Raw genomic sequence first — 57,671 nt, 5'->3', positions numbered from 1 at the left:
AGGCCGATCAGGCCGTCCATGAGGCAGCGACCGTGGCCCTGACCCTGGTGGCTGTCGGCGACGATCACCAGGCCGATGGTGGCGTAATCGCCCTGGGGGACGCAGAAGCCGGTCCCGAACACCCCCTGGTCGTCCTCCAGCGCCAGGCCTTCGCCGGTATGGAACAGGCATTGCCAGTCTTCCGGCCGATGAGGCCAGTGCAGCGCCTGGGACAGGCGGTAGGCGGTAGCGAGGTCGGTTTCGCGCAGGGGTCTCAGGGTGGCGTGGGACACGGCAGGGCTCCGGTTCGGGTCTGGCTGATGCAGACGTCAGCCTAGCAAGACGCGACGGCAGATTCGGTTGCCGATGGCCGGGTGCAGCGGCGTGAGGCGCCGAAGGTCCGGGCCAGATCGGCAAAAGATGGCGGTCCGCCGGCCTAGCATGGGGCCAAGCCCACAGCCCTAGCGGAGCGCCCCATGGCCTCGTTCGACCCCAGAGAAGTTGCGGTTCGTTGTGCCCATTTCATCGGGGGGCGCACCTGCGACGCCCGCGCCGAGCTGGAGGTGTTCCGGCCCTCCGATGGCGGCTTCCAGAGCGGGCTGCCGTGCGCCTCGGCGGATCTGGTAGATGAGGTGGTGGAAGGCACCTGGCGCGCCTGGAAGGCCAGTGACTGGGCCAGCCGTCCGCCCCGGGAACGGGCGCGGGTGATGCGCCGCTGGGCCGATCTGGTGGAGGCCGATGGCGCGGTGCTCGGTCCGCTGGAAGCCGTGGGGTCGACCCGTCCGTTGCGCGAGGTGCTGGCCTGGGACATCCCCTATGTGGCCGAGGGTATCCGCTTCTTCGCCGAATTTGCCGACAAGCACGGTGGCGAGGTGGCGGCCACCGCCACCAGTCACCTGGGCCTGCAGATCACCGAGCCCTATGGCGTGGTGGGCGCCATCGCCCCGTGGAATTTTCCCCTGAGCATGGCCGGCTGGAAGATCGCGCCGGCGCTCGCGGCCGGCAATGCGGTGGTGATCAAGCCGTCGGAGCTGACGCCCTTTTCCATCCTGCGCCTGGCTGAGCTGGCCACGCTGGCCGGGCTGCCCGCCGGCATCCTCAGCGTGGTTCAGGGCGATGGCCGGGTGACCGGCGATGCCTTGTGCCGGCATCCGCGCATCGGCAAGGTCACTTTCACCGGCTCCACGGGTACCGGCACCGCCATCATGACCGCCTGCGCCGAGAGCGGCCCCAAGCCGGTGACCCTGGAGCTGGGCGGCAAGAGTCCGCAGCTGGTGTTCGCCGATGCGCCGGATCTGGCACGGACCGCCCGCAGCGTGGCAGCGGCCATCACCGGCAATGCCGGCCAGGTCTGCGTGTCGGGTTCGCGGCTGCTGGTGCAGCGCGCCGCCCTGGAGCCGATGCTGGAAGGCATTCGCGCGGCCTTCGCCGACTTGCGTCCCGGGCCGACCTGGTCGGCAGCAGCGACGCTGTCGCCGATCATTTCCCAGCGCCAGGGCCAACGTATCCAAGACATCGTCACTCGCAGTCAGGCGGCCGGCGCTGAGATCCTGATCGGTGGCGCGCTGGAGGAGGGGTTGGGCGGCGTCTACTATCAGCCGACGTTGATCACCGGGGTCGGCGCGGACAATCCCGCCGTGGGCGAAGAGATCTTCGGCCCGGTGCTGACCGTGCAGGTGTTCGACGATGAAGCCGAAGCCCTGGCGCTCGCCGACCACCCTACCTACGGCCTGGCGGCCGGCGTGCACACCGCCGACCTCGGCCGGGCGCTGCGCCTGACCCGGGCGCTGGAAGCCGGTACCGTCTGGGTCAATCGCTATGGCCGCAGCCACGACTGGATCATCCCCACCGGCGGCTACAAGCGCTCTGGCATCGGCAAGGACCTGGGCCGCGCCGCCTATGAGGCGACCCTGCGCAGCAAGAGCGTGCTGATCGACCTGGAACACTCCTGAGGTCGCCGCAAACAATGCTGGGCCCTACCGCTAAAACGGTTTTTTCTGTCTCCCGCGGCGCCTGAAAGCGGACAACTGTCAGGCCCGCCGGTGCTGTAATGCTTGCCAGGGACGCCACCGGCGCCCCGGCCTATCACTCACGACCCCTGTCAAAGGACCCTTGCCATGACCGCCTTTCGGCCCAAGTACATCACCTTCGACTGCTACGGCACCCTGACCCGTTTCCGCATGTCCGACATGGCCCGCGAGATGTTCGCCGACCGCATCCCGGCCGCGGCGATGGATCAGTTCTGCAAGGATTTCAACGGCTATCGCTTCGACGAGGTGCTCGGCGCCTGGAAGCCTTATTCGGAGGTGCTGTACGCGGCGGTGGAGCGCACCTGCAAGCGCTGGGGCATCTCCTTCACCGACGCCGAGGCCAATGCCTACTACGAAGCGGTGCCGAGCTGGGGCCCGCATCCCGACGTGACCGCGGGCCTGGCCAAGATCGCCGACAAGATCCCGCTGGTGATCTATTCCAACGCCGCCGACGAGCAGATCATGTCCAACGTCGACAAGCTGGGCGTGCCCTTCCATCGCGTCTTCACCGCCGAGCAGGGCCAGGCCTACAAGCCGCGCCTGCAGGCCTTCGAATACATGCTGGACAGCCTCGGCTGCGGCCCGGAAGACGTGCTGCACGTATCGTCGAGCTTCCGCTACGACCTCATCCCGGCCGACTACATGAACATCCAGAACAAGGTGTTCGTGAATCGCGGCCACGAGCCGAGCACGCCGTTCTACCGCAACACCGAGATCAAGGACATCGGCGGCCTGGCCGCCGTGGTCGGTCTCGAATAACACCCTGAGCTGCCGGAGCGCCCGCCCATGAGTCTTGGCCCAGCATCGTCCGATTCCTACTGGCTGGCGACCGCGCCGGGCTTTACCGGGGCCACCCCGGGGCCGGTGGCGGGCGAGGTGGATGTCGCCGTCATCGGCGGCGGCTTCACCGGGCTCTCCGCGGCGGTGGCCCTGCGCCGGCGCGGTGCCAGCGTGGCCGTGCTGGAGGCCGGTCGGGTGATCGGCGAAGCATCCGGGCGCAACGGCGGGCACTGCAACACCGGGGTCGCCCAGGACTACGCGGCCCTGCACGCCAGCCTGGGTGCCGAGCGCGCGCGGGCCTTCTACCAGGCCTATGCCGATGCGGTGGCCAGCGTGGAGGCAGTGATCGCCGAGGAGGGCATCGGCTGCGATTTCCACAAGGCCGGCAAGCTCAAGTTGGCGGCCAAGCCGCAGCACTATGACAACCTGGCACGTACCTGCGAGCTGATCCGCCGGGAGGTGGACCCGGACGTGGAGCTGCTCAACGCCGCCCAGGTGCGGATCGAGGTGGCCTCCGATGTTTTCCACGGTGGTCTGCTACAGCGCAATGGCGCCCAGATGCACATGGGGCGGTTCGGCGTGGGCCTGGCGGAGGCGGCGGTCCGGCGTGGCGCCCAGGTGTACGAAGGCGCGGCGGTCAGTGATCTGCAGCGGCTGCCCGGTGGCAGCTTTCGCGTGGTCAGCGCCAAGGGCGAGCTGCGCGCCCGCCAGGTGCTGGTGGCGACGGGCAATGCCCGGGTCGGCCCCTTCCAGTGGTTTCGGCGACGCATCGCCTCGGTGGGCAGCTTCATCATCGCCACCGCGCCGCTGCCCAAGGCGCAGCTGGACGAGCTGCTGCCCAACCGCCGCACCTATGTCACCAGCCGCATCATCGGCAACTATTTCCGCACCACCCCGGACCACCGGCTGATCTTTGGCGGTCGGGCGCGCTTCGCGCTGTCCGATCCACGCCAGGACGCCAAGAGCGGCGCCGTGTTGCGCGCCGCCCTGGGGCAGCTGTTTCCCAGCCTGGCCCAGGCGCCCATCGACTATTGCTGGGGCGGGCTGGTGGACATGACCGCCGACCGCCTGCCCCGCGCCGGCGAGCAGGACGGCCTGTTCTATGCCATGGGCTACAGCGGTCACGGCGTCCAGATGGCGGTGCACATGGGCCGGGTGATGGCCGAGGTGCTGGAAGGGCGCAGCCAGGCCAACCCCTGGCGGGTGCTGGACTGGCCGGCCATTCCCGGCCATTTCGGCAAGCCGTGGTTCCTGCCGCTGGTGGGGTTGTACTACCGGGTCCAGGATCGCCTGCACTAGGTTCTGTACGAAAAGTGCCTGCGCTCGGTGATGCTTCGTTGAAAAAGGCCTGGATCGCCAGCCCGGTCGGAATGCTCATTTACCGCTCGTAAACTCGAGCGCGAGTCCGATCCGCTTCCTCAGCCTTTTTCGCCTCGCCTGACCTTCGCTCGTCGACTTTTCGTACAGAACCTAGATCCTGATCAACGAACCGCCCGCCCGGACCCTGCCAACCGCAGCGTCAGGGCGGGCGGTTTTTGTCGTTTCTGCAGGCCAACGGGCGGTTTGGCATTTTCCCCAGTGCCAGGCAGGTGGGCGGCGTGAAAGCTGCTGCGAGGGTCGGCGTTCGCATCTTGTACCTGGTCGGAAACGCCGCCCCGCTGGCCAGCGAGACGGCTGGCAGCGCGCCAAACCCGGGCATGGGCCGACCCGCTGCGCTGTGGCGACGCACACCGCAAACAATGCTGAGCGGCTTGGCCAAAACGGTCTTTTCTGTCTCGTCGCCTGCTCAATTCGACCGTATTCGACGAGGGCCCGGTGCTGTAATGAACCAGGCCGTGCGACACGGCGGCCACGAGGATAGTGCCGCAGGCCCGGGGAGGGGATCGCGGCGCTGGTGACAAAGCCCCCAACGAGCGAGCCGACATGACCGAGAAAAAGACTGGAAGTCCCCTGATAGGTGCTGCTGAAAGCGTGCGTGCCTTCGAGGCCCTGCAGCGGGGTGTGTCGCGGCGCGATGCGCTCCGCCTGCTCGGCGCCGCCGGACTGCTGGCGACCGGCGTGGGCGGTCTGCTCGGCCGCGATGGTCAGGCCTTCGCCGCAGAAGATGCGGTTACCGGCACCCCGCGTCGCGGCGGTCGGGTGCGCGCCGCGGCGGCGGGTTCGTCCACCGCCGATACCCTCGACCCGGCCCGTGGCGCCTTTTCCGGTGACTACGCGCGCCACTACTTTTTCTACAACGGCCTGACCGTGTTCGACAGCCATCTGGAGCCGCAGATGGCCCTGGCCACCAGCTTCGACACCCAGGATGCCCTGACCTGGACGATCAAGCTGCGCCAGGGTGTGCAGTTCCATAACGGCAAGACCTTCGACAGCGCCGACGTCGTCTACTCGCTGCTGCGCCACAAGGACCCGGCGGTGGGCTCCAAGGTCAAGGCGCTGGCCGACCAGTTCGCCGAGATCACCGCGGTGTCGCCCGACGAGGTGCGTATCCGCCTGGTGTCACCGAATTCCGAGCTGCCCGCGGTACTGGCCATCTCGCCGTTCCTGATCATCGCCGATGGCACCAAGGACTTCTCCACCGCCAACGGCACCGGCCCCTTCAAGGTCAAGGAATTCAAGCCGGGGGTGCGCACCGTGGGCACGCGCAACGAAAACTACTGGAAGTCCGGCAAGCCCTATCTGGACGAGATCGAGCTGATCGGCATCGGCGACGAACCCTCGCGGGTCAATGCGCTGCTGGCCGGTGACGTCCAGCTGACCGTCTCGGTGGATCCGCGCTCCGCCGACCGCCTCAAGCAGGGCGGCAAACTCAAGATCGTGGCCAACACCTCGGGTGGCTACACCGATCTGATCATGCGCCTCCCCAACCGGCCGTTCAACGATCCCAACGTGGTCGAGGGCATGAAGCTGCTGTTCGACCGCGAGCAGATCCTCAAGTCGGTGTTCCTCGGTTACGGCACCATCGGCAACGACCAGCCGATCATGCCCGGCACACCCTATTACGCGGCGGATCTGCCGCAACGGCCCTATGATCCGGACAAGGCCAAGTTCCTCTTCCAGAAGGCCGGCATCGCCGGCGCACGTATGCCGCTGGTGACCTCCACCGCCGCCGACAACGCCAACGAGATGGCCCTGGTGCTGCAGCAGTCGGCGCGCCAGGCCGGCCTCAACCTGATGGTCAATCGGGTCAGCGCCGACGGCTACTGGGACAACCACTGGATGAAGGATCCGCTGGGCTTCGGCAACATCAACGCCCGGCCCACCGCCAACATCCTGCTGTCGCAGTTCTTCAAGTCCGATGCGCCCTGGAACGAATCCGGCTGGAAAAACGAACAGTTCGACCAGTTGCTGGTGGCCTCCCGCGGCGAGACGGATGTCGCCAAGCGCAAGCAGATGTACGCCGACATGCAGCTGCTGATCCACCAGCACAGCGGTATCGGCCTGCCGATCTTCACCAGCTCCATCGATGCCCATTCGCCCAAGCTCGGTGGCTACGGAATCATCCCTATCGGGGGCTTCATGGGCTACATGTTCGCCGAACACGTCTGGCTGGAGGCCTGACGCCCGGTGCCTGACGGCGAGTCGGTCCGCAAGGACAGGACTCGCCACTCCACGCTCAAGCAGGAGGTGGCTTTGGATCTTTCCGTGTTTTCCCTCATCGCCAGACGCCTCGGGGGCGGGTTGCTGACCCTGCTCATCGTCTCGTTGCTGGTGTTCTTCGTCTCGGCGCTGTTGCCGGGCGATGCCGCGCAGCAGGCTTTGGGCCAGTTCGCGCTGCCCGAGCAGGTCGCGGCGCTGCGCGCGCAGATGGGCCTCGACCAACCCGCGCTGCTGCGCTACTTCCACTGGCTGAGCGGCCTGCTGCACGGCGATCTCGGCCAGTCCCTGGCCAGCCAGATGCCCATCTCCGCCATTATCGGTGACCGGTTGGGCGGCTCGCTGATGCTGGCCGGCGTCACCGCCCTGGTGTCGGTGCCCCTGGCGCTCGGCCTGGGTATCGCCTCGGCGATGAACGCCGGCGGGCGGCTGGACCGGGCGCTCAACGTCTTTACCCTGGGCATCGTCGCGGTGCCGGAATTCCTGGTGGCGACCCTGGCGGTGCTGGTCTTCGCCGTGCACCTGCAGTGGACCTCGGCGCTGACCTTCGCCCACGACATCGCCGGCCCCCTGGACTTCCTGCGTGCCTACGCCTTGCCGGTGGGCACCCTGTGCTGCGTGATCGTGGCGCAGATGGCGCGCATGACCCGCGCCGCCCTGGTGGAGCAGCTGCAGAGTCCCTATGTGGAGATGGCCCGGCTCAAGGGCGTCGGTCCGGTGCGCGCCGTGCTGCGCCATGCCTTGCCCAACGCCGTGGGGCCCATCGCCAATTCCATCGCCCTGAGTCTTTCCTACCTGATGGGAGGGGTGGTGATCGTCGAGACCATCTTCAACTACCCGGGCATCGCCCAGCTGATGGTGGACGGCGTCGCCAGTCGCGACCTGCCGCTGATCCAGGCCTGCGCCATGCTGTTCTGCTGCGCCTACCTGGTGCTCATGACCCTGGCGGATCTCTGCGCCATCCTGTCCAATCCGAGGCTGAGAACGCTATGACCCGACCCGTGACTCCCGTACGTGCCGCGTCCGTCCTGCCGGTGGACGGCAAGACGCTCGATGCCCAGCTGTCGCCGCCGCGCACCCGTCGGCGCAGCCGCTGGTCCCTGACCGGCATCATCGGCGGCATCCTGGTGGCCTTCTGGCTATTCCTCGCCGTGTTCGGCGCCTGGCTCGCGCCCTATGACCCAGGCGCCCTGGGCGACAGCGCGGTGCTGGCCGGCTACAGCGCCGTCCATCCGCTGGGCACCGATTACCTGGGCCGTGATGTGCTCAGCCGTATCCTCGACGGCGCCCGCTTCACCGTGGGCCTGGCGTTGATCGCGGCCGTGCTGGCCTGCGTGCTCGGCACCGGTCTCGGTCTGCTCGCGGCGCTGTCCGGGCGCTGGGTGGACGAGCCGCTGTCGCGCCTGATCGATGCACTGATCTCCCTGCCGAGCAAGATGCTGGCGCTGGTGATGGTCTCGGCTTTTGGCTCCTCGGTGCCCTTGCTGATCGTCATGGCGGTGGTGGGTTATGCCCCCGGCTGCTATCGGATCGCCCGCAGCCTGGCGATGAATCTCATCGAGCTGGAATACGTCCAGGTCGCCCGCACCCGTGGCGAGGGCCGGCTGTATATCGCCCTGTGCGAGATGCTGCCCAACATGCGCCTGCCGCTGCTCACCGACCTGGGCCTGAGATTCGTCTACATCGTGTTGCTGCTCAGCGGCATGAGCTTTCTTGGTCTTGGCGTGCAGCCGCCCAACGCCGACCTGGGCTCCCTGGTGCGGGAAAACATCGGCGGTCTGGCCGACGGCGCCCCGGCGGTGCTGATGCCGGCGCTGGCCATCGGCACCCTGACCGTGGGCGTCAACCTGCTCATCGACCGGTTCGGCGCGCGACGCCGGGGAGGGCGCTGAGATGGAACTGCTGGTAGAGGTCAAGGACCTGCGCGTGGTCGCCCAGGGCGACGACGGCAGCGAAACCCCCATCGTCAAGGACGTCGGCTTCAACCTGGCCAAGGGTGAGGTGCTGGCGCTGATCGGCGAGTCCGGCTCGGGCAAGACTACCATCGCCCTGTCGCTGCTCGGCTATGCCCGTGAGGGTTGCCGACTGGCCGGCGGCTCGATCCGCGTCGGCGATACCCAGGTGCTGGAGCTGGACGCCGCTGGCCTGCGCCGCCTGCGCGGTCGCACCGTGGCCTATATCGCCCAGAGCGCCGCGGCGGCCTTCAACCCGTCGCGGCGCCTGATGGAACAGATCATCGAGAGCGCCCTGATCCATGGTGTACTGACGCGCCAGGAAGCCGAAGCGCGGGCGCTGCAACTGTTCAGGGAGCTGGCGCTGCCGGATCCCGAGCACATCGGTCAGCGCTATCCGCACCAGGTCTCGGGCGGTCAATTGCAGCGGCTGATGGCGGCCATGGCGCTGATCACCGATCCGACCCTGGTGATCCTCGACGAACCCACCACGGCGCTGGACGTGACCACCCAGATCGAGGTGCTGCGGGTGTTCAAGCAGGTGGTCCGCGAGCGGGGCGTGACCGCCATCTACGTCTCCCACGACCTGGCGGTGGTGGCGCAGATGGCCGATCGCATCCTGGTGCTCAACGGCGGCGAGGTCTATGAGAACCGCCGCACCGAACGGCTGCTGGCCAGCGCCCGCCATCCCTATACACGCAGCCTGTTGGCGGCGGCCCGGCCGGAGCCCCTGACGGACCGTGGCCTGCCCACGGTCGAGACTGCGGCGCCGGTACTGGAAGTGAAGGACTTGGTGGCCGGCTATGGCCCCAGCGGCGCCGATGGCCTGCCACGTTACCGGGTGCTGGAGGGTATCGATCTGCGCATCGCCGCCGGCCAGGCCCTGGGGGTGATCGGCGAATCCGGCTCGGGCAAGTCGACCCTTGCGCGGGTCATCGCCGGCTTGCTGCCACCGGCCCAGGGCAGCGTGCGCCTGGGCGGCGAACTGCTGCCACCGGGGCTGGAAGGCCGCACCCGCGAGCAATTCCGCCGGGTGCAGCTGGTCTACCAGAATGCCGACACGGCGCTCAATCCGGCCCACAGTGTGGAACGCATCCTCATGCGCCCGCTGGAGACCTATCACGCCTTCGACAAGGCCACCCGCCAGCGCAAGGTCCGCGAATTGCTCGACCGGGTACAACTCCCGGCCAGCCTCGCCAGCCGGCGTCCAGGCGAGCTTTCCGGTGGCCAGAAGCAGCGGGTCAACCTGGCCCGTGCCCTGGCCGCGGAACCCGAGCTGATCCTCTGTGACGAGGTCACCTCGGCGCTGGATACCGTGGTCGGCGCGGCCATTCTCGACCTGCTCGTCGAGTTGCGCCGTGAGCTGGGGCTGGCCTATCTGTTCATCAGCCACGACATTTCCACGGTGCGCAGCCTTTGCGACGAGGTACTGGTGCTCTATGCCGGGCAGCCCGTGGAACTGGGCACCCCGACCACCCTGCAGCATCCGCCGCTGCACCCCTACACCGAATTGCTCACCGCCTCGGTACCGGCGCTGCGCCAGGGCTGGCTGGAAGAGCAACCCATCCGCACGGCGGTCCCTCTGGTCTCGTCGCCGCCCGCCAGTGGTCGGCTCTGCAGCTTCCTGCAGCGCTGCCCGGTACGGCTCGAAGGCCGCTGCGACCAGGTGCCGCCACGGCCCCTGACGCTGGCCGGCGGCAACCGCATCCTCTGTCACCATGATGGCGAGACCCTGCAGCGGCTGCAGGGCGGCGCCGTGCTGCATTCCCAAGGAGTTCGCGCATGACTTCCCGCTTCCAGCGACTCGCCGAAACCGGCCGGCCGCAGGTCAGTCTCACCGTCGACGGGCTGCCGGTCACGGCCCTGGCCGGCGATACCCTGATGGTCGCCTTGCTCGCCAACGGTCCGGCGCTGCGGCGTTCCGAATTCGGTGACGAGCGCCGTGCCGGCTTTTGCCTGATGGGCGCCTGTCAGGATTGCTGGGTGTGGACCGCCGCCGGCGAGCGCCTGCGTGCCTGCGGCACCGAGGTCCGCGAAGGACTGCAGATCCTCACCGCGCAACCGGAGGCCATATGGAATCTGGCCTAGCCCAACCGGGCAAGAGCACTCCGCGGGTGGTCATCGTCGGCGCCGGTCCGGCCGGCGTGCGGTGCGCCGAGACCCTGCTGGCCGCCGGCATCAGCCCGGTGGTGATCGACGAGAATCGACGCGACGGCGGCCAGATCTATCGTCGTCAGCCCGAGGGCTTCCAGCGCGCCTATGCCACCCTCTATGGCAGCGAGGCGGCCAAGGCCGAGGACCTGCACCGCACCTTCGATGGTTTGCGCGGACGCCTCGATTACCGCCCGGACACCCTGGCCTGGCACCTGCACGAGCGCACCCTCTACACGGTGCAGGGCAATCGCCAGCGCACCCTGGAGTTCGACGCCCTGGTGCTCTGTACCGGTGCCGGCGATCGGCTGCTGCCGGTGCCGGGCTGGAATCTGGCCGGCACCTATACCCTGGGTGGCGCCCAGATCGCCCTCAAGGCCCAGGCGGTGTCCATCGGCCGCCGGGTGATCTTCATGGGCAGCGGGCCCTTGCTCTATCTCGTCGCCGCCCAGTACCAGCAGGCCGGCGCCACGGTGGCGGCGGTACTCGACACCGCGCCGCTGCGCCTGCGTGCCCTGGCGACGCCCAAGCTGCTGGCCCGCCCGGGGGTGGCCTGGAAGGGTGTGCAGCTCATGGCCTCGCTCAAGCGCGCCGGGGTGCCGCTGCACCTGGGCGTCACCCCGCTGGAGATCCTCGGCGATGCCGAGCAGGGCGTGCGTGGCGTGGCCTTCGCCGATGCCCGCGGCCTGCGTCAGGAGGTGGTCGGCGATGCCGTGGGGTTGGGCTACCACCTGCGTCCGGAAACCCAACTGGCCGATCTGGCCCGTTGCGCCTTCGAATTCGAGCAGGCGACCGGCCAGTGGGTACTGCAACTGGACGGCGACGGCCGCACCTCCACGCCCGGCGTCTATGCCGCCGGGGATGGGGCGCGGGTACGGGGCGCCGACGGCGCCGAGCTGGCCGGGCAACTGGCCGCCTGCGCGGTTCTGAGCGATCTCGGTCGCACCCCGCCCGCCGGCCTCGCCGAGCGCTGCCGCGAGGCGCTGACGGTCCAGGAGCGCTTTCGCCTGGGCCTGGCCGAGGCCTTTCCCTGGCCCGCGAAACAGATGGCCAGCCTGCCGGATACCGCGGTGGTCTGCCGCTGCGAGGGCATCACCGCCGGAGAATTGCGCGCCGTGGTACGCGAGAAGGGCGCCCAGGAAGCCAATCGGGCCAAGGCCTTCAGCCGCGTCGGCATGGGTCGCTGCCAGGGTCGCTATTGCGCCCAGGCCGGCGCCGAGATCATCGCCGCCGAATCCGGGGTACCGGTGGAGGCCGTCGGCCGCCTGCGCGGCCAGGCACCGGTCCGGCCATTGCCGCTGGGCATCGTCACCAGCGAAGAGGAGCTTTCGTCATGAACCAGACCGCCAACCGCGCGGACGTCATCGTCGTCGGCGCCGGCATCATGGGCAGCGCCAGTGCCTTCTTTCTGCGCCGTCGGGGCCTGTCGGTGCTCCTGCTGGAGCGCGACCAGGTCGGGCGCTTCGCCAGCGGCACCAATTTCGGCAACGTCCGCCGGCAGGGCCGCTACCTGACCCAGGTGGCGCTGTCCAACCGTTCCCGCGGTATCTGGGGTCGCCTGCCCGAGTTGATCGGCGATGACCTGGAGTTCATCCCCGGCGGCCACCTGCGGGTGGTCTACGATCCCGGCCGCATCGCCATGCTGCACGAGTATGCCCGGGCGCCGGAGACCGCCGCCCTCGATCTGCAGGTGCTCGAAGGCGCGGCCCTGCACGAGAAGTTTCCCTACCTGGGCCCCGAGGTGGTGGCCGGCTCCTATGCGCCCCACGATGGCCACGCCAATCCGCGCCTGGCCGCCCCGGCCTTTGCCCGCGCCGCGGTGCGCGAGGGCGTCAACCTGCAGGAAGGGGTGGAGATCACCCAGGTCACCAAGCCGGATGGCGATTTCCTGGTGCAGGCCGCCGATGGCCGCCGCTATCGGGCGCCGCGGCTGCTGATCACCGCCGGGGCCTGGGGCAGTCGGTTGTCGAGCCAGTTCGGCGAGCCGGTGCCCATCGAGACCCATGGCCCCCAGATGGGCGTCACCGAGCCCTTGCCCTATGCCTTCAAGGAGGCGGTGGGCGTCTCTTCGCCGCTGGTGAGCGAGACCATCTACTTCCGCCAGATCCCGCGCGGCAACGTGATCTTCGGCGGCTGCTTCCGCACCCGCCCGGATCTGGACACCCGCCTGGCCCGCGCCGAGCCCCATGGCCTGCTCAATCAGCTCACCCAGCTGCGACGCCTGGCGCCGGCCCTGGCCAGGGTCAACGTGATCCGCACCTGGAGCGGGGTGGAAGGCTATATCGCCGACGACCTGCCGATCATGGGCCCGAGCAGCCAGGTGGAGGGTCTCTACTACGCCTTCGGCTTCTGTGGCGCCGGCTTCCAGCTCGGCCCGGGCGTGGGCGACACCATGGCCGAACTGATCGCCACCGGTCGTACCGAGACGCCGCTGGCGGCCTTCGACATCGGCCGCTTCGCGCAACCCCGCAGCGAGAGCCTCGCCGGATGAACAGCCAGGACCTGCTGCGCACCCTGATCGGCTTTCCCACCGTCTCCGCCGACTCCAACCTGGCGCTGATCCAGCATGTGCAGGGTCTGCTGGAAGCCGCCGGCATCGCCTGCCGCCTGGTGCTCGACGAGAGCGGGCGCAAGGCCAATCTTTTCGCCAGCGTCGGCCCGAGCGATGTGCCCGGCGAGCTGCTCTCCGGGCATACCGACGTGGTGCCCGTGGCCGGCCAGGCCTGGACCCTGCCGCCGTTCGAAGGGACCCTCAGTGACGGCCGAATCTATGGCCGCGGCGCCTGCGACATGAAGGGCTTCGTCGCCTGCGCCGTGGTGGCCCTGCTGGCCGCCGCCCGGGGCGCACCGTTGAAACGCCCGTTGCAACTGGCCCTGTCCCACGACGAAGAGATCGGCTGCGTCGGGGTGCGCCGCCTGCTGGACGTGCTGGAACTGGCGCCGGTGCGCCCCTTCCTCTGCATCGTCGGCGAGCCCACGGAGATGCAGGTCGCTCTCGGCCACAAGGGCAAGGCCGCGCTGCGCGCCCACTGCCATGGCCAGGAGGGCCATTCCTCCTTGGCACCGCTGCACGTCAACGCCATTCACCTGGCCAGCGACCTGGTCGGCGCCCTGCGCGCCAGCCAGCGGCGCCTGGCGGAAGAGGGCGCTCACGACACGGCCTACGACATTCCCTACACCACCCTGCACGTCGGGCGGATCGACGGTGGCAAGGCGCTGAACATCGTGCCCAACCTCTGCACCCTGGACTTCGAGATCCGTCACCTGCCGGCGGACGATCCCGCCAGCCTGGTCGCCGCGCTGCAGGAAGCGGCGGACAGCCTGGTCCGGGAGGCGCGGCAAACCTCGGCCAAGGCCGCCATCGAGATCGAGACGGTCAACGCCTATCCGAGCCTGGATACCCATCCCAGCGTCGAAGCCGTGCGCTTCCTGCAGACCCTGGTCGAGCCGGGCACCACCCAGCTCAAGGTGGCCTTCGGCACCGAGGGTGGCCTCTTCGCCCGTCGGCTGGACACCCCGGTGGTGGTCTGCGGCCCCGGCAGCATCGAGCAGGCGCACAAGCCGGACGAGTATGTCGAACTGAGCCAGCTCGCTGCCTGTGACGCCTTGCTGGGACGCTTGCGGGTGGCCCTGGGTTGAGGCCACCCGGTCTCTTCAGTAGCCCCGCTGGCGATCCACCAGACCCCGCAGGGGCTCACCGCGCTGATGGCGGCGGATATTGTCCAGCAGCACGGTGAACGCCGTTTCCGGCACCGTCATGGCGCCCACGTGGGGCGTCAGCCAGATCCGCGGGTGCTGCCAGAAGGGGTGGTCGGCTGCGGGCGGTTCCGGCTCCACCACGTCCAGCACCGCCTGGCTCAGCTGACCGCTGTCCAGCGCCGCCAGCAGGTCGGCTTCCACCAGCTGGGCGCCACGGCCGAGGTTGATCAGGCTGGCGCCGCGGGGCAGGGCAGCGAAGAGGCGGGCGTCGAGGATGCCGCGGGTCTCCCCGGTCAGCGGCAGCAGGCAGATGAGGATCTCGCAATCGGCCAGGAACGCCGGCAGCTGCTCGGCGCCGGCATGGCAGCGCACCCCTGGCAGCTCATGGGCCGAGCGCGACCAGCCCGAGAGCTGAAAGCCAAAGGTGGCGAGCCGCTCCAGCACCGCCTGGCCGATCTGGCCGAGACCCAGCACGCCGACGCGTCTGTTGTTCGCCGTTACCAGGGCATGTTCCTGCCAGCGTCCCGTGGCCTGCTGGTCGAGATAGAGGGGCAGCTGGCGATGCAGCGCCAGCACCATGAGGGTGGCGTACTCCACCATGCCGGCGACGATGCCGGGATCCAGCATCCGCACCACGGGCAGCGCTGGCGGCAACAGATTCAGGTCGAATTGGTCTACGCCGGCCGAGGTGGCGAACAGCACCTCCAGGTTGGGAAAGCGGCTGGCCAGGTCTTCCGGCGGTTGCCAGCAGGCCAGGTAGCGGATCTCTTCCGGATTGCCCACGTCCGGCCAATGGCGGAAGGCGATATCGGGCGCGCGTTCCTGGAACAGGCGTCGCCAGGCCTGGCCGCGTTCGGGATCGGCCTTGTAGAGCAGCGTCATGGGGAGGTCTCCGGCAAAGCTCAAGGATGGCGCAAGCGTGCGGTAGTTTGTCCCGAATTCTCCGCTGCTGCCGCCATGATTGGTGGTGCGGTGGAAACTGCGCCGCATCTGGGAAAAACGGCAGCTTCTGTGTCGGCCTGGGCCCCAAAACGCCATAACCCGGGTGCCTTGCGAGTCGATACTGGCCGGGTCCGCGGCGCCCCTGCCGCGCCGCTCGACACGAGGATCCGCCATGCCTTTGCTGCACTACTGCCAGCCGCCCGGTGACCGCCAGCTGCCCCGGGCGCTCCAGCCGCTGCACGATGACCCCCTGGCCGCCGGCCGCGAATTGCACCTGCACGATGGCCCCCTGGGCTATGTGATGGGCAGCGCCTTCACCCATTCCGCCGATTGCCAGCTGGACGATTACCCCTGGGTGGAAGTCAGCCTCCTCGAGGCCGGCGAGTTGCAGCTGGAATGGGAGGGGAATGCCCTGCACCTCAAGGCCGGCGATGCCTTCATCCTGCCGCGTGGCCTGAGCTGCCGCTGGCGTCACAGTGGCGAATTGCGGCGCCTGTTCATGGCCTTTCCCGGCCGGGCCAGCGAAGGCCCGATGCCCCAGGCACCCGTGCTGCTGGATCCCTCGGCGCCGCGCGAACCCTCGCCGCCGCCAGCGGCCAGCGTACTGCTCAGTCCCGAGCCCGAGGCCACCGGCTGCGACCTGTTCGAAAGCGGTGGCGGGGCCCTGCGGATCGGGATGTGGGAGTGCACGGCCTATACGCGCAAGGCGGTGAGCAATCCCCACTGCGAGCTGATGCTGCTCTATGCCGGCGCCGTGACCCTGGCGGTCGAGGGCGAAGCGCCCTGCACGGTCCACGCGGGCGAGGCGGTGCTGGTACCGGCGGAAACGCCCATGGCCTGGGATAGCCGGGAGCGGGTGCGCAAGCTCTATTGCATCCTGCGCTGAGAAGAGCGCGCTCCGGCAGCGGGATGCTGGCGGAGCGTCGCGGCGAGGGGCTCAGCCGGCCTTGATCAGGCTGCGCAGCGGCAGGGCGTTCTTGACCACCGGCGACTTGATGACGATGTAGCTGAAGTACTTTTCGATGCCGACGTTGCGGTCGAGGATGGATTCCATCAATTCCTGGTAGTGACCGATGCTGCTGCACATGAAGCGCAGCAGGTAGTCGTAGCCCCCGCTGATGAGGTGGCATTCGAGGATCTCGTCGACCCCGCGGATAAAGGACTCGAACTTCACGAAGTCGGCGCGCTTGTGGTCGGAGAGGGTGACCTCGGTGAAAACCGTCACCGAGTTGGCGATCTTGGCGAGGTTGACGTGGGCCTCGTAGCCACTGATGTAGCCGGCCGCCTCCAGGCGCTTGACCCGCTGCAGGCAGGGGCTGGGGGAGAGGCCCACGGCTTCGGCGAGACTGACATTGGTCATCCGGCCATCCTTCTGCAGCTGCACCAGGATGTTGATGTCGATGCGATCCAGTTTTGTTGCGGCGTCCATCGTCGTTCCTCGCAATCGTGAACGGCAGGTTAGGCACGCAGGGCGGTCTGGTGCGCATGCACCAGATCGGCGAGACTCGCGTACTCGCATCGCGTGCCATCCAGGGCCTGCCGCGAAAGGTTCCAGGGCCGCGAGCGATCACGGCGCAGGGTACACAGGGGAAAATCCACCAGGGCACTCCAGGGATCGTCCGGTTCACTGCCTCTGATGGGCAGCAAATCTCCACGCGCCAAGCCCAGTTCTTCCAGGGTGTTGTCCAACGCCTGGCGCAGATCGCCACCGCGGTTGGGGATCACGGCGGCGAACACCTCAGGCAAGCGCGCCGTGACCGCTGCCGCCTCGCCGTCATCGGGCGAGGCCAGCAACACCAATCGATAGAACTTGCTCAGGTACTGCAGCGCGCCCGGAGCATCCTCGAACACCGGCCAGCACGTCGTGGCGTTTCCAAAAGCCACGCTGGCATCAAGGTCGGCTTCCTGTTGCAACTCCTGCGCCAGTCGCTGGTGAATGCGCAGGTGCAGGCTGGTCTGGCTGGCAGTGGGAGCCGCCTGGCGCATTTCGCGGGCCAGGCGGTGGTAGCTGCCGAGCAGCCAGTCGGGATGGGTGCTCAGGCCCGCCTGCGCCACAAGGGGGCGCAGGGCTTCGAGGATGCCCCCTTCACGGTCGACGAGGGTGCCGTAGCAGGAAAAGCCTAGGGCCTGGTAACGCGTGATTCTCATGGTCGGATTCCCTTGGCGCTGCCACAGCCGGGCCGGGCGGCGTTACGTTTGACCTCAGGCACCAGCCTGGGCGAGAGCCTGGCCGAACATCTGCAAGGCTTCGGCCAGTTGTGCTTCTGTAGTGACCAGAGGCGCCAGGAAGCGGATGACGTTCCGCTCCACTCCGCACTTGATCACTAGCAATCCGGCCTGACGGGCGCCCTCGATGACCTGCTGAGCGAGGGCGGCGTCCGGGCTCCTGCCGTCCGCGCCGACCATCTCCACCGCCAGCATGAAGCCGCGGCCACGGACCTCACCGATACGCGGGTGGCGGCGTTGCAGGTCGAGCAGACCGCTGCGCAGCTGTTCACCCAGGGCGATCCCTCGGGCGACCAGGTCCTCCTCTTCAAAGATGTCCAGGACTGCCAGCGCTGCGGCGCAGGCCAGGGCGTTGCCGCCGTAGGTACCGCCGAGGCCACCGGGCAGGGGCGCGTCCATGATGGCGGCGCGACCGACCACCCCGGAGAGCGGCAGGCCGCCGGCCAGGCTCTTGGCCACCGTCACCAGGTCGGGCTGGATGCCGGTCTGCTGGAAGGCGAAGAAGCTGCCGGTACGGCCGAAGCCGGTCTGGATCTCGTCAGCGATGAGGACGATACCGTGCTGGTCGCACAGCGCGCGCAACCCCTGGAGGAATTCCACCGGCGCCGGACGGAAGCCGCCGTCGCCCTGTACCGGTTCGATCAGGATGGCGGCCACCTGGTCGGGGGAGACCTGGGTGGCGAGCACCTCGCGCAGGCCGGCAAGGGCCTGCTGGGTGTCCACGCCGTGGAAGGGATCAGGGTAGGGCGCGTGATAGATGTCGCCGGGGAAGGGGCCGAAGTTCTGCTTGTAGGGCTGGGCGAAGCCGGTCAGGGTCACGCCGAGCAGGGTGCGACCGTGGAAGCCGCCGCGAAAGGCGATCACCCCGGGCCTTTTGGTGTGGGCGCGGGCGATCTTGATGGCATTTTCCACGGCTTCGGCGCCGGAGGTCAGCAGCAGCGTCTTGTAGGCTTCGCCGTTGCCGACGAGGGTATTGAGACGATTGGCCAGCTCCAGATAGGGCTCGTAGGCCATCACCTGGAAGCTGGCGTGGGAAATCTCCCCGACCTGGCGGCGCACGGCCTCCACCACCCGTGGGTGGTTGTGACCGACGTTGAGCACGCCGATGCCGCCGACGAAGTCGAGGTAGCGGCGACCGTCCACGTCCCAGACTTCGCTGCCCTGGGCGCGGGCCACCACGACGGGATGGGCGGTGATGATGCCGCGGGGAACGTCTTTTTCGCGAAGACCCAGCAGGCGGTCGGTGGCTTTGGCAGCGGAATTCATGCAGCGATACTCCAGGCAGGGGCGAGAGTTCCAGCCTACGCAGGCCGCAGGGTCGGTAACGCTGAAGTTGCCGGCCCCGGCATCGCGATCGGCTGTTTTGGTCAGGGGTGGCGGCATTTTCGGTTGCCTGCCGCCCGTGGCTTTCAGTCGAGGCCGCCGAGGTGCCAGGCCTTGACCTCCAGGTACTCGTCCAGCCCCAGGTGCGAACCTTCGCGGCCCAGGCCGGATTGCTTCACGCCACCAAAGGGCGCGACCTCCATTGACAGGGTGCCGGTGTTGAGGGCCACCATGCCGAATTCCAGCTGTTCACCGACGCGCCAGGCGCGGCGCAGGTCCTGGGTGTAGTAGTAGGCGCCCAGGCCGTAGGGCGTGGCATTGGCCAGCGCCAGCGCCTCGGCTTCGTCGCGGAAGCGGAACAGCGGCGCCACCGGGCCAAAGGTCTCCTCGCGGGCCAGCAGCATGTCCGCCGTGGCGCCGGTGAGCACCGTGGGCGCGACGAACTGGTCGCGGCCGTTGGGCAAGCCACCGAACAGGGCCTTGGCGCCCTGGGTCAGGGCGTCGTCGACATGGCGTGCGACCTTGTCGACCGCCAGGCGATTGATCAGCGGACCGAGGGTCACGCCGGCCTCCAGGCCGTTGCCCACCTTGAACTTGGCCACCTCGGCAGCCAGGCGCTCGGCGAAACGGTCGTGGATGCCGTCCTGCACCAGGATGCGGTTGGCGCAGACGCAGGTCTGGCCGGCGTTGCGGAATTTGCTCTGCAGCACCCCGGCGATGGCGAGGTCCAGGTCGGCGTCATCGAAGACGATGAAGGGCGCATTGCCGCCCAGTTCCATGCTGGTGCGCTTCACCGTGGCCGCGCACTGCGCCAGCAGCAGCTGACCGATGCGCGTGGAGCCGGTAAAGGACAGCTTGCGCACCGCCGGATTGCCGGTCAGCTCGCCGCCGATGCCGGCGGGCATCCCGGTGACCACGTTGAATACGCCGGGCGGAAAGCCGGCGCGATCGGCCAGCTCGGCCAGCGCCAGGGCCGACAGCGGGGTGAGATCCGAGGGCTTGATCACCACCGGGCAGCCGGCGGCCAGCGCCGGGGCGGCCTTGCGGGTGATCATGGCGTTGGGGAAATTCCAGGGCGTGATGGCGGCGGCGACCCCCACCGGTTGCCGCAGTACCAGCACCCGGCGATCCCGGGCCGGTGCGGGCAGGATGTCGCCAAAGCTGCGCCGGGCTTCCTCGGCGAACCATTTGACGAAGCTGGCGCCATAGGCGATCTCGCCGCGGGCCTCGGCCAGGGGCTTGCCCTGTTCCAGGGTCATCAGCAGAGCCAGGTCGTCCTGGTGCTCCAGCATCAGCGCGTGCCAGCGCTCCAGCAGGGCTGCGCGCTCGGCGGCCGGACGCTCGCGCCAGGCCGGCCAGGCGGCTTCCGCCGCGGCGATGGCGCGGGCGGTTTCCACCGCCTCCAGGGCGGCGACCTGGGCGAGGGTCTCGCCGGTGGCGGGGTTGTCCACGGCAAAGGTGGCGCCGTTGTCGGCGGCGATCCAGTGGCCGTCGACATAGGCGGAGGCTTTGAGCAGGCGGGGATCCCGCAGATCGAGGTGCAGCGGCATGGTGGCGCTCCCAGTGGCAGGTCAGGCCCTGAGTCTAGGGAGGGGTGGCGGCCACCGATGCCGAAATGCCCCGCCCGAAAGGGCGAGGGAACGCGTTCGTCGCGGCCTGGCCGCAGTTTCTGCGGTGACCTCTCAGCGTGCAGCGCCCGGCGGATCGCCAAACAGCGGATCGCCGCGCAGCGCGGCCACCGCCAGCTCGACGAAGGCCCTGACCTTGGCCGCTGCCTGGCGGCCCTGGGGATAGACCAGGTGCACCGGCAGCGGCGCCTCTTCGTGGTCCGCCAGCACGATCCGCAGGCAGCCCTCGGCCAGCGCCGGGGCGATCTGGTAGTGCAGCACCCGGGTCAGGCCGTGCCCCGCCTGGGCGGCGGCGATGGCGGCTTCATTGGTGTTGCACAGCAACAGCGGATCCACCACCACCCTCTGTCCGCGGGCGAAGCGCCATTCCGGCGAGGCCCAGGCGCCCTGGCAGGCGAGAATGCGGTGCTCCTTGAGTGCGGCTGGGGTAGCGGGAGTACCCTGGGCTTCCAGGTAGCCCGGGGCCGCGCAGACCACCCGCCGCATCTGGCCGACCTGAATGGCGGTAAGGCCCGAATCCGGCAACTGACCGATGCGCAGGGCGACATCCATGCCTTCGTCCAGCAGATTCACCTGGCGGTCGACGAAAAAGGTGCGCACGCGCATGTCCGGATAGCGGGCAAGAAATTCCAGCACCAGCGGCAGCACGTGCAGCTGGCCGAACAGCATGGGTGCGGTGACGGCCAGGGTGCCCGAGGGCCTGGCCTGGTGTCCCGCCACGGCCAGTTCCGCCTCGGCGATCTCGCCGAGGATGCGCCGGCAATCCTGCAGATAGCGAGCGCCGGCCTCGGTGGGTTTCACCGAACGGGTGGTGCGCACCAGCAGGCGGGCGCCGACCAGTGCTTCCAGGCCGGCCACCAGGCGGGTCACCGCCGGTGCGCTGAGATGCAGTTCGCAGGCGGCGCGGGCGAAACTCTCGGTCTCGGCCACCTTCACGAACACGCGCATCGCCTGCCAACGATCCATCTGCCTCGCCCCCTGTCTTGTCGACCAGGCTCCATGGTAGTCAACTTCCGGCGGCACGGATCATAGATCGAGCTCCAGGCGGTCGGTGCCTGCCGCCGGCACCGCGCAGCACAGCAACGCCTCGCCGTCGGCTACCCGCGCTACCGGCTCCCGCCCATAGGTGACGGCGCCGCCGAGCAGCCGTGTTCGGCAACTGCCGCAATGACCTTCGCGGCAGCTGAAGGCGGGATCGAGGCCACGGGCTTCGGCCAGTTCCAGCAGCGAGCCTGCCGCGGGTGTCCAGCGCGCTTCCTTGAGCGAGGCGGTGAAGACCACCGGCACGCTGTCCGTGGCCGCGGCTGGACGCACAGGCGCCGCCGCTTCCAGGGGCTGACTGCGGCGCAGCGCCGCCGGACCGAAGGCTTCGGCATGGATGCGCGCGTCCTCGATGCCGTAGCCGCGCAGGCCGTCGTACAGTGCCTGGGTGAAGGCCGCCGGGCCGCAGAGGTAGAAGGCGTGATCGCCGAAGGGCAGGAAGCGGCCCAGCACGCCCAGGTCGATCCGTCCGGCCACCTCGTAGTCGGTATCCGCCACGGCCCCGCGGGTATCGCTCAGCGCCCGCACCAGGCGCAGCGAGCCCTCGGCGGCGGCCACCAATTCGACCAGCTCCGCATCGAAGGCGCGCTCGGCCTTCGACCGGGCGCCGTAGAAGAGGGTGATCCGGCGCTGCCGCTGGGTCCGGCGTCCTTCGTGAACGAGGTGCCTGAGCATCGCCAGCAGCGGGGTGATGCCGATGCCCGCAGCCAGCAGTACCAAGGATTGGTCAGCGGCGGCTCCCAGGGTGAAGTCTCCCGCCGGCGGGCGCGTGTCGAGCAGATCGCCCTCCCGCAGCCGGTCATGCAGCCAGGTGGACACCAGCCCTTCGCGCTTGACGCTGATGCGGTAGTGCCCGTCGGCCGGCGCGCTGGAGAGGCTATAGCTACGCAGCGCCGGGGCCTGGCCGGCGACCGGAGTGAGGCGTACCGGCAGGAACTGGCCGGCCTGGACGGGTGGCAAGGCGGTGCCGTCCGCCGCGGCGAGATGGAAGGAGCGGATGGTGGCGCTCTCCTCGACGATGCGGATGACGCGCAAGGGTCGCCAGCGATTGCCGAGTTCCCGGCTCAGCAGACGCTCGCGCGCCTGCGCCCAGCTGCCGGTCAGCTGGCTGCTGTCCGACTCGCCCCCGGCCCGCGCCTGCCAGCGCAGGGTCAGGGCGCCGCGCCGCCGGACGATACGCTGCGGGCGAAAGGTCCAGAGGCGCTCGGCGCCCTCGAAGGCGGGGATTTCCGGCGAGTCGAACAGCACCTCGGCGGTGCCGCTCAGCTGCAGCAGATCCCCGTGTTCGTAGTCCACGAACAGCAGCCCGGCCCGGCCGTTGGCGACGACATTGCCCAAGGTGTTGAAGAACAGATTGCCGTTGAAGTCGGGAATGGTCAGCAGGTCTTCGGCGCCGACCCGGACGAAGCCCGGCTTGCCGCCGCGATGGGAGACATCGACCCGCCGCTGGCCTTGCTGGTCGGCATAGGAAGCGACGAAAAAGGTATCGGCGCCGGCAATCAACGCGCGAGCATCGGCGTCCAGGCAGGCGAGGTTCTCCATCGATGCGACCGGGGGCGGGCCTGGCGCGTGGACGACGCTCAGATCGCGCAGCTGGATATAGCGCGGGCAATTGCCGAAGCTCTGGTCCACCGTCACGCGCAGACCCTGGGCAGTGACGCTGAGTGTGCCGTTCATGCGATTGCGGCGGCGCGTATGCAACTCGATGCCGAGCAGGCCCACGGCGGCGCCGTCGCCCAGGCCCGGGGTTGCCGGATCCTCGGCTGAGAGATGGGCGGCGATGTCCAGGGTGGTGGGCGTGGGCGAGGCGAGAAAGCCGGGCTGGCCTGCCAGGATCGTCGCCCAGGCCGCCCCCTCGGCATCGACGCTGCCTAGTATCACAAAGGGCAACTGCGCGAAGAACTGCCGATGCTGGTCGGGCATGAACGAGCGGATAACCCGCGGACCCAGGGCCGCCATGCGCTCACGGACGCCCAGGCGTTCCTGAATAAGGGTTTCACCGGCGTGCCAGGTGGGTAGGGATTCGTGCATGACCGTGACCTCCAGCTAGGCGACGCGCGATCAGGTCCTGAGGCCTGCCGCGGTCCGGGGGAAGGGCACGAAGCCCGGCAAGGCTTCCACCCGCTGCAGGAACGCGCGCACGGCCGCGTAGGGTGCCAGATCCACATTGCCTTCCGGCGCCCCGGCCAAATAGCTATAGAGGGCGATATCGGCGACGGTCGGGTAAGCGGCCGCCAGCCAGTCTCGCGAGGCCAGGTGGGCCTCCAGGCGTTCGAGCAGGACATGGGCGCGGGCGATGACCTCGTCGGCATCCAGCTGGGCGCCGAATACCGTGATCAAGCGCGCCGCCGCCGGGCCATAGGCCAGCTCGCCGGCTGCTACCGACAGCCAGCGCTGTACGGCGGCGGCACCAGCCGGGTCCTCAGGCAGCCAGTCGCTGCGGCCCGTCTTTTTCGCCAGGTAGACGAGGATGGCGTTGGCATCGGCGACCACCGTTTCGCCGTCCCGCAGCACCGGTACCTGACCAAAGGGGTTGAGGGCGAGAAATTCAGGCGTGCGATTGGCGCCGCCCGGGATATCGACGTCGATCAGCTCGACCTCTAATCCCAACAAGGAGGCGAAGAGCACAGCACGATGGGCATGACCGGACAGCGGGGTGTGATAGAGCTGCATGAGCCGACTCCTGGCAGGCATCGGGGCCAAGGGTGGTCCCGACAGGTGCTACCAGCTTGGAATCAGAACCTTCGCGAGGGAATGGGCCTTCTGGTCACTTCAGCATTCCGCAAACTGGAATGATCGAGTCAGCGACAGGCGAAGGCCAACACCCGCTCCAGCATGACGTTGCAGCCATCCAGCTGCGCCTGGGTGATGAATTCGTCCGGCTTGTGACCCTGGGCCATGCCAGCGGGCGCCGACTCCACGAAAAGGCCAAGGTACTGTTGCGGTTGTCCCAGGAACTGGAACAGAACGCCAAGGTGGAAAACGAGAGGGTCTCGGGCACGGTGGCCATCGGCTGTCTAGAGTCTGCGGCGCCGCTCTACCTGCCCGCGCTTTGCGCCGGGTATAACTGTCGAGGCATGCTTCTTCGCAAAACTCGCTAAGCCGCTAAGGGTTTGGCCCTCGCCCATTCCAAGAGTGCTCAACAAGCAGGATCACGAAACGTTAAACGGTTCGTTGATGTGAGAATGAGTATCAATTAGAGTTTCGCGTTCCTAGTTTTACATGGACGCAAAAATGCTATCGCTGCTTGCTCCACTTCAGGCGTCACGTCAGCCCGGGTTTCCCCTTGATGAGGTCACCCCGCCGACCCTTCAGGCTTCACCACCGCAGCCGGTCGGGCAGGGGGGCGCCGCTCAGGGTCCGGCGCTGGGAAAGCTGTTCGATCATCACCGTAGCCGCCTGCTCGGAATCGCGACGCGGTTGCTCGGCTGTAGCAAGCGTGCCGAAGACATCGTTCAAGACGCCTTCCTCAAGTTCTGGGAGCAGCGCGATTCCCGGGAGGTCGTGGAGCCTTCGCGCTATCTGTATCGGGTGGTGCAGAATCTGGCGGTCGATCAGCTGCGCCGCCGGAAGCTGGAGGAGCGCTGGTTCACCAGCCCCGATGAACAGGCCGAAGGGGTGCCGGGCGAGGTGTCCGCCGAGCGAGTGGTCCAGGCCCGGGAGGAGATCGGGCTAGTGGTCCGGGCGTTGCGGCAGCTGCCGCCCCGCACCCAGGATGTGATCACCCTGTGTCGGGTTGAGGGCTTGACCCAGCGTGATGTCGCCCGGCGGATCGGTGCCTCGCCGGCGCTGGTCAATGTCCTGCTGCAGGACGCTACCGTGCATTGTCGCAACTCCCTGACCGGCAACTGTCTTGCCCGTAACTGTCCGAAGCGAGGTCGCCCATGACCCTCATCCGCCTCATCCTGCGCTATCGCCCGCTGGCCACGACCCTGGTGCTGTTGCTCAGCCTGGGGAGTGCCTTGCTCAGCGTCGGGGTGATCGCCTTCATCAATTGGCGGTTGGTGACCGTCCAGACAGCGCCGACCGAGGCGCTGCTGCAATTCCTCGGGTTGCTGCTACTGTTGCTGGCGATGGCTGCCGGCGCCCAGGTGGCCCTGACCGCGCTGGGCCATCGCTTCGTCTACGATCTGCGGCGGCAGGTGGTGAAGCGGGTGTTGGATACCGATATCGAACGCATCGAGGCCGTGGGGGGGCCGGCCATCCTGGCCAGTCTATCCAGCGACCTGCGCAACCTCACCCTGGCCTTCGTGCAGCTGCCTGGGCTGCTCTATGGCGCGGTGCTGAGCCTGGCGGCGTTCCTTTATATGGCCTGGTTGTCCTGGTCGCTGTTCCTGGTGACGCTCGCCTGGATGACCCTGACCCTGGGCCTGGGCTGGTTGCTGGTGACGCGGCTCAATCGCCATCTGCATCTGCTGCGCGATGCGGAGAATAGCCTCTATGCGGACTACCAGGCGCTGATCGAGGGGCGCAAGGAACTGGCGCTGAATCGTGCCCGCGCCCAGCGTTTCTTCGAGGAGGACTTCGAGGACAACGCCAGTGCCTATCGCGAGCACGTGACGCTGGCGGATCGCTACAACGCCCTCGCCAGCAACTGGGCCAACACCATGGTGCTGGGCACCATCGGCCTGGCGTTCTACCTGGCGAACGGACTGGGCTGGGCCAGCACCGAGGTGGCCGCCACCTATGCCCTGACCATCCTGTTCCTGCGCACGCCGCTGGTGATGGCGGTCGGGGCGCTACCACCGCTGATGGCGGGGCAGGTGGCGTTGGAGCGGGTGGAGGCTCTGGCCCTGGCGCCCGCCGCGGAAGATTTCGCCAAGTCGGTGCCGGCCTTCGCAGGAGACTGGCAGCGCCTGGAGTTGCGTGGCGTGGAGTATCGCTACGAGACCCAGGGCGATGAGCAGGGCTTCGATGTGGGACCCTTGAATCTTACGCTCAGGTGCGGTGAGACGGTGTTCCTGATGGGGGGTAACGGCAGTGGCAAGTCGACCCTGGCGCGTCTGCTGACCGGCTTGTATCAGCCGCAACGCGGCGTCATCGCGGTGGACGACAGGGTCGTGGGCGTGGCCGATCGGACGGCCTATCGCCAGCTGTTCGCCGCGGTCTTTACCGACTTCCATCTGTTCGATCGCCTGCTCGGGCCCGATGGCACGCTTGCCGAGGGGTCTCAGGTGCAGACTTGGCTGCGACGCCTGCATCTGGAGCGCAAAGTGCGGGTGGCGGAGGGGCGGCTGAGCGATACCCGCCTGTCCCAGGGCCAGCGCAAGCGGTTGGCTCTGCTATTGGCCATGCTGGAGGGGCGCAGCATCGTCCTACTGGATGAGTGGGCCGCCGACCAGGACCCGCTGTTTCGCCAGCTGTTCTATCGGGAGCTGTTGCCCCTGATGAAGGCGGCGGGGTTGACGGTATTTGCCATCACCCATGACGACGCCTATTTCGATCAGGCCGATCGGCTATTGAAGATGGATGGCGGCCGCCTGGTGGAACTGGTCGGTGAGCAGCGCGAGCGGGCCAGTCGCGATGCCCTGCGGGAGATCGCCGGCTAGGAGGTGAGAAGCAGTCGCCGATCTGGACAGGGATCGGCAAAAAAGCCCTGAACAAGCGTCAGGGCTGTTCGTCGAGGAAGGTGAGAATGATTGTCAGTCGTGCTGTGTCGCGAGGGCAATCCCACCCGGTTATCGACGAGAGGTTCGCATGGAACAGGTCCACGACTACATCGGCATCGGCTTCGGGCCTTCCAACCTGGCGCTGGCCATCGCCGCGGACGAGCAGGCTCCCGAGCGCCAGCCCCAGGGATGCTTCATCGAGCGCAAGCCGGCCTTCAGCTGGCACGAAGGCATGCTGCTCGAGGGCAGCACGATGCAGATCTCCTTTCTCAAGGACCTGACGACCCTGCGCAATCCGGCCAGCCGCTTCACCTTCATCAACTATCTGAAGGAACGCGGTCGACTGGAGGACTTCATCAATCTCAAGACCTTTTTCCCCAGCCGCGAGGAGTACAACGACTACCTCGGCTGGGCGGCTGCCGCCTTCGCCGAGCAGGTGCACTACGGCGAAGAGGTGGTGGCGGTGGAGCCCTGGTACCGCGACGGTATCCTGGCCGCCGTGCAGGTGGTGTCCCGCGATCGGCAGGGCACGTTGCAGCGGCGCCTGGGCCGCAACCTGATCCTCGGTATCGGCGGGACCCCCCAGGTACCGCCGGCCTTCGCCACGCTGAGCGATCCGCGGGTACTGCATTCCTCGGCCTATCGCGGGCGTATCGAGGCGCTGTTGGCCGATCCAGCCCAGCCGCGGCGGGTGGCGGTGGTCGGCGGCGGCCAGAGCGCGGCCGAGATCTTCCAGGATCTGACCCAGCGTTTCCCCCAGGTCGAGGCGTCGCTGATCGTGCGGGGTGGGGCGCTCAAGCCGTCCGATGACAGCCCCTTCGTCAACGAGATTTTCAATCCGTCCTTTACCGACCGGATCTATGCGCAATCGCCCGAGCGCCGTGAACGCCTGTTCGCCGAGTACCGCAATACCAACTACTCGGTCGTCGACCTGGAGCTGATCGAGAACCTCTACCAACTCTTTTACCTGCAGAAGCTGCGCGGTCACGAGCGCCATCGACTGCTCTGCGAGCGAGACGTGGTGACCTGCCTGCCATCCGCGCAGGGGCTGGAGCTGGAGCTGGAAGGGCGGCTGGACGGCAGCCGCACCACCCTGGGCTATGACGTGGTGATCCTGGCCACCGGCTATCGCCGTGACTACCACCAGCACCTGCTGGCCGGCCTGCGCGAGCATCTGCAAGACGGCGAGCCCGACCGCCACTACCGCTTGCCGCTGGCAGCGGGCGGCGCGGTCCAGGTGTTCCTGCAAGGTGGCTGCGAGGTCAGCCACGGGCTGTCCGACACCCTGCTGTCGGTCTTGGCGATTCGCTCCGCTGAGCTGGTTAAGGCCATGACCCTGGCCAGCGCGCCGCCGGTGGCGATGCGTTCCGCCTGAGCCACCCGTCACTCCTTTCTTTTCGCGACGCTGCCACGGCGGCGTCCGGCCTTCTATTTTTGCAGGTGAAGCCATGACCTCCCGAGCGGATCAAGCCGAGCACTTCGTCGACGTCCTCGATTTCTACGCCGAGCGCCAGCCGGACAAGACGGTGCTGCGCCATCTGACCAACGACGAGACGCCGCAGCTGACCTCCTATGCCGAGCTGCGCAACCGTGCGCTGAGCCTGGCCGGCTACCTGCAGGAGCGGCTCGGGCAGACCCGGGGCGAGCGCTGCGTGCTTCTGCTACCCAGCGGCCCGGATTACGCCGCGGCCTTCTTCGCCTGCCTCTATACCGGGGTCATCGCCGTGCCGGCCTTCCCGCCGGAAAACAGTCGGCAGATGCACATCGAGCGCCTGCGCGGCATCCTCGACGACGCCCAGCCGCGGGTAGTGCTCGGCGAGCGGGCCTGCCTCGCCGCCCATGCCGACACCCTGGCGCAGGCGCTGCCCGAGGGCGCGTTGTGCCAGGCGGTGGAAGACATCGAGGCCAGCTGGGCGCTGACCTATCGCCCCCAGGTGGTGGACCCCTCGGCGCTGGCCTTCCTGCAATACACCTCGGGTTCGACGTCGGCGCCCAAGGGGGTGATGGTCAGCCATGCCAACCTGATTGCCAATGAAAAGGCCATGCAGCGCGGCTTCTTCACCGGGCGCGACGAGGAATGGGTGAGCTGGTTGCCGCTCTACCACGACATGGGCCTGATGCTCGGACTGCTGCTGCCGATCTTTCATGGCGGCACCCTGACGCTGATGTCGCCCAATCACTTCCTCACCCGCCCGGCGCGCTGGCTGCAAGCGCTCAGCCAATACGGCGGCACCGTCAGCGGCGGGCCGGACTTCGCCTACCGCCTGTGCGTGGAGCGGATCAGCAACAGTGCCCTGGCCGAGCTCGATTTGAGTCGCTGGAGCATGGCCTTTTCCGGTTCCGAGCCGATCCGAGTGGACACCCTGGATGCCTTCTGCGAGCGCTTCGCCGCCGCGGGATTCCGCCGGCAGGCCTTGACCCCGGCCTATGGCCTGGCCGAAGCGACCCTCTATGTCTGCGCCCACGAGCCGACCGACGAATTCCGTATCCAGCGATTCGCCGGTGACGCCTTGAGTGCCGCCGGGGCCGAGGCGGCGCTGCAACACGGCCGCCTGGCCGGGTGCGGCTGGTGCGATGCCGACCACGAGTTGCGCATCGTCGATCCGCACACCCTGGAACCGCTGGACGAGACCCGCGCCGGCGAGGTGTGGGTCGCCGGCCCCAGCCTGGCGCAAGGCTACTGGAACAATCCCGAGGCCACGGCCGCGGCCTTCATCGAGCGCGATGGTCGCCGTTGGCTGCGCACCGGCGACCTGGGCATCGCCGCTGAGCGCGAACTCTATATCGCCGGGCGGCTGAAGGACCTCATTATTCTCAATGGACAGAATCTCTATCCGCAGGACGTGGAGCTGGTGCTGGAAGAGCAGGTGGCCGATTACCTGCGGCGGGGCCGGGTGGCGGCCTTCGCCCTGGTGGGCGAGGACGGTCGCGAGGGCATCGGTCTGGCGCTGGAGATCAGTCGCAACGTGCGCCGCCTGGTACCGGCCGAACGCATCTGCGGGGCCTTGGTGGAGGCCTTGACTCAGGCCTTTCAGGTCGCACCCAGAGCCATTGCGCTGCTGGAGCCCGGAACGCTGCCGCGCACCACCAGCGGCAAGCTGCAACGCGCCGCCTGCCGGGCCGGTTGGTTGGCGGGCAGCCTGGACAGCTTCGCCGAGTGGCGCGATGGCGCCCTGGCCCAGGGCGAGTCCCAGGTCGCGGCGCCGCCCGTACTGCCCGAGGTGCGCACGGCCTGGGCCGAGGTGCTCGGGCGCGATGACCTGACCGCCCAGGCGCATTTTTTCGCCCTGGGCGGGGATTCGGTCGCCGTGGTGCAGGTGCAGGCGCGGTTGCGCGAGTCGCTTGGGGTGTCGATCGATCCGGCGCTGCTGTTCGAGGCCTCGACGCTGGGCGCCTTTTCCGCGCGGGTGGCCGCGCTGCCGCGCGAAGCCGCGGCGGAAGGCCCCGTCGCCGAGGATGCGCCCCGCGCGCCCCAGTCCTTCGCGCAGCAGCGCCTCTGGTTTCTCGATCAGCTGGAGCCGGGCAATGCCGCCTATCACCTGGCCGGTGAAATCCTCCTTCACGGAAGCTTGGACGTGGCACGGCTGGAGCGGGCGCTGGAGGCCCTGGTGCAGCGCCATGCGGCGCTGCGCACCCGCTTCTCGGCAGGTGCCGGTGAGGTGCCCGAGCAATGCATCGAAATGCTGGCGCAAGGGGCGGTCGAGCACCATGACCTGAGCCAGGCCGCACAGCCCGAGGCGGCCCAGGCCACCTTGGTCGAGAGCCTGGTGCGCCGTCCGCTGGACCTGCGCCAAGGGCCGCTGTGGCGCATGGCGCTGATCCGCCGAGACGCCGAGGACCATCGGCTGCTGCTGGTACTGCACCACATCATCGCCGATGGCTGGTCGATCCAGGTGCTGCTGGAAGATTTCGCCGCCCTGTACCGCGCTGCCGAGGGCGAGACGCCCGCGCTGGCGCCCCTCACCATCACCTATGCCGACTTCGCCCGTTGGCAGCGCCAGCTGCTGGCCGGTGAAACCCGCGAGCGCCAATTGGCCTACTGGCAGGCCCAACTGGCCGACGCGCCCGCACGCCTGGAGTTGGCCGGCGACCGCCCCCGACCGCCGCAGCAGAGCGGGCGCGGCGCGCGCTTCGCCTTCAGCCTGCCCGCCACCGTCAACGCGGGCCTGCATGATCTGGCCCAACGCCAGGGGGCGACGCTGTTCATGGTCGGCCTGGCGTTGTTCCAGCTGCTGTTGCAGCGCCATAGCGGCAGCAGCGACCTGTGCGTGGGTGTTCCCGTGGCCGGGCGCACCCAACGGGCGACGGAGCGCCTGATCGGCTTTTTCGTCAACACTCAGGTGCTGCGATGCCAGCTGGACGGCGCCCGCTCGTTCAGCGTCCTGCTCGACCAGGTCAAGCGGCGCGCCCTGGAAGCCCAGGCTCATCAGGACCTGCCGTTCGACCTGCTGGTGGAAGCCCTGGCGCCGGAGCGGCACCTGGGTTGGAATCCGCTGTGCCAGGTGAAATTCACCCAGCAATTCCCACTGCCCCAGGCGCTGGACCTGGGCGGGGTGACGCTGTCCGCGCGGCAGCTCGACGATGGCGCCGCGCACTTCGACCTGGGCCTGGACATCACCGACCTGGCGACGGGCATCGAAGCGGTGTTCACCTATGCCACCGACCTCTTCGAGGCGCCGCGCATCGCCGCGCTGGCGGACGATTTCGCGCACCTGGCGCAGCAGGTGGTGGCCGATGCCGAGCAACCCCTGGCGTGCTACCGCCTGGCCAAGGAGGAAGCGGGACTGGCCGGTGAATCCCAAGCCTTCCCGGCAACGGACCTGCTGGCACTGTGGCGCGCGGGGCTGGCGCAGGCCGGGCACGAACCGGCCCTGGTGGCCAGCGATGCCAGCCTGAGCCATGCCCAGCTGGAGGCCGACAGCAATCGCTTGGCGCGGACGCTACGCGCCAAGGGAATTGGTGCCGAGGTCCGGGTAGCGCTCTGCCAACCACGGCAGGCCAGCTTCGTCGTCGGCCTGCTGGGCATTCTCAAGGCCGGCGGGGCCTGCGTCTTCGTCGATCCCAAGTGGCCCGCGGCGCGCCAGGCGCAGGTGCTGGCTGACAGTGGTGCCCAGTTGCTGCTCGGCATGCCCGTGCCCGAGGGGCCGCCCGCGTTGGCGCTGGACGCCACGGCGGACTGGCGGCAGGCGTCGGCGGAGGCGCTGGATGTCATGGTACTGCCGGCCCAGGCGGCCTACCTGATCTACACCTCCGGGACCACTGGGCGGCCCAAGGGGGTGGTGGTCAGCCATGGCGCCATCGCCAACTATGTGCAGGGCGTGCTGCAGCGGCTGGCGTTGCCGCCCCAGGCCAGTTTCGCCATGGTTTCCACGGTTGCCGCCGATCTCGGCCACACGGTGTTGTTTGGCGCCCTGGCCACTGGCGGCACCTTGCACCTCTTGGCTGACGAGGTGGTCCAGGATGCCGATCGCTGCGCCGACTATTTCGCGCGCCATCCCGTGGCGGTGCTCAAGATCGTCCCTACCCATCTGAACGCCTTGCTGCAGGCCGCCGATCCGACGCCCCTGCTGCCGTCCGCAGCGTTGGTGCTGGGCGGCGAGGCGCTGCCAGAACCGTTGGCCGCGCGGGTTCGCGAACTCAAGCCTGGGTGCCGGCTGTTCAACCATTACGGCCCCACCGAAAGCACCGTGGGCGCCCTGACCGCGGTCCTCGACGAGCCGACAGCGGGCATCGCCCTGGGCACGCCGCTGCCCAATCTGCGCGCCCGGGTACTGGACGCCGACCTCAATCCGCTCCCCGCCGGTGCGGCCGGCGAGCTGTACCTCGGGGGGGCGGGCCTGGCGCGGGGCTACCAGGGCCGACCGGGCGATACCGCCGCGGCCTTCCTCCCTGATCCCTGGGTGCCCGGCGAGCGCCTCTATCGCACCGGTGACCGAGTACGGCTGGCCGCGGACGGCCGGCTGGAGTTCCTCGGTCGCAACGACGACCAGCTCAAGATACGGGGTTATCGTGTGGCGCCGGGCGAGATCGTGGCGGCCCTGCTGGCACAACCCGGCGTGGCGGCGGCCCATGTGCAGCTGGATGGCCGTGGGCAGCTGGTGGCCTATGTGACTGGCCGCGAGCTCACTGGCGAACGCCTGGGCGAGCGTCTCGCGCAGCTGCTGCCCGAGGCGCTGGTACCGGCTCAGATCCTGGTGCTCGAGGCTTTCCCGCTCACTGCCAACGGCAAGCTGGACCGCGCCCGCCTGCCGGAACCCGAAGCCCGCCAGGCCGAGTTCGCCGCACCCCAGGGCGAGGTCGAGACCGCCTTGGCGGCGCTCTGGAGCGAGGCGCTCAAGGTAGAGCGCGTCGGTCGGCACGACAATTTCTTCGCCCTGGGCGGCGATTCCATCCTCAGCCTGCAGATCATCGCCCGGGCCCGCCGCCAGGGCCTCAAGCTCACGCCCAAGCAACTGTTCGAACACCAGACCATCGCCGCCCTGGCCGCGGTCGCGGTGCCTGCCGCCGCGCCGTCCGTGGCCCCAGCGTCTGTGCCTGCCGTCCCCGGCGAACTGCCCTTGACGCCCATCCAGGCCCGCTTCTTCAGCGAGCCGGTCCGGCAGCGCGCGCACTGGAACCAGTCCGTCATTCTCGAACTAGCGGCCCCCATCGAGGTTGCGGCCCTGCGCCAGGCATTGTCGGCCCTGGTCGCCCGCCACGGCAGCCTGCGGCTGGCCTTCGAGCCGAACGAGCAGGGCGGCTGGCGGCAGCGGCTAAGAGCCCAGGAAGACCCGGAGCGGCTGCTCTGGACCTGTCGAGTCGCCGACGAGGCCGAGCTGGCGCCGTTGTTCGACGAAGCCGAACGCAGCCTGGACCTGGCCCGTGGACCCTTGCTGCGCGTGGTGCTGGCCGAAGGGCCGGCGCAGCGTCCCCAGCTGTTGATCGCCATCCATCACCTCGCCGTGGACGGCGTCTCCTGGCGCATCCTGCTCGATGACCTGGCGTTGGCCTATCAGCAGGCGGCAGCCGGTGCGCTCTTGGAGTTGGGCGAGACGGGCAGCGACTGGAGCGCCTGGACCCTGCAGTTGGCGCAACGCGCCGCCGATCCACGGTTGCAGCAGCAGCGCGGTTACTGGGACGCGGTCACCGCGGTCCCCGAGACCCTGCCGTGCCTGGACCCCCATGGCAGCTGCCGCGTCCGCGACGCCGGTAGCCTGGCGCTGCGACTGCCGGCGGAGTTGACCGAGCGGCTGCTCCAGCTACCCGGCACCGAAGCGGTGCTGCTAGCGGCGCTGGCCGAGGCGCTGCGGCAGTGGACGGGCCGCGCGGCCACCCGCATCGCCCTCGAAGGCCATGGCCGCGAGGAGCTGGACGGCAGCCTGGAGCTGAGTCGCACCCTGGGCTGGTTCACCTGCCTCTATCCGCTGGTGCTGGGCGCCGAGTCGACCCCGGCCGCTACCCTGGCGCGCACGCGGCTGACCCTGGCCGAGGTGCCCGAGCGCGGCCTGGGCTACGGGCTGCTGCGCTACCTGGGCGGCGCTGACCTGGCCGATACCCGCGACGGCCTGACCTTCAACTACCTGGGCCGTTTCGAGCGGCCGACGGTGGCCGGCTTCCCGCTGCGAGGGCTGGAGCTGCGCAGCAGTCGCGACCCCGAAGGGCCGCTGACCAGTGCCCTGGTGCTGGACGCCCAAGTCCGCGACGGCCAGTTGCGCCTGGACTGGCGTTACAGCGCCACGCGCTTCGCGGCGGACGCCATCGAACAGCTGCACCAGGGCTTCGTGGAGGCGCTGGCGGCGCTGCTCGACGGCGCGCAGGCGCCGGAAGCCGAGCTTGAAGCCGTACTGCCCCTGGCGTCCATGCAGGAAGGCATTCTCATGCACAGCCTGCTGGAGCCGGGCAGTGGCATCTACCTGATGCAGGATCGCTATGAGCTGCGCCAACCGCTGGCGGCCGCGGCCTTCCGCCAGGCCTGGGACGCCGTGGTGGCGCGACATCCGGCGCTGCGGACCGGGTTCCAGGAGCTGGACGGCGAATGGCGCCAGGTGGTGCATCGTCAGGTGCCGTCGCCGGTCAGCCTGCTGGACTTCAGCGACCGGCCGCGGGAGGAGGGCGTGGCCGCGCTGGAGGCGCTGCTGGCCGAGGAGCGCCGCACGGGCTTCGATTTCGCCCGGCCACCGCTGCTGCGCCTGCGTCTGGTAACCTTCGGCCCGAACGACTACCAGTTGGTGCAAACCCATCACCATGTGCTGATCGACGCCTGGTGCCGCGGCCTGATGCTGGGCGAATTCTTTGCCCGCTATCGGGCAGCCGTCGCCGGGACCGAGCTGGCAATGCCACCCGCCCGACCCTATGCCGATTTCCTCGCCTGGCTCGCGGCCCAGGATACCGCCGCGGGTCGCGCCTGGTGGCGCGCCGAGCTGGCCGGGGTGGAAGCGGCCACGCCCTTGCCCTATCGCCGCCAAGGCTTGGCCTCGGGTGAGATGCGCGACGAAGCCGTGGCATTGTCGGCGCAGGCGACCCGCGCCCTGGCGGCCCAGGCGCGGCGTCACCAGTTGACCGCCAATACCTTCGTCCAGGCGGCCTGGGCGCTGCTGCTCATGCGCCATAGCGGCCAGGACGAGGTGATCTTCGGCGTTACCGTTGCTGGCCGGCCGCCTGAGCTGGAAGGCATCGAGGAAGCCCTCGGCCTGTTCATCAACACCCTGCCGCTGCGGGTTGCCCGGCCGACCGCCGAGGTGCCGGCGCTGGCGTTGCTGCAGCAGTTGCAGGCGCGTAACGCGGAGTTGCGCCAGCATGAACATCTGCCGTTGGCCGAGGTGCAGCAGCTGGCCTCGGTCCCGGCCGGTGAGCCGCTGTTCGAGTCGCTGTTTGTCTTCGAGAACGTGCCCCTGGGCGGCGCGGTGGAGGAGGCCGTGCGCGAGTTCGACATCACCCCCCTGGCCAACCGTACCCACACCAACTATCCGCTCACGGTGGTCCTGCTGCCGGGCAACGAGCTGCGTCTGCAATTCACCTTCGACAGCGGCCTGTTCGCCGCCGCCGACATGCGCACCCTGCTGGACCAGTTCGAGCGACTCTTGCTGGCCCTGATCGAGGCGCCGGAACGCGTCCTGGAGCAGTTGGAGCCCCTGGCGGCGGATGAGCGCGAGCGGCTGCTCGGCTGGGGCCGTGGCGCGGCGCAACCGCACTGGTATCAATTGCCCTGGATCGAGCGTTTCGAGGCCCATGCCGCCGCTCATCCCGAGCGCAGCGTGGCGCGCTGCGGCGAGGCCAGCCTGAGCTATGGCGAGCTGGACCACCAGGCGGGCCGCCTGGGCCGCGCCCTGGCGGCTGAGGGTGTCGGTCCGGATCAGGTCGTGGCGCTCTGGGCGCCGCGGGGGTTGGCACTGCTGACCCTTATGGTCGGCACCTTCAAGGCCGGCGCTGCCTACCTGGCCTTGGACGAGCGTCACCCGCCGGCGCGCAGTGCCCGGCTGCTGGACGGTAGCGCCGCACCGGTGCTGGTGGTGCCCCGGGCCGAGCGGGAAAAGGCCCAGGCCATCCTGACGCTGAGCCAGAGACCGCCGCGGCTGTTACTGCTCGAAGAACTGCTGGCCGGGCAGCCCCAGGGCGGCCCCGGCGTGCGCAGCCGACCCGACCAGCTGGCCTATGTGATCTTCACCTCCGGTTCCACCGGCGAGCCCAAGGGGGTGATGGTCACCCAGCAGGGCATGCTCAACAACCAGCTGAGCAAGCTGCCCTTCCTGCAACTGGGCGAGGACGACGTCATCGCCCAGACGGCCGCCACCGGCTTCGATGTCTCGGTGTGGCAGTTCCTCACCCCGCCGCTGTTCGGCGGCCGGGTGGAGATCGTCGCCGAAGCCGAGGTGCAAGACCCAGCAACCCTGCTGGCGCGCGTTGTTGCCGGCGAGGTGAGCGTCCTGGAATGCGTGCCGACGGTGATCGCCGCGCTGCTGGAGTTGCCGCCGCAGCCCCTACCGGCACTGCGTTGGCTGCTGCCCACCGGCGAGGCGCTGGCGCCGGATCTGGCGGCGCGCTGGCTGCAACGCTACCCCGGCATCCCGCTGGTCAATGCCTATGGCCCTGCCGAGTGCGCCGACGACGTGGCCCTGCAGCTACTGCGGGCGCCCCAGGCGGACATCCCCATCGGCAAGCCGACCGACAACACCCACTTGTTCGTGCTCGATACGCGGCTGCGTCTGGTGCCCCGTGGCGGGGTGGGCGAGCTGTACATCGGCGGTGCCGGCGTAGGCCGTGGCTACGTGGGCCGTGCCGGACTGACCGCCGAACGCTTCGTGCCCAGTCCCTTCGCGGCCGGCGAGCGGCTTTATCGCAGCGGCGACCTGGTGCGCTGGAACGTCCGCGGCGAGCTGGAGTATGTCGGCCGCACCGACTTCCAGATCAAGTTACGCGGCCAACGCCTGGAGCCGGGCGAGATCGAGGCCCTGCTGCGGGCGCAACCCGGCGTGCGGGATGCTGCGGTCGCCGCCCAACCCACGCCCCAGGGGGCGCAACTGGTGGCCTATCTGGAGCCCCAGAACGGCGAGCGCCCGAGCCTGGCCGCGCTGCGCGAGGCACTGGCGCAGCGCCTGCCACTGTTCATGGTGCCGACCCAGGCGCTCTGGCTGGAACGGCTGCCCCGCACTGCCAACGGCAAGCTCGATCGCCGCGCGTTGCCGGTACCAGAACTGGACGCCGCGCCGGGGCAACCGCCTCAAACCGGCACCGAACGACAGCTGGCCGCTCTGTGGCAGGAACTGCTGCAGGTGCCGGAGGTAGGCCGCGATGCCGACTTCTTCGCCCTGGGCGGCCACTCGCTGCTGGCCACCCGGCTGCTATCGCGCATCCACGAACGGCTCGGCGTGCGCGTGCCCCTCGCCGCAGCCTTTACCGCCACCACCGTGGCGGCTCAAGCCGAACTCATCGACACCCTGCGCGAGCAGACCCTGGACGACGCCCGTTTGGACGCGCTGGACGCGCTGCTGGACGAGCTGGAGGAGACCTCTTGATGTTGCACGACAAAGCCCAGGCCCTGGCCAAACGTTTCCTCGGCCTGCCGCCGGCGCAGCGCCGTACCTTCCTCGCCAAATTGCGCGACCAGGGCCTCGATGCCGGCGCGCTGCCGATTCCCGGTGGCGCCGCGGCGGCCTGTGCAGAAACCTCCCATGCCCAGCAACGGCTGTGGTTCCTCGAACGCCTGCAACCGGGCAATGTGGCCTATCACCTACCGGGTGCGCTACGCCTGCACGGCCGCCTGAACGAGACCGCGCTACAGGCGGCCTTCGCGGCCCTCACGGCGCGCCATCCCAGCCTGAGGACCATGCTGGAGCAAGGGCCGGGCCGCATCCCCCTGCAACGGGTCGCCGAGCGCAGTGAGGTACCGCTGGAGGCCCTGGGCGAGGTCACGCTCCAGGACCTGCCCGCCGTGGCCCGCGCCTTCGCCAATCGGCCCTTCGACCTGGAACGCGGGCCGCTGTGGCGACTGGGCCTGGCGCGGGGCGTCGACGGGGCGCCGGCGCATCTGCTGCTCTGCCTGCACCATGCCATCGCCGATGGCTGGTCAATCCAGGTGCTGCTGGACGACGTTGCTGCCTGCTATCGCGCGGCGCTGGCGGGGCAGGTCGCCGAGCTGCCCGCCTTGCCGGTCAGCTACGCCGATCATGCCCTCTGGCAGCGCGCCTGCCTCGACGCCGGGGAGGACGAGCGCCAATTGGAATTCTGGCGCGCACGCCTGGGCCGCGAGCACCCGGTGCTGGAACTGCCGTCGGACCGACCGCGTCCGGCGGCTCCCAGCCAGCGTGGCGGGCGGCTGAACTTCGCGTTGCCGGCGCCCCTGGCGCAACAGCTGGGCGACTTCGCCCGGGCTCAGCGCACCACCCTGTTCACCGTGCTGCTGGCCGCCTATGCGACCCTGCTCGGCCGCCTGTCCGGCCAGCAGGACCTGCGCATCGGCGTGCCCGTCGCCGGGCGCCAGCGTAGCGAGGTCGAGCGCGTCATCGGTTGCTTCGTCAACACCCAGGTACTGCGCCTGGAACTGGCAGGCGCGGCGGACTTCCTGGCGCTGCTGACCCAGGCTCGGGAGCGGGTGCGCGAGGCCCAGGCCTATCAGGACCTGCCCTTCGAGCAACTGGTGGACGCCCTGGCTCCCGAACGTACCCTCAGTCACCACCCCCTGTTCCAGGTGCTCTACAACCATCAACCGCGGCAGCTCGACGCCCTGCAACTGGGCCCCGAGCTGCGCGCCGAACTGCTGCCGCTGGACAACGGTAGCGCCCAATTCGATCTGGCGCTGCATACCTGGGAATTGGGTGACGGCAGCCTCGGTGGTAATTGGAATTACTCCTGCGATCTCTTCGAGCCGGCGCGCATCGAGCAATTGCACGCCCGCTTTCTGGTGCTCTTGCAGGGGCTGCTCGACACGCCCCAGCAGCCGCTGGCCGAAGCGCCGCTGCTGCTGTCTGACGAGCCCGCGCGCCTGGCCGCCTGGAACGCCACCGCGCAGGCCTATGCGCCGCTGCCGGCCGCCGGCGTGCTGGGGGGCTTCCTCCAGCAGGTCGCCCTGCATCCCGAGCGCGAGGCCCTGTGCCTGGACGAACGCCGCCTGAGCTACCTGGAGCTGGACCAGGCGGCCAATCGCTTGGCCCACCATCTGCGTAGTCGTGGTATCGGCCGCGAGAGCCGGGTCGGCGTGGCCATGCTGCGTTCGGTGGAGATGGTGATCGCCCTCTATGGAGTGCTCAAGGCCGGCGCGGCCTATGTGCCGCTGGACCCGGACTACCCGGCCGAACGTCTGGCCTTCATGCTGGAAGACTGTGGCGCCAGCCTGTTGCTGAGCCATGGGCCAGCCCTCGCCTTGTTGCCTGAAAAGCTGTCGCTGGACGTGCTGGACCTGGAGCAACTGGACCTGTCCGACGAGCCCGCCAGCGCGCCTGACCTCCAGGTGCATCCCGAGCAACTGGCCTATCTGATCTACACCTCCGGTTCCACCGGCCGACCCAAGGGCGCGGGCAACACCCAGGCGGCGCTGCACAACCGCCTGCAGTGGATGCAGGCGGCCTATGACTTGGATGCCCGCGACCACGTCCTGCAGAAGACGCCCTTCAGCTTCGACGTCTCGGTCTGGGAATTCTTCTGGCCGTTGCAGGTCGGCGCCCGGCTGGTGCTGGCCCGTCCGGGCGAGCATCGTGATCCGGCGGCGTTGAGCACCCTGATCGCCCGCGAAGGCATCACCACGCTGCACTTCGTGCCGTCCATGCTGGCGGCCTTCCTGGCCCAGGACGATCTTTCCGGCTGTGCCAGCCTGACGCGTATCGTCTGCAGTGGCGAGGCCTTGCCGGCGGAGCTGGCCCAGGCCGTGCGCCAGCGGTTGCCCCAGGTGGCGCTCTACAACCTCTATGGCCCCACCGAGGCGGCTATCGACGTCACCCACTGGACCTGCCAGCCGGAGGATCGCCTGGCGGTGCCCATCGGTCGGCCCATCGCCAACTTGCGGATCCATATCCTCGACGAACGCCTCAACCCACAGCCCATCGGCGTGGCCGGCGAGCTGTACATCGGCGGTGTTGGATTGGCGCGGGGCTATCTCGGTCGCCCTGGCCTCACCGCCGAACGCTTCGTCCCCGATCCCTTCACCCCGGGTGGTCGGCTGTACCGCAGCGGCGATCTGGCCCGTTGGCGCGACGACGGCGCCCTGGACTATCTGGGCCGGCTGGACCACCAGGTCAAGCTGCGTGGCCTGCGGCTGGAACTGGGCGAGATCGAGGCGGCGTTGCGCGAGTTGGCCGGAGTGAGCGAGGCCGTGGTGCTGCTGCGCCAGAGCGCCACCGGTCCGCAGCTGGTGGGCTACCTGGTGACGCCAGGTCTGGACGAAGCCGCGTTGCGCCAGGCGCTATTGGCGCGGCTGCCGGACTTCATGGTACCCAGCCATCTGCTGGCACTGGAACAACTGCCGCTGACCCCCAACGGCAAGCTGGACCGCAAGGCGCTGCCGGAGCCCGACATTACCCAGCAGACCTATCGTGCGCCGGAGCCGGGTATCGAGACCGAGTTGGCCACGCTCTGGGCCGAACTGCTGCAGGTGGAGCGGGTCGGGCGGGACGACAATTTCTTCGCCCTCGGCGGCGATTCCATCCTCAGTCTGCAGATCATCGCCCGCGCGCGGCGCCTGGGGCTGGTGTTCAGCCCGCGGCAGCTGTTCGAGCGGCAGACCCTGGCCGAACTGGCCCCCGTGGTGCAGCACCTGGAGACGCCTGGCGAGATTGCCGCCGAAACGCGTGAACCCTTTGCGCTGGCACCCATCCAGCACGCCTTTTTCGCTCGCGCCTTGCCGCGCCCCGAACACTGGAACCAAGCCCTGTTGCTGGAACCGGAGGCGCCGCTGGAGCCCGAGCGACTGCGCCGAGCCCTGGCGCGGCTGGTAGCCACCCATGGCGCTCTGCGCCTCGGCTTCACCCAGGCCGAAGGTCGCTGGCAGCAGCACTATCGCGCCAGCGAAGACGCCGAGCTGCTCTGGCATTCCTCGGTGACCCGCACCGAGCTACCGGCTCTGGCCGACGAGGCCCAGGCCAGCCTGAACCTGGACCAAGGACCGTTGCTGCGCGCCGTGCTCGCCGATCTTGCCGAGGGTGGTCAGCGCCTGTTGTTGGTGATCCATCACCTGGCGGTGGACGGCGTGTCCTGGCGCATCCTGCTGGATAACCTGGCGCGCGCCTACGCCGAGCCCGAGCAGGCCCTGCCGGCCGCGACCCCCTATGCCAGCTGGGTCCAGGCGCTGCAAGGCCTGGAACTGGACAGCGAGCGGGCCTATTGGCAGCAGTTGCCGGCGGCGCCAGCCTTGCCCTGTGACGATCCCAGCGGGCGCGCCTGGGAGCGCGACGCCCAGCGCCTGAGCCTGCGACTTGACGCGGAGCGCACCCGTGAGCTGCTGACCCAGGCGCCCGCGGCCTTCCGCACCCAGGTCAACGACCTGCTGCTCACCGCCCTGGTGCGGGCCCTGCATGGCTGGAGCGGACAGGCCGAGGCGCGGCTGCTGCTGGAAGGCCATGGTCGTGAAGACCTCTTCCCCGGACTCGACCTGAGCCGGACCCTCGGCTGGTTCACCAGCCTTTATCCGGTCCGGTTGGGCGACCAGACTGATCTCGCCACTAGCCTCAAGACCACTAAGGAGCGACTGCGAGCTATCCCGCGTGGTGGCCTCGGCTATGGCCTGCTCCAGGCCCGTGGCGACGCGGGCTTGCCGGAGACCACCGGCTCGCTGCTGTTCAACTATTTGGGTCAGCTCGACAGCGAGCTGGGCGGCTTCCGCCTGGCGGACGAGTCTGCTGGACAGGCGCGCGATCCCCGTACCCCCCTCGAGGCCGAGCTGGCCCTGGAGGGCGCTGTCCACGGTGGCGAGTTGCACTTCGTCTGCACCTACAGCGGCCAGCGCCATGCGGCCGCGCGCATCCAGGCCTTGCTGGAGGCCTTCGGCGCGGCGCTGGACGAGGTCCTCGCCCTCTGCCGCCAGAGCAGTGGTGCGACCCCCTCGGACTTCCCGCTGCTGGCCCTGACCCAGGCGCAACTCGATGCGCTGCCGCTGGCCGCCCTCGAAGACCTGCATCCGCTCACGCCCATGCAGCAGGGGCTGCTGTTCCACGCCGAGCTGGGCGGGGCAGGCGATCTCTACGTCAACCAGGTAGGCGTCGAGCTGGACGGCCTGCCGAAGGCGGCCTTCCTCGCTGCCTGGCGGCAGGCGCTACGGCGCCATGCCGGCTTGCGCGCCGCTTTCCTGCGGCTGGCCGGCGAGGGTCGGGCGGTCCAGGCCATCTGGCGCCACGCCGACCTCGCCGTGCGCGAGCTGGATTGGCGCGACCGCCCGGCGGCCCCAGCTGCCCTGGCTGACCTGCAACGCGAGGAGCGTGAACGCCCCTTCGAGCTCGCCAGGCCGCCGCTGATGCGCCTGCTGCTGGTACGGCTCACCGACGAGCGCTGGCAACTGGTCTGGACGCTGCACCATATTCTGCTCGACGGCTGGAGCAGTGCGGCGCTGCTGGCGGAAGTCCTCCAGGCGACCCGCGGCGCGGCGCTGCCGGTACCGGGTCGCTACCGCGATTATCTCGCCTGGCTGGCCAGCCGTGACGCGGCGCGTAGCGGCGAATTCTGGCAAGGGCAACTGGCCGACTTCGAATTGCCGACCCGTCTGGCCGACAGCCTCGGTCGCTCGACCACGGCCGACGACCCGCGCAGTGGCGAACAGCACCTGGTCCGCGACCGGGCCCCGCTCGATGCCGCCGCCCGGCGGCTGCACGTCACCCTCAACACCCTGGTGCAGGCGGCCTGGACCCTGTTGCTGCAACGCTACACCGGTCAGCGCCGGGTCGCCTTCGGCGCCACCGTCGCCGGTCGTCCGGCCGAGGTCGCTGGTAGCGAGCGGCTGCTGGGGCTGTTCATCAACACTCTGCCGGTGGTCCAGGCACCTGCACCGGAGCTGACCGCCGCCCAATGGCTGCCCGCCTTGCAGGCTCACAACCTGGCCCTGCGTGAGCACGAGCATACGCCGCTCTTCGAGGTGCAGCGCTTGGCCGGCCATGCCGGTCAGGCGTTGTTCGATACGCTGCTGGTGTTCGAGAACTATCCGGTGGACGCCGCCCTGCGCGGCGCTAACGCCAAGGCCCCAGCCATCGGCGCGGTCACGGTGAGCGAGCGCACCCACTATCCGCTGAGCATCGCCGTCATGGCCGGTGCGCGCCTGGAATTGCACCTGCACTACCAGCGCGCGTGCTTCACGCCTGCTCAGGTCCAGCGGCTGGCGGCGCACCTGGGGCAATTGCTCGACGGCCTGGTCCGCCAACCGGAGACGCCCCTGGGCGATCTGCCACTGCTCGACGCCGAAGGCCTGGCCACCTGGCAGCGCTGGAATCCACCGGCATCGGCGAGCACGGACGAGGCGCTACTGCCCTCGCTGATCGCCGAGCAGGCCCGCCGCCAACCCCAGGCCATCGCCCTGGTGCATGGCCAGGAGCGGCTGGACTTCGCCACCTTGGAAATCCGCTCCAATCGCCTGGCGCAGTGGCTGCGTGGGCAAGGTGTCGCGACCGAAATCCGGGTGGGCGTGGCCTGCGAGCGCGGCGTCGACTTGTTCGTCGCCTTGCTGGCGGTGCTCAAGGCCGGTGGCGCCTACCTGCCGCTGGACCCGGACTACCCGGCCGAGCGCCTGGCGCTGATGCTGGAAGACAGCGGCGCCCGATTGCTGTTGACCCAGCACGACCTGCTCGACCGGCTACCCCAGGTGGCGGGCGTCGAAGCGGTCGCCCTGGATCAACTGGATCTCACTGACCAGCCAGACTCGGCGCCGGCCGTGGTCCTGCATCCCGAACAACTGGCCTACGTCATCTACACCTCCGGTTCCACCGGTCGACCCAAGGGCGTGGCCGTGGCCCATGGCCCCCTGGCGCTGCACTGCCGCGGCATCGCGCAACGCTACGAACTCACGGCGCAGGATCGCGAACTGCATTTCCTCTCCATCAGCTTCGACGGCGCCCAGGAACGCTGGCTAACGCCATTGAGCCAAGGGGCTCGCCTCGTCATCCGCGACCAGGCGCTATGGAGCGTGCAGGAGACCTGGCAGGCACTGGAGGAGGAGGGCATTACCGTGGCCGCCTTCCCGCCGAGCTATCTGCGGCAACTGGCCGACTGGGGCCGGGTGCAGGGCCGCGGCCCTGGCGTGAAGACCTATTGTTTCGCCGGTGAAGCCTACGACCGTGGCCTGCTGCGCGAGGTGGTGGAGTACCTGCAGCCCGAGTGGGTCATCAATGGCTACGGCCCGACCGAAACCGTCATCACCCCGACCCTCTGGCGGGCATCCGCGGCGATCGCAGATTTCACCAGCAGCGCCTATGCCCCCATTGGCGACCTGGTCGGCGAGCGCCAGGGTTATGTGCTGGATCAGGATCTCAACCTGTTGCCCGTGGGCGTTGAAGGCGAGCTGTACCTGGGCGGCGCCCTGGCTCGCGGCTACCTGGAGCGCCCCGGGGAGACGGCGCAACGCTTCGTGCCCAATCCCTTCCGCGCCGGCGAGCGACTCTACCGCACCGGCGACCGAGTGCGGCTCAATGCCGAGGGCCTGCTGGAGTACCTTGGCCGCGCCGATCAGCAGATCAAGCTGCGTGGCTTCCGCATCGAGACCGGCGAGATCGAGGCGGCGCTCAAGGCGTGCCCAGGCGTGCGCGAGGTGCTGGTGATGGTCCGCGAGACCCCGGCTGGTGCTCGGCTGGTGGGCTATGTCGGCGGTGGCCAGCTGCAGGAGGCGGCGCTGCTGGAGCGGCTACGCCAGCACCTGCCCGGCCACCTGGTCCCCCAGCACCTGGTGGTGCTGGAGCGCTTACCGCAGTTGCCCAACGGCAAGCTGGATCGTCGGGCGCTGCCCGCGCCTGAAGTCGCGGCGAGCGAAGACTATGCAGCACCGGCGAACGCCTTGGAGCAGCGTCTGGCTGAGTTGTGGCAAGCCTTGCTCCAGGTCGAGCGGGTCGGTCGCCAGGACGACTTCTTCGCCCTGGGCGGCCATTCCCTGCTGGCGACCCAACTCATCTCCCGTCTGCGTCTGGAAGAAGGGCGGGAGGTGCCGCTGCGCCTGGTGTTCGAGGCGCCGCACCTGGCGGAACAAGCCGCGCGGATCGCCGCCCTGGCGCCCGAGCGCCAGGGGCTGGAACTCCAGGCCCTGGCGCTGGACGAGGCACCGCAATCCCATGCCCAGCAACGGCTGTGGTTCCTCGCGCAGTTGGAACCCGAGAGCGCGGCCTATCATCTGCCGGGGGTCCTGGAGCTGCAGGGGACCCTGGATGAGCAAGCCCTGACCGCGGCCTTTACCGCTCTGGCGGCGCGGCATGCCAGCCTGCGGACGCTGTTGCTGCCGGGTGATCCGCCCCGCCAGCGCATCCTGCCGCCGGCACCCGTGGCCGTGGAGCGCTTGGCGCTCGCCGCGGGTGTCGACCAGGAGGTCGAATTCGCCGGCCTGTTGCAGGCCTTCATCGCCCGGCCCTTCGCGCTCGCCAGCAGTCCGCCCTGGCGGCTGGCCCTGGTGCGCCTCGATGAACAGCGCCACCGCCTGCTGCTGTGCCTGCACCATGCCATCTCGGACGGCTGGTCCGTCGGCCTCTTGCTGCGTGATTTCGCCGAACTCTATCGGGCAGCGCTCAGCGGCGTGGCACCGGATCTGCCGGCACTACCGGTGCAGTACCCCGACTATGCACGCTGGCAGCGTGAGCACCTGAGCGCCGGGGAAGGCGAGCGGCAACTGGCCTATTGGCGCGCCCAACTGGGCAGCGAGTCGCCCACTCTGGATCTGCCGGCCGACCGGCCACGGCCGGCGCGGCGCGGCGGTGCCGGGCAGCGACTGGACTTCACTCTCGCGGCGGACCAGGCCAAGGCCCTGCGCCAGGCTGCCCATGCCCTGGGGGTTACGCCCTTCATGCTGCTGCTGGCCTGCTATGGCGTGCTGCTGGGTCGGCTCAGCGGGCAACGCGACCTGCGCATTGGGGTACCGGTGGCGGGGCGCACGCGCGCCGAGCTGCACGACCTCATCGGCTGCTTCGTCAATACCCAGGTACTGCGCCTGGACCTTGCCACCCCGACGGATTTCACCGCCCTGGTGCACCAGGTGCGCGAGACTCTGCTCGACGCCCAGGCCCACCAGGATCTGCCCTTCGAGCACCTGGTGGAGCACCTGCAGCCGGAGCGGAGCCTCAGCCAGCACCCGCTGTTTCAGGTTAGCTACGACCATCAGCGACGCGATCACCGCGCCCTGGCCGACGTGCCGGGGCTGCAAGCCCGTATCCTCGACACGCCAGCCACCCAGGCCCAGTTCGATCTGGCCCTGGCGACCTGGGAAGACCCGGACGGCCGCCTCGGCGGTAGCTGGACCTTTGCCCTCGATCTCTTCGAACCGGCGCGCATCAGGCAACTGCACGCCCGCTTCCTGGTGCTCTTGCAGGGGCTGCTCGACGCGCCCCAGCAAGCCCTGGCCGAGGCGCCGCTACTGCTGCCCGACGAGCCTGCACGGCTGGCCAACTGGAATGCCACCTCGGAGGTCTATGCACCACTGCCGCCCGCTGGCGTGCTGGGGGGCTTCCTCCAGCAGGTCGCCGTGTATCCGGAGCGCGAGGCCCTGTGCCTGGACGAACGCCGCCTGAGCTACCTGGAGCTGGACCAGGCGGCCAATCGCCTGGCTCATTATCTGCGCGGCCGTGGTATCGGCCGCGAGAGCCGGGTCGGCGTGGCCATGCTGCGTTCGGTGGAGATGGTGATCGCTCTTTATGGGGTGCTCAAGGCCGGCGCGGCCTATGTCCCGCTGGACCCGGACTACCCGGCCGAACGTCTGGCCTTCATGCTGGAAGACTGCGGTGCCCGCCTGTTGCTCAGCCATGGGCCAGCCCTCTCGTTGTTGCCGGAAAAGCTGTCGCTGGATGTACTGGACCTGGAACAACTGGACCTGTCCAGCGAGCCCGCCAGCGCCCCCGAGCTTCAGGTGCATCCCGAGCAACTGGCCTATCTGATCTACACCTCCGGTTCCACCGGCCGACCCAAGGGCGTGGGCAACACCCAGGCGGCGCTGCACAACCGCCTGCAGTGGATGCAGGCGGCCTATGGCTTGGATGCCGGTGACCACGTCCTGCAGAAGACCCCCTTCAGCTTCGACGTCTCGGTGTGGGAATTCTTCTGGCCGTTGCAGGCCGGCGCCCGTCTGGTGCTGGCTCGACCGGGCGACCATCGCGACCCGGCGGCGCTGAGCGCCCTGATCGCCCGCGAGGGCATCACCACGCTGCACTTCGTGCCGTCCATGCTGGCCGCCTTCCTGGCCCAGGACGATCTTTCCGGCTGCGCCAGCCTGACCCGTATCGTCTGCAGCGGCGAAGCCCTGCCGGCGGAACTGGCCCAGGCCGTGCGCCAGCGGTTGCCCCAGGTGGCGCTCTACAACCTCTACGGCCCTACCGAGGCGGCTATCGATGTCACCCACTGGACCTGCCAGCCAGAGGATCGCCTGGCGGTGCCCATCGGCCGGCCCATCGCCAACTTGCGGATCCATATCCTCGACGAACGCCTCAACCCGCAACCGGTCGGCGTGGCCGGCGAGCTGTACATCGGCGGTGTTGGATTGGCGCGGGGCTATCTCGGTCGCCCTGGCCTCACCGCCGAACGCTTCGTCCCTGATCCCTTCACCCCGGGTGGCCGGCTGTATCGCAGTGGCGATCTGGCGCGCTGGCGCGACGATGGCGCCCTGGAATACCTGGGCCGGCTGGACCACCAGGTCAAGCTGCGTGGCCTGCGCCTGGAGCTGGGCGAAATCGAGACCGCCTTGCGCGAGTTGGCCGGGGTGAGCGAAGCCGTGGTGCTGCTACGCCAGAGCGCCACCGGTCCGCAGCTGGTGGGTTACCTGGTGACGCCAGGTCTGGACGAAGCTGCATTGCGCCAGGCGCTGCTGGCGCGGCTGCCGGACTTCATGGTGCCCAGCCATCTGCTGGCGCTGGATCAATTGCCGCTGACCCCCAATGGCAAGCTGGACCGCAAGGCGCTGCCAGAACCCGACATTACCCAGCAGACCTATCGTGCACCGGAGCCGGGTATCGAGACCGAATTGGCCGCGCTCTGGGCCGAGCTGCTGCAGGTGGAGCGGGTAGGGCGGGACGACGACTTCTTCGCCCTCGGCGGGCATTCGTTGCTCGCCCTGCAGGTAGTGGCCCGCTTGCGTCGCGATCACCGCTGGGAGGTACCCGTCCGGATGCTGTTCGAAGCCGCCACCCTGGCGGCGTTCGCCCGCAGTCTGGTCGACCTGGCCCAGGTTGACGAGGCGCCGCTGCAGGGGCGTGACTGGCCCGGTACGCCCGCCCGGGCGCCGCAGTCCTTCGCCCAGCAGCGTCTGTGGTTCCTCGCCCAACTCGAACCGGACAGTGCGGCCTATCACCTGCCGGGTGGCCTGCGCCTGCAGGGTCGACTCGACGAGGCCGCGCTGCGCACGGCCTTCCAGCGGCTCACCGCTCGCCACGCCAGCCTGAGGACCACCTTCGGCCACGGCGAGCAGGGCGCTCAGCAGCTCATCCACGCCGTGCATGAGCCCGTGTTCGAGGTGGTGATCCTGGATGCAGCGGCGGCCGACACCTATCGCCGCGCCTTCATGAGCCAACCCTTCGACCTGGAGGCCGCGCCGCCCTGGCGCCTGGCCCTGGTGCGCCTGGCACCGGACGAGCACCTGCTGCTGCTGTGCCTGCACCACCTGCTGGCCGATGGCTGGTCGATGCGGCTGCTGCTGGAAGACCTGGTCAGCCTCTATCGCCAGGCCCTGGGCGATGACCGGATGCAACTACAACCTCTGCCGCTGGACTATGCCGACTACGCCGCCTGGCAACGCGAGCGCCTGGCCGCCGGGGAGGGCGAACGACAGCTGGCCTGGTGGCGCACGCAACTGGGTAGCGAACACCCGCTGCTGGAACTGCCAGCCGACCACCCACGCCCCGCCCAGCGCGATGGCCGCGGCGGGCGGGAAACCTTCGCCCTGGATGCGACCGCCTCCCAGCGCCTGCGCCGTACGGCCCAGATGCTGGCGGTCACCCCGGCGATGCTGCTCTTGGCCAGTTGGCAGACCCTGCTGTTCCGTCTCAGCGGCCAGACCGATCTGCGTATCGGCGTGCCGGTAGCGGGGCGGGTACGGGCGGAGACCGAGGCCTTGGTCGGTTGCTTCGTCAACACCCTGGTCCTGCGCGGTGAACTGGCCGGGCGGATGCCAGCCAGGGCCCTGGCCGCCCAGGTACGTTCCCGGCTGCTGGACGCCCAGGCTCACCAGGAGCTGCCCTTCGAGCAACTGGTCGAAGCACTGCAACCCGAGCGCCACCTGAGCCACAACCCCCTGTTCCAGGTGACCTTCAACCACCAGGCGCGTGGTGAGCAGGCATTGGCTCAGCTACCCGGTCTGACCGCCGAAGCCCTCGACGGCGCGGGCGACCAGGTGCATTTCGACCTGTCGCTGGGCACCTTCGACGAGGCCGACGGCGGTATTTCCGGCTACCTGGACTTCGCCAGCGACCTCTTCGAGCGAACCACCGCCCAACGTTTCCTGCGCATCTGGCTGACCCTGCTCGACGGCCTGGTCCGCCAACCCGAGACGCCGCTGGGCGACCTGCCACTGCTCGACGCGGAAGGCCTGGCCACCTGGCAACGCTGGAATCCACCCGCGCAGGCCAATACGGATACGCCACTGCTGCCCGCACTGATCGCCGAGCAGGCCCGGCGTCAACCCCGGGCCATCGCCCTGATACACGGCCAGCAGCGGCTGGACTTTGCCAGCCTGGAGACACGCTCCAATCGCCTGGCGCAGTGGCTGCGTGGGCAGGGCGTCGCGGCGGAAACCCGGGTCGGCGTGGCCTGCGAGCGCGGTGTCGACTTGTTCGTCGCCCTGCTGGCGGTGCTCAAGGCCGGCGGTGCCTACCTGCCGCTGGACCCGGACTACCCGGCCGAGCGCCTGGCGCTGATGCTGGAAGACAGCGGCGCTCGACTGCTGTTGACCCAGCAAAAGCTGCTCGACCGGCTACCCCAGGTGGCCGGCGTCGAAGCGGTCGCCCTGGATCGACTGGATCTCAGCCAGCAGCCCGACACGGCCCCGGCCGTGGTTCTGCATCCCGAGCAACTGGCCTACGTCATCTACACCTCCGGTTCCACCGGTCGTCCCAAGGGCGTGGCCGTGGCCCATGGTCCCTTGGCGCGCCACTGCCAGGGGATCGCGCAACGCTACGAACTCACCGCGCAGGACCGCGAACTCCACTTCCTGTCCATCAGCTTCGACGGCGCCCAGGAGCGTTGGCTGACGCCGTTGAGCCAAGGGGCTCGCATCGTCATCCGCGACCAAGCGTTGTGGAGTGTGCAGGAGACCTGGCAGGCACTGGAGGAGGAGGGCATCACCGTGGTTGCCTTCCCGCCCAGCTATCTGCGGCAACTGGCCGACTGGGGCCGGGTGCAGGGTCGGGGTCCTGGGGTGAAGACCTATTGCTTCGCCGGTGAAGCCTATGATCACCGCCTGCTGCGCGAGGTGGTGGAGTATCTCCAGCCCCAGTGGGTCATCAACGGCTACGGCCCGACCGAAACCGTCATCACCCCGACCCTGTGGCGGGCATCCGCGGCCACGGCGGACTTCGCCAGTGCCTATGCGCCCATCGGCGACCTGGTGGGCGAGCGCCAGGGTTATGTGCTGGATCAGGATCTCAACCTGCTGCCCGTGGGCGTGGAGGGTGAGTTGTACCTGGGCGGGGCCCTGGCCCGCGGCTACCTGGAGCGGCCCGGCGAGACGGCGCAACGCTTCGTGCCCAATCCCTTCCGCGCCGGCGAGCGACTCTACCGCACCGGTGACCGGGTGCGGCTCAACGCTGAGGGCTTGCTGGAATACCTCGGCCGCGCCGATCAGCAGATCAAGCTGCGCGGTTTCCGCATCGAGACCGGCGAGATCGAGGCGGCGCTCAAGGCCTGCCCCGGCGTGCGCGAGGCGTTGGTCATGGTCCGCGAGACCCCGGCTGGCGCCCGCCTGGTGGGTTATGTCGGCGGTGCCCAGTTGCAGGAAGCGGCGCTGCTGGAGCGGCTGCGCCAGCACCTTCCCGGCCACCTGGTACCCCAGCACCTGGTGCTCTTGGAGCGTTTGCCGCAGTTGCCCAACGGCAAGTTGGATCGTCGTGCGCTGCCCTTGCCGGAATTCGTCAGCCAAACCCTCGACGAGGCGCCCCAGGGGCCACGCGAGGAACTGCTGGCTGGACTCTGGCGCGACTTGCTGGGTGTCGAGCGGATTGGTAGGGCGTCCGGCTTCTTCGAGCTGGGCGGAGACTCCATCCAGTCCCTGGCGCTGATCAGTCGCCTGCAACGCGCGGGCTGGCAGCTGGGGCCCAAGGAGGTCTTCCGCAGTCCTAGACTCGCCGACCTGGCGCTCTGTCTCCAACCTCTCGCCACCCAACCCGCCTGGGAGCCGGCCCAGGGCGAACAGCGCCTGACGCCGATCCAGGCGCACTTCTTCGCCCAGCCGCTGCCCAACCCTGCGCACTGGAACCAGGCCTTGCTGTTGGAGGTGCGCGAGCCCCTGGACCCGGTGCGGCTGGCGGCGACGGTGGCCTGGCTGCTGCAACGGCACGATGTCCTGCGGCTGGCCTTCTGGCCGAGCGCCCAGGGCTGGCAAGCCGGCTACCGCGACGCGGTTGGCGTCGAGCAGCTGCTGCAACAGGTCGAGGTGGCCGATGCGGCGGCGCTGGAAGCCCTCTGTGCGCGTACCCAGCGGAGCTTCGACCTGGCCCGCGGCGGCTTGCTGCGCCTGGTCCTGGCGAACTATCCAGAAGGCGATCAGCGCCTGTTCATCTGCGCCCATCACCTGATCATGGATGGCGTGTCCTGGCGGCTGCTGCTGGACGATCTCGGGCGGATCTATTCGGCCCTGGGCCGCGACGAGCCGCACGTCGACGAGCCGCGGCCCCCGGCCTACCAGGCCTGGGCCGAGCGCCTGGCCGGCTGGGCGGTGCAGCCGTCGACCCAAGCCCGGCTGGCGTTCTGGCAGGACCTGGCACCGCGGCCGGATTGGCCGGTGGACCATCCCACGGGCGGCGCCACCCAGGGCCAGGTGTGCACGGCGGAGGTGCAGCTCGATCCCGCCCGCACCCGCTGGCTGCTGCGCGAAGCGCCGACTGCGCTGGGGGCGCGGCTTGACGAGGTGTTGCTGGCGGCACTGGCCCAGGCGGTGCGCGACTGGAGCGGCCAGGACGGCCATGTCATCGCCCTGGAAGGCCACGGTCGCGAGGCCCTGTTCGCCGAGCTCGACCCGGGCCGTACCCTGGGCTGGTTCACCAGTCTCTATCCCCTGCGATTGAGCTGTGCAGAGAGCCCGCTCGCCACCCTCCAGGGGCTGCGCGCGCAACTGGCCGCGGGTGGCCAGCGCGGCCTGGACTATGGCGCGCTGCGCTACCTGGCCAAGGCCGAGGTCCTGGTCGACCAGCCGGAACCGCCGCTGGCCTTCAACTACCTCGGCCAGCTCGACGGCGCCCTGGGCGACGGCCGTTTCGTCCCGGCCCGGGAAGCCTGTGGCGAACTGGTCGATCCGGCTACCCCGTTGCTGCGGGAGCTGGAGATCAACGCCCAGGTCTACGACGGCCGGCTGGGGCTGAGCTGCCGCTACAGCGGTGAGCGCTATGCGGCTGCCACGGTGGAGCGCCTGCTCGCCGCCTTTGACCAGGCCTTGGCCGCGCTCGCCGCCAGCGCCACGGCAGCGGTGCCCGTCGTTGCCGCTAAAGGCGCCGATCCGCGGCTCCATTTGACGCCAGGCAGCACCGGGCAGCCGCCGCTGTTCTGCCCCCATCCGGTCAGTGGCACCGTGGTGGGTTACTACTCCCTGGCGCAGCAACTGGCCGGCCGGTGGGATGTCTGGGGCCTGCAGAACCGCCAGATCCTCGACCCCAGCTGGCGTGATACCAGCCTGGCGCAACTGGCTCGCGACTATGTCCGGATGCTGCTGGAGACCCAGCCACGCGGCCCCTATCGGCTGCTCGGCTGGTCCCTGGGGGGTGCCCTGGTGCTGGAAATGGCCAGTCTGCTCGAACGCCTGGGCAAGATGGTGGCCTTCGTCGGGCTGGTCGATGGCTATGTCCCCGGCGCGGGTCTGGTCCGGCGACCGGCGCCAGTGGCAGCCGATAGCTCGATCGAGGAGAGCGGCGCCTGGGCGCAGCTGCTGGCCGTCGAAGCCCACCTGCACCACCTGGCGCGCGAGCACTCGCAGCTGCAGCCCCTGCGTGCTCCGGTCCATGCCTGGTGGGCCAGCCGCTCGCCGGAAAACAACCATAACGGCCAGTCCCTGCTGGAGCAGGGACTGGGACGCCCCCTGGCGCAGTCCCGCTGGATCGACGCCGACCATCTAGGCATCGTCCGCGATCCGCGCCTGCTGGCCGAGGTTGCCGAAAACCTGAATTCATCTCTTGCCCATAGCGCCCGCAACCCGGGTTTCGAGGAGTACGATCATGTCCGCTAGTCATCCGTTGCCGTCTGTCCCCGCCGACGCCGACTATTGCTTCACCAGCACTCCGCGGCTGGAGCGCCAGGCCGCCCTGGAGTCCAATGCCCGCAGTTATCCACGGCGGCTGCCGCTGGAGTTGCGCCGAGCCCAGGGCATTCATGTGCAGGACAGCGAGGGTCGCTGGTTCATCGACTGCCTGGCTGGCGCCGGCACCCTGGCCCTTGGGCACAACCACCCGGTGGTCCTCGACGCCATGCGCGGCCTGTTGGACGGTGAGCGCCCCCTGCACACCCTCGACCTGATGACCGAAGCCAAGGACGATTTCATCCGCGAACTCTATGCCCTGTTGCCGGAGGGCTTCGCCCGCCATGCGCGCATCCAGTTCTGCGGCCCAGCCGGTACCGATGCGGTGGAGGCCGCCATCAAACTGGTCCGTACCGCCACTGGCCGGCGCCAGTTGCTGGCCTGCCATGGCGCCTACCACGGCATGACCCAGGGCGCCCTCGGCTTGATGGGCAGCCATGGGCCGAAGCGCCACCTGGACGGCATGAACGGCGGCGTGCAATTCCTGCCCTTTCCCCATGCCTATCGCTGCCCCTTCGGCCTGGGGGGCGAGCTGGGCGAGCGGGCGGCGCTGAATTACCTGGAGACCATGCTGAACGATCCGGAAAGCGGGGTGCTGCCGCCGGCGGCGCTGATCGTCGAGCCGATCCAGGGGGAGGGCGGGGTCAATCCGGCGTCCATCACCTGGCTGCGCGAGGTCCGCCGCATCACCCGGGAGGCCGGCGTCCCCCTGGTGCTGGACGAGATTCAGTCCGGCATCGCCCGCAGTGGGCGGCGCTTCGCCTTCGAGCACGCGGACATCGAGCCCGATGTGCTGGTCCTGTCCAAGGCCATCGGCGGCAGCCAGCCGCTGGCGGTGGTGGTCTATCACGAGTCGCTGGATCGCTGGGCACCTGGCGCCCATGCCGGCACCTTCCGTGGTAACCAGCTGGCCATGGCCGCTGGCACCGCCACTTTGCGCCTGGTACGCGAGGAACGCCTGGAGCTGCATGCGGCCGCCATGGGCGAGCGCCTCGCCGGGCACCTGCGCGCCTTGCAACGCGACTATCCGCAACTGGGTGATGTCCGGGGGCGGGGGCTGATGCTGGGGGTGGAAATAGTGCGTGCCAATGGCCCGACCGACCGTCAGGGGCACCCCCTGGCCGACGGTGTATTGGCCGCGCGCCTGCAACAGGAGTGTCTGAGACGCGGCTTGATCATCGAGGTCGGCGGGCGCCATGGCGCCGTGCTGCGCTTCCTGCCACCGCTCATCGTGCAGTCCGAGCAAATCGATCAGATCGCCGGTTGCCTGGCGACCGCCTTACGTACGGTGATGACGGCAGCCTGATTCTGCCCGTATGCCAGGGACGGCCACCAGGCAGTGATTGACTTCTAAATAGTAACGATTCTGATTTGATATCTTATTGCCATGTAATAGAGTATTGAACGGTTTAGGGGAACGCGCCTGGTGCGCGGTTTTAAGGATCATTTCAAGGACAGCTGCTAGCCATGCACAAAGTCGTAGCTCACGGATTCCAGATCACCCTGCTGGCGGCGGCCGTCGCCTGGCAGACCCAGGCGACGGCCCAGGCGAAGGAAGCGCCCGCCGCCATCGCGCCGACGACCATTACCGCCGAGGCCGAGCCCTCGCCAGTCGGTCCGGACGTGGGCTACAAGGCCAATAACAGCGCGGCAGCCAGCAAGACAAGTACTCCGCTCGCGGAGACCCCGCGTTCGGTCTCGGTGGTTACCCAGCAACGCATCAAGGATCAGCAAGCACAGACCCTGACCGACATCCTCGGCTACACCCCGGGCATCTTTTCGCCACCGTTCGCCGTGGGCGACGGCTTGGCCGGCGACTACTTCTTCATCCGCGGCTTCAATGCGACCGACTATGGCTATGGCCTCTATCGCGACGGCCTGAGAGTTCAGGGCAATCGCTACGACACCACCTCGGAGCCTTATGGCTTGGAGCGGGTTGAGGTATTCCGCGGGCCAAGCTCCATCCTCTACGGCGAGAACGCCCCTGGCGGCTTGGTCAACCTGGTCAGCAAGCGTCCCACGGCTGATTCACGTGGTGAAGTTCAGGCAAGCTATGGCAGTAACAATCGGCGCCAGCTCGGACTGGACGTCTCCGGCCCCCTCACCGATGACGGCAGTGTGCTCGGGCGGGTGGTGATGCTTGGCCGCAAATCCGACACCCAGGTGGACCATGTGCCCGATGACCGCTTCTACATCGCGCCGTCGATCACCTTCAACCTGAGCGACAGCACCGCCCTGACGCTGCTGTCCAGCTACCAGCGTGACCGTACCGCCATCGAGCTGGGCTATCCGGCCGCCGGAACCCTGTTCAACAACCCCAACGGCAAGCTCAGCCGTAACGCCATGCTCGGCAACCCAGACTGGGACAAGTTCGAGCGCGAGACCTGGAGTCTGGGCTACGAATTCTCCCACCAGTTCAACGACGTCTGGACCTTCCGCCAGAATTCCCGCTACCTGCAGTCGCGGATCGACCGGCATGAGATCTGGCCGGGAGCCCTGAATCAAGGTGGGTTCGGGACCACCGTGGCGGTATCGGCGTACGATCGCCAGAACAAGTCGATGGTCTACTCGCTGGATAACCAGCTCGAAGGCAAGTTCGATACTGGCAACTTCCAGCACACCCTGTTGTTTGGCGCGGGCTACGACCGGACATCCTACAGCCAGGACTGGAACGCCAACGACCCCAGGGCACCGATTCTCGTCAACGTCTTCAACCCCGTTTACGCCGGTGACCCCACGACGCCGCTCTCCGTTGCCGACAGTCTGCTGACCCAAAATCTCTACGGCACCTACAGCCAGCTGCAGACCAAGTACGACAACTGGATTTTCCTGCTGGGCGGACGCATGGACTGGGCCCAGAGCGAATACCGCAACCGCCGCACCTTCGCCGCCGCGGCGCAGGACGATAGCGACTGGAACCACAAGTTCACCTGGCAGACCGGGCTGATGTACCAGTTCGATAATGGGCTGTCGCCCTATGTCAGCTATGCCCGCGGCTTCGTACCGGTGCAGCAGCCGCCGGTCAATGGTCCGGCGTTCAGCCCCATCACCAGCGAACAGTACGAAGTAGGGATGAAGTACGAACCCAAGGGCTGGAACACCAGCGTTACGGCCTCGGCATTCGACCTGCGCAAGGACAACGACGTCATCACCGAGAACAACCTGCCACGCCAGGTCGGTGAGAGTCGCTCCAAGGGCTTCGAGTTGGAGATCAACAGTAACCTCACCGACAACCTGAACTGGGTGACGGCCTACACCTATACCGATGCCCGGATCACCAAGGACGCGCCTGGCTCACGTTTCGAGGATCGGCAGATGACCGGGGTGCCACGCAACTTCGCCTCCAGCTGGCTGACCTACAGATTCAAGGATGGCGAGCTGCGCGGTCTGCGCCTGTCCGGCGGCGTGCGCTACATCGACAGCGTGTACTCCTACACCACCACCTACGGCAAGCTGGATACCGGCGACGTCACCCTGGTGGACGCTGGTATCGGCTATGACTTCGACCGCCACTGGTCACTGGACGTCAACGCCAAGAACCTGTTCGACAAGGAGTACGTCTCGGGTTGCAACGATGCCGGTCGTTGTTACTGGGGCGACGAACGTAGCGTCATAGGCACCGTCGCCTATCGCTGGTAAGAACCTGTTCACGA

At 68.7% G+C, this 57,671-nt stretch carries 28 protein-coding genes and 1 pseudogene (1 of these 29 running past the window's edge); 20 read left to right on the top strand and 9 right to left on the bottom strand.

The window, feature by feature from the left end; translation table 11 throughout:
- A protein-coding gene (locus C722_RS0107490) for a GNAT family N-acetyltransferase (protein ID WP_017639910.1) crosses the window boundary here: on the bottom strand, window positions 1-272 show its start. 574 nt of this gene lie to the left of the window's left edge; 272 of the gene's 846 nt are visible here — the first part of the coding sequence; its start codon is at window positions 270-272; its stop codon lies beyond the left edge, outside the window.
- Window positions 273-455: 183 nt separating this feature from the next.
- On the opposite strand from C722_RS0107490, the gene C722_RS0107485 reads away from it, so the two are divergent.
- The 11 genes from C722_RS0107485 to argE all read left to right on the top strand — a co-directional run bounded on the left by C722_RS0107485 (window position 456) and on the right by argE (window position 14,128).
- A complete protein-coding gene (locus tag C722_RS0107485) occupies window positions 456-1,931 on the top strand; it encodes an aldehyde dehydrogenase (RefSeq protein WP_017639909.1) in 1,476 nt (491 codons plus the stop codon).
- Between the two features lie 165 nt (window positions 1,932-2,096).
- Window positions 2,097-2,768: a haloacid dehalogenase type II gene (locus C722_RS0107480; RefSeq protein ID WP_017639908.1), complete on the top strand. Its 672-nt coding sequence runs from the start codon at window positions 2,097-2,099 to the stop codon at window positions 2,766-2,768.
- A 27-nt stretch (window positions 2,769-2,795) separates the two neighbouring features.
- Entirely contained in the window at window positions 2,796-4,088 is a 1,293-nt protein-coding gene (locus tag C722_RS0107475) for an FAD-binding oxidoreductase (RefSeq protein ID WP_017639907.1), read from the top strand.
- A 624-nt stretch (window positions 4,089-4,712) separates the two neighbouring features.
- On the top strand, window positions 4,713-6,350 hold the full coding sequence (locus tag C722_RS0107470) for an ABC transporter substrate-binding protein (RefSeq protein ID WP_026083710.1): 1,638 nt from the start codon (window positions 4,713-4,715) through the stop codon (window positions 6,348-6,350).
- Between the two features lie 72 nt (window positions 6,351-6,422).
- Window positions 6,423-7,379: an ABC transporter permease gene (locus tag C722_RS0107465; RefSeq protein WP_017639905.1), complete on the top strand. Its 957-nt coding sequence runs from the start codon at window positions 6,423-6,425 to the stop codon at window positions 7,377-7,379.
- The gene (locus C722_RS0107460; protein ID WP_017639904.1) at window positions 7,376-8,278 is read left to right on the top strand and encodes an ABC transporter permease; all 903 of its coding nucleotides are present in this window, start codon (window positions 7,376-7,378) and stop codon (window positions 8,276-8,278) included. Before C722_RS0107465 ends, C722_RS0107460 begins: the two co-directional genes overlap by 4 nt.
- A gap of 1 nt (window position 8,279) precedes the next feature.
- On the top strand, window positions 8,280-10,124 hold the full coding sequence (locus C722_RS0107455) for an ABC transporter ATP-binding protein (protein ID WP_017639903.1): 1,845 nt from the start codon (window positions 8,280-8,282) through the stop codon (window positions 10,122-10,124).
- A complete protein-coding gene (locus C722_RS0107450) occupies window positions 10,121-10,426 on the top strand; it encodes a (2Fe-2S)-binding protein (protein WP_017639902.1) in 306 nt (101 codons plus the stop codon). Before C722_RS0107455 ends, C722_RS0107450 begins: the two co-directional genes overlap by 4 nt.
- Complete coding sequence (locus C722_RS0107445) at window positions 10,411-11,826, top strand: NAD(P)/FAD-dependent oxidoreductase (RefSeq protein ID WP_017639901.1); 1,416 nt, start codon at window positions 10,411-10,413, stop codon at window positions 11,824-11,826. Before C722_RS0107450 ends, C722_RS0107445 begins: the two co-directional genes overlap by 16 nt.
- A complete protein-coding gene (locus C722_RS0107440) occupies window positions 11,823-12,980 on the top strand; it encodes an FAD-binding oxidoreductase (protein ID WP_017639900.1) in 1,158 nt (385 codons plus the stop codon). Before C722_RS0107445 ends, C722_RS0107440 begins: the two co-directional genes overlap by 4 nt.
- Window positions 12,977-14,128, top strand: coding sequence for an acetylornithine deacetylase (argE, locus tag C722_RS0107435; RefSeq protein WP_017639899.1), 1,152 nt, complete (start codon window positions 12,977-12,979; stop codon window positions 14,126-14,128). Before C722_RS0107440 ends, argE begins: the two co-directional genes overlap by 4 nt.
- Before the next feature lie 15 nt (window positions 14,129-14,143).
- On the opposite strand, the gene C722_RS0107430 is transcribed toward argE, so the two are convergent.
- Window positions 14,144-15,070, bottom strand: a complete 927-nt coding sequence (locus C722_RS0107430; protein WP_017639898.1) for a glyoxylate/hydroxypyruvate reductase A — start codon at window positions 15,068-15,070, stop codon at window positions 14,144-14,146.
- A gap of 232 nt (window positions 15,071-15,302) precedes the next feature.
- Here C722_RS0107430 and C722_RS0107425 point away from each other — a divergent pair, with 232 nt between their 5' ends.
- The gene (locus C722_RS0107425) at window positions 15,303-16,016 is read left to right on the top strand and encodes a cupin domain-containing protein (protein WP_017639897.1); all 714 of its coding nucleotides are present in this window, start codon (window positions 15,303-15,305) and stop codon (window positions 16,014-16,016) included.
- Window positions 16,017-16,067: 51 nt separating this feature from the next.
- Here the strand turns inward: C722_RS0107425 and C722_RS0107420 are convergent, their stop codons facing one another.
- The 7 genes from C722_RS0107420 to C722_RS0107390 form a co-directional block, all read right to left on the bottom strand.
- Window positions 16,068-16,559, bottom strand: a complete 492-nt coding sequence (locus C722_RS0107420) for an Lrp/AsnC family transcriptional regulator (protein WP_007161776.1) — start codon at window positions 16,557-16,559, stop codon at window positions 16,068-16,070.
- A gap of 29 nt (window positions 16,560-16,588) precedes the next feature.
- Window positions 16,589-17,278, bottom strand: coding sequence for a hypothetical protein (locus C722_RS0107415; protein WP_017639896.1), 690 nt, complete (start codon window positions 17,276-17,278; stop codon window positions 16,589-16,591).
- A 54-nt stretch (window positions 17,279-17,332) separates the two neighbouring features.
- Window positions 17,333-18,622 carry a 4-aminobutyrate--2-oxoglutarate transaminase gene (gene gabT, locus C722_RS0107410; RefSeq protein ID WP_017639895.1) on the bottom strand — a complete coding sequence of 430 codons (1,290 nt, stop codon included), beginning with the start codon at window positions 18,620-18,622 and terminating at the stop codon, window positions 17,333-17,335.
- A 143-nt stretch (window positions 18,623-18,765) separates the two neighbouring features.
- Window positions 18,766-20,229, bottom strand: coding sequence for an NAD-dependent succinate-semialdehyde dehydrogenase (locus C722_RS0107405; protein WP_017639894.1), 1,464 nt, complete (start codon window positions 20,227-20,229; stop codon window positions 18,766-18,768).
- 132 nt (window positions 20,230-20,361) lie between these two features.
- Window positions 20,362-21,273 carry a LysR family transcriptional regulator gene (locus C722_RS0107400; protein ID WP_017639893.1) on the bottom strand — a complete coding sequence of 304 codons (912 nt, stop codon included), beginning with the start codon at window positions 21,271-21,273 and terminating at the stop codon, window positions 20,362-20,364.
- 60 nt (window positions 21,274-21,333) lie between these two features.
- The gene (locus C722_RS0107395; protein WP_017639892.1) at window positions 21,334-23,379 is read right to left on the bottom strand and encodes a pyridoxamine 5'-phosphate oxidase family protein; all 2,046 of its coding nucleotides are present in this window, start codon (window positions 23,377-23,379) and stop codon (window positions 21,334-21,336) included.
- Window positions 23,380-23,409: 30 nt separating this feature from the next.
- A complete protein-coding gene (locus tag C722_RS0107390) occupies window positions 23,410-24,021 on the bottom strand; it encodes a glutathione S-transferase family protein (RefSeq protein ID WP_017639891.1) in 612 nt (203 codons plus the stop codon).
- A gap of 242 nt (window positions 24,022-24,263) precedes the next feature.
- Here C722_RS0107390 and C722_RS26970 point away from each other — a divergent pair.
- The 8 genes and pseudogenes from C722_RS26970 to C722_RS0107350 form a co-directional block, all read left to right on the top strand.
- A pseudogene (locus tag C722_RS26970) lies at window positions 24,264-24,413 on the top strand (LysR family transcriptional regulator); the annotation flags it as partial.
- 157 nt (window positions 24,414-24,570) lie between these two features.
- A complete protein-coding gene (locus tag C722_RS24715; RefSeq protein ID WP_093255785.1) occupies window positions 24,571-25,236 on the top strand; it encodes a sigma-70 family RNA polymerase sigma factor in 666 nt (221 codons plus the stop codon).
- Window positions 25,233-26,897, top strand: a complete 1,665-nt coding sequence (locus C722_RS0107375; RefSeq protein ID WP_017639888.1) for a multidrug ABC transporter permease/ATP-binding protein — start codon at window positions 25,233-25,235, stop codon at window positions 26,895-26,897. The genes C722_RS24715 and C722_RS0107375 overlap by 4 nt, the downstream gene beginning before the upstream one ends.
- A gap of 148 nt (window positions 26,898-27,045) precedes the next feature.
- Window positions 27,046-28,332, top strand: a complete 1,287-nt coding sequence (locus C722_RS0107370) for a lysine N(6)-hydroxylase/L-ornithine N(5)-oxygenase family protein (RefSeq protein WP_017639887.1) — start codon at window positions 27,046-27,048, stop codon at window positions 28,330-28,332.
- A 73-nt stretch (window positions 28,333-28,405) separates the two neighbouring features.
- The gene (locus tag C722_RS0107365; protein WP_017639886.1) at window positions 28,406-37,948 is read left to right on the top strand and encodes a non-ribosomal peptide synthetase; all 9,543 of its coding nucleotides are present in this window, start codon (window positions 28,406-28,408) and stop codon (window positions 37,946-37,948) included.
- Window positions 37,948-53,949: a non-ribosomal peptide synthase/polyketide synthase gene (locus C722_RS0107360; protein WP_017639885.1), complete on the top strand. Its 16,002-nt coding sequence runs from the start codon at window positions 37,948-37,950 to the stop codon at window positions 53,947-53,949. Before C722_RS0107365 ends, C722_RS0107360 begins: the two co-directional genes overlap by 1 nt.
- The gene (locus tag C722_RS0107355) at window positions 53,939-55,324 is read left to right on the top strand and encodes a diaminobutyrate--2-oxoglutarate transaminase (protein ID WP_017639884.1); all 1,386 of its coding nucleotides are present in this window, start codon (window positions 53,939-53,941) and stop codon (window positions 55,322-55,324) included. Before C722_RS0107360 ends, C722_RS0107355 begins: the two co-directional genes overlap by 11 nt.
- 161 nt (window positions 55,325-55,485) lie before the next feature.
- Window positions 55,486-57,657 (top strand): TonB-dependent siderophore receptor, encoded by a 2,172-nt coding sequence (locus C722_RS0107350; protein WP_017639883.1) that lies wholly within the window; start codon window positions 55,486-55,488, stop codon window positions 57,655-57,657.
- Window positions 57,658-57,671: the final 14 nt, after the last annotated feature.

It is taken from the genome of Pseudomonas sp. 313 (assembly GCF_000316965.1).
Lineage (GTDB): Bacteria > Pseudomonadota > Gammaproteobacteria > Pseudomonadales > Pseudomonadaceae > Chryseomonas > Chryseomonas benzopyrenica.
This window is presented reverse-complemented; position numbering and strand designations above follow the sequence as displayed.

Coding starts and splice junctions, on each gene's coding strand:
- C722_RS0107365 (WP_017639886.1), top strand. CDS start 28,406: ATGACCTCCCGAGCGGATCAAGCCGAGCACTTCGTCGACGTCCTCGAT.
- C722_RS0107470 (WP_026083710.1), top strand. CDS start 4,713: ATGACCGAGAAAAAGACTGGAAGTCCCCTGATAGGTGCTGCTGAAAGC.
- C722_RS0107415 (WP_017639896.1), bottom strand. CDS start 17,278: ATGAGAATCACGCGTTACCAGGCCCTAGGCTTTTCCTGCTACGGCACC.
- C722_RS24715 (WP_093255785.1), top strand. CDS start 24,571: ATGGACGCAAAAATGCTATCGCTGCTTGCTCCACTTCAGGCGTCACGT.
- C722_RS0107405 (WP_017639894.1), bottom strand. CDS start 20,229: ATGCCGCTGCACCTCGATCTGCGGGATCCCCGCCTGCTCAAAGCCTCC.
- C722_RS0107480 (WP_017639908.1), top strand. CDS start 2,097: ATGACCGCCTTTCGGCCCAAGTACATCACCTTCGACTGCTACGGCACC.
- C722_RS0107420 (WP_007161776.1), bottom strand. CDS start 16,559: ATGGACGCCGCAACAAAACTGGATCGCATCGACATCAACATCCTGGTG.
- gabT (WP_017639895.1), bottom strand. CDS start 18,622: ATGAATTCCGCTGCCAAAGCCACCGACCGCCTGCTGGGTCTTCGCGAA.
- C722_RS0107445 (WP_017639901.1), top strand. CDS start 10,411: ATGGAATCTGGCCTAGCCCAACCGGGCAAGAGCACTCCGCGGGTGGTC.
- C722_RS0107475 (WP_017639907.1), top strand. CDS start 2,796: ATGAGTCTTGGCCCAGCATCGTCCGATTCCTACTGGCTGGCGACCGCG.
- C722_RS0107375 (WP_017639888.1), top strand. CDS start 25,233: ATGACCCTCATCCGCCTCATCCTGCGCTATCGCCCGCTGGCCACGACC.
- C722_RS0107450 (WP_017639902.1), top strand. CDS start 10,121: ATGACTTCCCGCTTCCAGCGACTCGCCGAAACCGGCCGGCCGCAGGTC.
- C722_RS0107440 (WP_017639900.1), top strand. CDS start 11,823: ATGAACCAGACCGCCAACCGCGCGGACGTCATCGTCGTCGGCGCCGGC.
- C722_RS0107395 (WP_017639892.1), bottom strand. CDS start 23,379: ATGCACGAATCCCTACCCACCTGGCACGCCGGTGAAACCCTTATTCAG.
- C722_RS0107355 (WP_017639884.1), top strand. CDS start 53,939: ATGTCCGCTAGTCATCCGTTGCCGTCTGTCCCCGCCGACGCCGACTAT.
- C722_RS0107370 (WP_017639887.1), top strand. CDS start 27,046: ATGGAACAGGTCCACGACTACATCGGCATCGGCTTCGGGCCTTCCAAC.
- C722_RS0107390 (WP_017639891.1), bottom strand. CDS start 24,021: ATGCAGCTCTATCACACCCCGCTGTCCGGTCATGCCCATCGTGCTGTG.
- C722_RS0107425 (WP_017639897.1), top strand. CDS start 15,303: ATGCCTTTGCTGCACTACTGCCAGCCGCCCGGTGACCGCCAGCTGCCC.
- C722_RS0107360 (WP_017639885.1), top strand. CDS start 37,948: ATGTTGCACGACAAAGCCCAGGCCCTGGCCAAACGTTTCCTCGGCCTG.
- C722_RS0107400 (WP_017639893.1), bottom strand. CDS start 21,273: ATGGATCGTTGGCAGGCGATGCGCGTGTTCGTGAAGGTGGCCGAGACC.
- C722_RS0107460 (WP_017639904.1), top strand. CDS start 7,376: ATGACCCGACCCGTGACTCCCGTACGTGCCGCGTCCGTCCTGCCGGTG.
- C722_RS0107455 (WP_017639903.1), top strand. CDS start 8,280: ATGGAACTGCTGGTAGAGGTCAAGGACCTGCGCGTGGTCGCCCAGGGC.
- C722_RS0107485 (WP_017639909.1), top strand. CDS start 456: ATGGCCTCGTTCGACCCCAGAGAAGTTGCGGTTCGTTGTGCCCATTTC.
- argE (WP_017639899.1), top strand. CDS start 12,977: ATGAACAGCCAGGACCTGCTGCGCACCCTGATCGGCTTTCCCACCGTC.
- C722_RS0107350 (WP_017639883.1), top strand. CDS start 55,486: ATGCACAAAGTCGTAGCTCACGGATTCCAGATCACCCTGCTGGCGGCG.
- C722_RS0107430 (WP_017639898.1), bottom strand. CDS start 15,070: ATGACGCTGCTCTACAAGGCCGATCCCGAACGCGGCCAGGCCTGGCGA.